This window comes from Polaribacter sp. Hel1_85 (assembly GCF_000766795.1).
In the GTDB taxonomy this organism is placed as follows: domain Bacteria; phylum Bacteroidota; class Bacteroidia; order Flavobacteriales; family Flavobacteriaceae; genus Polaribacter.
The window spans coordinates 985,415-1,043,085 of the sequence record NZ_JPDS01000001.1 but is presented as its reverse complement, the minus strand read 5'-3'; the positions used below and the strand labels follow the sequence as shown (position 1 = coordinate 1,043,085).

The 57,671-nt window shown below is 30.0% G+C and carries 33 protein-coding genes (2 of these 33 running past the window's edge); 25 read left to right on the top strand and 8 right to left on the bottom strand.

Going from position 1 to position 57,671, the window contains the following annotated elements; translation table 11 throughout:
• The 5 genes from PHEL85_RS04540 to PHEL85_RS04520 all read right to left on the bottom strand — a co-directional run.
• On the bottom strand, positions 1 to 2,480 hold the 5' portion of the coding sequence (locus tag PHEL85_RS04540) for an alpha-amylase family glycosyl hydrolase (protein ID WP_036821628.1). 304 nt of this gene lie to the left of the window's left edge; only the first 2,480 of its 2,784 coding nucleotides appear in the window; its start codon is at positions 2,478 to 2,480; the stop codon falls past the left edge of the window.
• A 64-nt stretch (positions 2,481 to 2,544) separates the two neighbouring features.
• Positions 2,545 to 4,005 (bottom strand): SusE domain-containing protein, encoded by a 1,461-nt coding sequence (locus PHEL85_RS17250; protein ID WP_081965074.1) that lies wholly within the window; start codon positions 4,003 to 4,005, stop codon positions 2,545 to 2,547.
• A 27-nt stretch (positions 4,006 to 4,032) separates the two neighbouring features.
• Positions 4,033 to 5,133, bottom strand: coding sequence for a SusE domain-containing protein (locus PHEL85_RS04530; RefSeq protein ID WP_036821625.1), 1,101 nt, complete (start codon positions 5,131 to 5,133; stop codon positions 4,033 to 4,035).
• Positions 5,134 to 5,145: 12 nt separating this feature from the next.
• Positions 5,146 to 6,696 (bottom strand): RagB/SusD family nutrient uptake outer membrane protein, encoded by a 1,551-nt coding sequence (locus PHEL85_RS04525; protein WP_036823118.1) that lies wholly within the window; start codon positions 6,694 to 6,696, stop codon positions 5,146 to 5,148.
• 36 nt (positions 6,697 to 6,732) lie between these two features.
• Positions 6,733 to 9,852, bottom strand: a complete 3,120-nt coding sequence (locus tag PHEL85_RS04520) for a SusC/RagA family TonB-linked outer membrane protein (RefSeq protein WP_036821622.1) — start codon at positions 9,850 to 9,852, stop codon at positions 6,733 to 6,735.
• 196 nt (positions 9,853 to 10,048) lie between these two features.
• On the opposite strand from PHEL85_RS04520, the gene PHEL85_RS04515 reads away from it, so the two are divergent.
• From PHEL85_RS04515 to PHEL85_RS04475, 9 genes are all read left to right on the top strand, one after another.
• Positions 10,049 to 11,071, top strand: a complete 1,023-nt coding sequence (locus PHEL85_RS04515) for a LacI family DNA-binding transcriptional regulator (RefSeq protein WP_036821619.1) — start codon at positions 10,049 to 10,051, stop codon at positions 11,069 to 11,071.
• A 145-nt stretch (positions 11,072 to 11,216) separates the two neighbouring features.
• The gene (locus tag PHEL85_RS04510) at positions 11,217 to 12,587 is read left to right on the top strand and encodes an MFS transporter (RefSeq protein WP_036821616.1); all 1,371 of its coding nucleotides are present in this window, start codon (positions 11,217 to 11,219) and stop codon (positions 12,585 to 12,587) included.
• An 8-nt stretch (positions 12,588 to 12,595) separates the two neighbouring features.
• Positions 12,596 to 13,240, top strand: coding sequence for a beta-phosphoglucomutase (gene pgmB / locus PHEL85_RS04505; protein ID WP_036821615.1), 645 nt, complete (start codon positions 12,596 to 12,598; stop codon positions 13,238 to 13,240).
• Positions 13,241 to 13,331: 91 nt separating this feature from the next.
• Complete coding sequence (locus PHEL85_RS04500; RefSeq protein ID WP_036821613.1) at positions 13,332 to 15,638, top strand: glycoside hydrolase family 65 protein; 2,307 nt, start codon at positions 13,332 to 13,334, stop codon at positions 15,636 to 15,638.
• 9 nt (positions 15,639 to 15,647) lie between these two features.
• Positions 15,648 to 17,588: a glycoside hydrolase family 13 protein gene (locus tag PHEL85_RS04495; protein WP_036821607.1), complete on the top strand. Its 1,941-nt coding sequence runs from the start codon at positions 15,648 to 15,650 to the stop codon at positions 17,586 to 17,588.
• A gap of 63 nt (positions 17,589 to 17,651) precedes the next feature.
• Complete coding sequence (locus PHEL85_RS04490) at positions 17,652 to 20,072, top strand: TIM-barrel domain-containing protein (RefSeq protein ID WP_036821604.1); 2,421 nt, start codon at positions 17,652 to 17,654, stop codon at positions 20,070 to 20,072.
• Between the two features lie 10 nt (positions 20,073 to 20,082).
• Positions 20,083 to 21,960 carry an alpha-amylase family glycosyl hydrolase gene (locus PHEL85_RS04485; protein ID WP_036821602.1) on the top strand — a complete coding sequence of 626 codons (1,878 nt, stop codon included), beginning with the start codon at positions 20,083 to 20,085 and terminating at the stop codon, positions 21,958 to 21,960.
• A 15-nt stretch (positions 21,961 to 21,975) separates the two neighbouring features.
• Positions 21,976 to 23,625, top strand: a complete 1,650-nt coding sequence (locus tag PHEL85_RS04480) for an alpha-amylase family glycosyl hydrolase (RefSeq protein WP_036821599.1) — start codon at positions 21,976 to 21,978, stop codon at positions 23,623 to 23,625.
• A gap of 3 nt (positions 23,626 to 23,628) precedes the next feature.
• Positions 23,629 to 25,743, top strand: coding sequence for a glycoside hydrolase family 97 protein (locus PHEL85_RS04475; protein WP_036821596.1), 2,115 nt, complete (start codon positions 23,629 to 23,631; stop codon positions 25,741 to 25,743).
• 90 nt (positions 25,744 to 25,833) lie between these two features.
• Here the strand turns inward: PHEL85_RS04475 and PHEL85_RS04470 are convergent, their stop codons facing one another.
• On the bottom strand, positions 25,834 to 26,022 hold the full coding sequence (locus PHEL85_RS04470) for a hypothetical protein (RefSeq protein ID WP_036821593.1): 189 nt from the start codon (positions 26,020 to 26,022) through the stop codon (positions 25,834 to 25,836).
• Between the two features lie 188 nt (positions 26,023 to 26,210).
• Between PHEL85_RS04470 and PHEL85_RS04465 the strand changes: the two genes are divergently transcribed.
• The 15 genes from PHEL85_RS04465 (at position 26,211) to PHEL85_RS18245 (ending at position 54,740) form a co-directional block, all read left to right on the top strand.
• Positions 26,211 to 29,006, top strand: coding sequence for a triple tyrosine motif-containing protein (locus PHEL85_RS04465; protein ID WP_036823116.1), 2,796 nt, complete (start codon positions 26,211 to 26,213; stop codon positions 29,004 to 29,006).
• 221 nt (positions 29,007 to 29,227) lie between these two features.
• Positions 29,228 to 32,464 (top strand): SusC/RagA family TonB-linked outer membrane protein, encoded by a 3,237-nt coding sequence (locus PHEL85_RS04460; RefSeq protein ID WP_036821589.1) that lies wholly within the window; start codon positions 29,228 to 29,230, stop codon positions 32,462 to 32,464.
• Positions 32,465 to 32,475: 11 nt separating this feature from the next.
• Complete coding sequence (locus tag PHEL85_RS04455; RefSeq protein WP_036821587.1) at positions 32,476 to 34,008, top strand: RagB/SusD family nutrient uptake outer membrane protein; 1,533 nt, start codon at positions 32,476 to 32,478, stop codon at positions 34,006 to 34,008.
• Positions 34,009 to 34,019: 11 nt separating this feature from the next.
• Positions 34,020 to 36,008 (top strand): carbohydrate binding domain-containing protein, encoded by a 1,989-nt coding sequence (locus PHEL85_RS17245; RefSeq protein WP_052108447.1) that lies wholly within the window; start codon positions 34,020 to 34,022, stop codon positions 36,006 to 36,008.
• A 49-nt stretch (positions 36,009 to 36,057) separates the two neighbouring features.
• Entirely contained in the window at positions 36,058 to 37,746 is a 1,689-nt protein-coding gene (locus PHEL85_RS04435; RefSeq protein ID WP_036821584.1) for a family 16 glycosylhydrolase, read from the top strand.
• 162 nt (positions 37,747 to 37,908) lie between these two features.
• Complete coding sequence (locus PHEL85_RS04430) at positions 37,909 to 39,180, top strand: glycoside hydrolase family 2 TIM barrel-domain containing protein (RefSeq protein ID WP_235318230.1); 1,272 nt, start codon at positions 37,909 to 37,911, stop codon at positions 39,178 to 39,180.
• 103 nt (positions 39,181 to 39,283) lie between these two features.
• Positions 39,284 to 42,742, top strand: coding sequence for a hypothetical protein (locus PHEL85_RS04425; RefSeq protein ID WP_036821579.1), 3,459 nt, complete (start codon positions 39,284 to 39,286; stop codon positions 42,740 to 42,742).
• Between the two features lie 9 nt (positions 42,743 to 42,751).
• Positions 42,752 to 44,563 carry a glycoside hydrolase family 3 protein gene (locus PHEL85_RS04420; protein WP_081965073.1) on the top strand — a complete coding sequence of 604 codons (1,812 nt, stop codon included), beginning with the start codon at positions 42,752 to 42,754 and terminating at the stop codon, positions 44,561 to 44,563.
• Positions 44,564 to 44,584: 21 nt separating this feature from the next.
• A complete protein-coding gene (locus PHEL85_RS04415; RefSeq protein WP_036821567.1) occupies positions 44,585 to 45,871 on the top strand; it encodes a glycosyl hydrolase family 17 protein in 1,287 nt (428 codons plus the stop codon).
• Between the two features lie 53 nt (positions 45,872 to 45,924).
• Positions 45,925 to 47,379 carry a glycoside hydrolase family 30 protein gene (locus PHEL85_RS04410; RefSeq protein ID WP_410477245.1) on the top strand — a complete coding sequence of 485 codons (1,455 nt, stop codon included), beginning with the start codon at positions 45,925 to 45,927 and terminating at the stop codon, positions 47,377 to 47,379.
• 5 nt (positions 47,380 to 47,384) lie between these two features.
• On the top strand, positions 47,385 to 48,830 hold the full coding sequence (locus PHEL85_RS18080; RefSeq protein ID WP_036821564.1) for an MFS transporter: 1,446 nt from the start codon (positions 47,385 to 47,387) through the stop codon (positions 48,828 to 48,830).
• Complete coding sequence (locus PHEL85_RS18075) at positions 48,831 to 49,739, top strand: glycosyl hydrolase family 17 protein (RefSeq protein ID WP_036821562.1); 909 nt, start codon at positions 48,831 to 48,833, stop codon at positions 49,737 to 49,739.
• A 345-nt stretch (positions 49,740 to 50,084) separates the two neighbouring features.
• The gene (locus PHEL85_RS17240) at positions 50,085 to 52,493 is read left to right on the top strand and encodes a T9SS type A sorting domain-containing protein (protein ID WP_052108446.1); all 2,409 of its coding nucleotides are present in this window, start codon (positions 50,085 to 50,087) and stop codon (positions 52,491 to 52,493) included.
• 131 nt (positions 52,494 to 52,624) lie between these two features.
• Positions 52,625 to 53,509, top strand: coding sequence for a thioredoxin domain-containing protein (locus tag PHEL85_RS18250; RefSeq protein WP_316931318.1), 885 nt, complete (start codon positions 52,625 to 52,627; stop codon positions 53,507 to 53,509).
• Positions 53,499 to 54,740 (top strand): hypothetical protein, encoded by a 1,242-nt coding sequence (locus tag PHEL85_RS18245; protein WP_316931316.1) that lies wholly within the window; start codon positions 53,499 to 53,501, stop codon positions 54,738 to 54,740. The genes PHEL85_RS18250 and PHEL85_RS18245 overlap by 11 nt, the downstream gene beginning before the upstream one ends.
• Positions 54,741 to 54,767: 27 nt before the next feature.
• Here PHEL85_RS18245 and PHEL85_RS04385 read toward each other — a convergent pair whose 3' ends face one another.
• Together PHEL85_RS04385 and PHEL85_RS04380 are read right to left on the bottom strand one after the other, a co-directional pair.
• The gene (locus PHEL85_RS04385) at positions 54,768 to 55,418 is read right to left on the bottom strand and encodes a peptidoglycan-binding domain-containing protein (protein WP_036821560.1); all 651 of its coding nucleotides are present in this window, start codon (positions 55,416 to 55,418) and stop codon (positions 54,768 to 54,770) included.
• 72 nt (positions 55,419 to 55,490) lie between these two features.
• Positions 55,491 to 56,471, bottom strand: a complete 981-nt coding sequence (locus PHEL85_RS04380) for a LacI family DNA-binding transcriptional regulator (RefSeq protein WP_316931335.1) — start codon at positions 56,469 to 56,471, stop codon at positions 55,491 to 55,493.
• A 201-nt stretch (positions 56,472 to 56,672) separates the two neighbouring features.
• Between PHEL85_RS04380 and PHEL85_RS04375 the strand changes: the two genes are divergently transcribed.
• Positions 56,673 to 57,671 carry the 5' portion of a sugar kinase gene (locus PHEL85_RS04375; protein ID WP_036821546.1) on the top strand. It continues 48 nt past the right edge of the window, so only the first 999 of its 1,047 coding nucleotides appear in the window; its start codon is at positions 56,673 to 56,675; its stop codon lies off the right edge, out of view.

Genomic DNA, 57,671 nt, shown 5'->3' with positions numbered 1-57,671 from the left:
GATATTGAAGCTGTTGTATTTGTTACGTTTATTGTAGAATTCTCATCTAGTAAGTCATACCAAGTACCTGTTTGTTGAAAGAAAGGAGAAATACCTTGTGTAGTTACCCCAAAATTTCCAATAATTACTATGCTTTGAATACCTGTAGCAGAAGGATTTGTTAAATGAATCTTTTTTAATCCGTTTGAATTTGCCACATCTAAAGAAAAATCTGTTGTTTCAAAAATATCATACTTTAATCTTAATTGAATAATTTTAGACCAAGTGTTATAAACATCTTTTCTGTTTTGATCCTCAAAATAATCCCATTTAATCGGTTTGTTACCAACTCTTCCGTTAAAATCAATACTATAATCGTACCCTAGTTCACCAAATTGCCAAATCATTTTTGGTCCTGGAATTGTAAAATAAAAAGCACCTGCTAATTCAATTCTATCTAAAGCAGTGTCTAAATCTTTTATATTATAGCTTCCACTAGAATTACCAAATTGTAGATTTTTATACATTAACCTTTCTTCATCGTGACTTTCCATATATCCTACATTTGCAGGTGCAGACCAGCCTCTGTTTTTGTATGAAATCCAAGAAAAATCTGAACCAGAATTAAAACCTTGGGTTGCTTCATTGTATTGATGATTATGATTACCCCACATCATAATGCCTTTTCCTTCACCTAATCTATAATTTACCCATTCTGTTTCTTCATCATTTCCTCCTAAATGCTCAAAAATAACATAGAAGTTTGGGTCAATATCCCATTGGTAATCAGCATATTCTTTTAAAACATCAACTCTATCTTGATTGTAACCATTTGTACAAGGATCACCATTTTCATTGGATAGATCACTTGCACAATTTTGGGTAAAACCTTTTGTTAAATCCCATCTAAAACCATCAATTTTGTATTCATCAATCCAATATTCAGTAACTCTTCTTACGTAATCTTTAGTAGCTTGTTTACTATGATTAAAATCGTTAAAAACACTATAAGCGTGTGTATCTGTTGCATTAAAGAAAGGGCTATCGCCACTTGCTTGTCCACCATAACTACCATTGTCAGTATTCCACATTCTATAATATGGATTTTGTCCACTTGCGTGATTAAAAGCAACATCAACAATTATAGCAATTCCTCTTGCATGACATTCGTCTATTAATTGCTTAAAAGCTGTTTTACTTCCATAGTATTTATCTAAAGCCATATGAAACGAAGGGTTGTATCCCCAAGATTCATTGCCATCAAATTCCATAATAGGCATAAATTCTATAGCGTTAATACCTAAATCTTGTAAGTAATCTAGTCTTGCTTTTACAGCATCAAAACTATGTAATTCATCAAAATCTCTAATAAGAAGTTCATAAATTACCAAATCTGTTTTTGCTGGTTTTTCAAAATTAGTTACTTGCCAATTATAAGGAGTATCTCCTGTTCTTAAAAGGGTAACTGAGTGGTTAGTATCTCCTGTTGGATAAGCTGGTAAGTCTGGATATGTTGTTGCGTTAATATATTGATCATTAGATTCTGTTAAAACTACTGTAGAATAAGGGTCTGCAACACGTAAAGTACCATTAATTAAATATTGATAAGTATGATTAGTTTGTGGTGTTAAACCTGTAAGTTCTATCCAAAACCTATCTTTTGAAAAATCTTTTTTCATTAAATAATTATCATTAGCATTCCATGAATTAAAGTCTCCAATAACATGTATAAACTCTTTACCAGGAGCATAAAAAACTAATGTTGCTTTGGTATTATCTGTAGTATTTAAATTGATACCATCTTTCATGTTTGCAGGCAAAGTTTCTGAAACAACTGTTGGCTTAACGATAACTTCAAAAGTGGAAGTTTGAGTAATTCCAGTATTTGTAGCTTCTAAAATAAAAGTTGTAGTTTCTGTTAGAGCAGGAGAGAAGCTATATTCTGTGATTCCATTTTGAGTGTCTATTGATACTCCGTTTGCTTTTAAGTTAAAATCTGCAACTAAAGAAGTAGTAGCAGAAATTGCAATGGTTTCTCCTGAATTTAAAATTGTGGGATTACTAGTTGGTGAGTTTAATGTTAACTGAAAAACACCAACATTAAATAATTGATCTTGAGATTTTTTATCTCCAGTTCCATCTTTGGCCTTTACTAACATACCAATTTTCCCAATTCCAGTTCTATTATAAAAAGTAGTTGGAACCATTGTAAATGAAAATGTACCATTTCCATTATTTGTTAATTTTTGAGCTTCGTTTGTGTTTGTCCAAGTACCATTTGTTGGTGAATCCATAGTGTTTTCACCATTTGAATCTAAAGACCATGCCCATAAATAAATATCTGAAACACCCCATGAAGATGTATTTATACCAGAAACTGTAACTGTTATTTCTTCATCTTCATTAAAAGTAGATGGGCTAACAGAAAAAGTTGCATTTTGCACTTGACTATTAACTAAAGATGTGATTAAAAAAAATATAATAAAAGTAATTTTTTTCATAAGATGAGAATTTTAAACAAAGGCTGTCATTTATAGATAGCCTTTGTAAATTTATAATAAGAAGTTATTTTGAAATAAGAATGTAATGACCAGTTAAATCATTAAACCATATATCATACGTACCATCAGTAGCTACAGGTATGTTATCTGACCAACCATACTGTGCAATACCATACTCATCAGTAGCATTAGAACTGTCATAACCCCAATTATGTGGCCAATCGTTTTCTGCTCTAAACTTCAAAAACTTACTTCCTATTAAAGTAACATCATTTATATACCAAATATGAGGGTCGTTAGAAGCTTGTGTCATGTCAGTATCTGAACCCCAACCATTAGGAGTTGCATCACCAATTATACCTATTGTAGTATAGGTGGCAGCAGCAGAAGCATCGTATGCAGTAGCAGTAAAGTTACCTGTTTCTCCAACAGTAGTAAAATTATATGTATAATAACCAGCAGCAGCTACATTAAAAGTACCAGGATCTGATCCTCCACCAAGATTAACTGCTAATGTTGAGCCGTCATTAGTTCCCCATTGTGGTTGCCATTGACCTATTACTTCTATTAATTTAAAAGCATCTGCCCCAAAATAACCTGTATAAGTATATCCATTAGGAGTATTTGGATCTCTAAATAATGGATTGTTGTTATTACCTGGATTCCATCCTGGTGCAGTTGCTCCACCTACTAAATATAAGTTTGGAAAAAACACATTATAAGCTGTAACGGAAATTGTTACTAAATCAGTTATTCTCTCTAATGTATCACCTCCTGGGTTTGTAATTGTAGATTTTACTCTAAGGTCTAACATTCCAGCAACATCTGCAGTTAATCCTGCTCCTAAAGCTACACTGTTTAAATCTGAATGAGTTTTAGAAATTGAAGCATCATTATCTACAGAACCAACAATTACTGGAGTTGCAAAATCTGTTCCAGCTGTTGCAGCTTCAACAACATAATTTATTGTTGCACCAGTTGATGAATCTAATATTGGATCAGACCATTCTACTGTCAAAGCAACATCATCACCATTAGCTAGTGCTAAAATAAAACTATCTCCTTCTGCAGGACTAGTTATTACTGGTGGGTTTGTTGGGTATGTTGTAACAAGAAGTAAAACTGTATTACTAATTTCACTACCTGTATTTAATCTTACATAAACAGCAGCATCTCTAAAATCTGTTGTACCAGAATTATTTATAACATCATTAAATTCTGTAACAGTCATAGAAAAATTATTCTTGTCTGTTGTGCCTAATTGAATAGGAGTTGTAAATGCATCATCAATAGCCATTTCAACATTATAGGTTGATGCCCCTGTTAAATCATCATTCCAAGTTAATGTAAAAGCTGGATTATCTGGTAAAGAGAAGTTTAATAATATACTACTAATTCCAGGTGTATTTAAAACAAACTCAGGATCTGCAGAGGTTATTTTGAAATTATCCTCTTCTTCACAAGCTACTAATAGAAGTGTTAATGCTAGCATTAAATAGCTTACTTTTTTTATAAATATTTTCATTTTTTATATATTTAAGTTGAATTGATATTATAGATTTAATGGAATTAAGATATAACGACCTGTTAAATCATTAAACCAAACATCATAGTCGTCTTCTACTTCAACAGGTATTGAATCTCCTCCATTTGCAGCTACACCAGAAAATGCTGTTGTATTTCCCCAAGTTGCGCCTTCATCTGTTAAAAATGATACTTCACCACGAGTTAATTTTACAGAATTGGCATACCAGATACTACTAAAGTTACCATTTAGTTGAGTCATAGCTATATTTTCTGTGCTAGTACCTTGTAATGTTAATGTAGCAGGACTTGATTGAGCAGAAGCATCAAAAGGTAGGAAACTAAAATTTTTATTTTTAAAATCAATTGTAAATTGATAATAACCAGCAGTTGCTATTGGAGAGTTATTGTTAGGAAAACTTCCAGGGTCTGTTCCTCCACCAGGATTTACGTCTATAGTAGAAGCATCATTTGTTCCCCATTGTGGCTGCCAAAAACCTTTAGTTTCTAAAATTTTAAATTCACCTGCTCCAAAATAACCAGTATAATAAAATTTATCTTTATTTGTTTCATCTCTAAATAAAGCTGGATTATTGTTATTATTTCCCCAGTCTGGTGCTGTAGCATTTCCTACCAAATAATAATCATCGTAAATATAATTATAATAAGGTAGCACATCAAACTGAATAGTGTTTGAAGTTAATGGAACGCCATCTAAGGTACCTAAAAACGAAACCACCCTTGTATAAATTGTAGTCCATTCAAAAGGTAATAAACCAGCATTACCAGCCAATGTATTTAATTGGTTAGAGCTTAAGGTAATAAAATTATCACTTATTATTGAACTTGCTTTTACAGAATTTGTAAAAGATTCATTATTAGCAAACTCAATAATATATTTTACTGGAGTTTGTTGCCCGTATTCTGCAGCTTCCCATGTTAATGTTATTGCAGGGTTATTTACATTAATAGCATCTAATTCAATAGTTTGTACTGGTAAATCTACTAAAATTGGGGCAGATGCGTTATCAGATACTTTAAATATCTCTGTATTATCTTCACAAGAACTAAAGAATACTATAGTACATGCTAAAAATAAAGTAGATAAAATTTTCTTATATTTTTTCATTGTTATAAAGTTTTAATAACCTGGGTTTTGTGTTAGGTTAGGATTAGCTTGAAGTGCAGATGAAGGAATTGGATAAACATTATACGTATCTGGAATTGATGTTCCATCTATAGAACCACCTTTCCAAGGCCACAAATAAGTACTTCCAGTAAATACACCGTAACGAATTAAATCTGTTCGTCTATGTCCTTCTAAATTTAATTCTCTACCTCTTTCATTTAAAATAAAAGGCAATCCATTGCTTTCATTGTTTTGTATATCTACAGCAGTAATTGGTGAAGCATTAGAACGTTCTCTAACATCATTTACATAACCTACAGCAGTTGTAATATCCGTATCAGCAGCTCCTCTAACTGCACATTCTGCATACATTAAATAAGCATCTGCTAATCTAAATAAAGGAAAATCTGTACTAGAAAAACTTGAGGGATCTGAAGACCCAGTAAAATTGGTGTTTCTAAATTTTATAGATGGATATCCATCTGTCCATTCTTTATAATCATTCATTTCGTAGTTATGACCATTTGTCCAAAATAAACTTGCTCTCACATCTGTAGAAATATTAAAATTACGATATAAACCATACCAAGACTTAGATGATCTGTGTCCTCCCCATCCTTCAGTAGCACCAAATTGAGCTAATGGTGTAGTATCTGCATTTAAACTACCATTAATAATATAAGTTGTGTTACCAAAACTCTGACTTACTTGAGCATCTGCAATTAAAGGGAAAATAATTTCTGTTGATGTATTATTATCTCCAGAAAAGATACTTACAAAATCTGTTGCAAGTGTATAAGGTCCTTCAGTAATTACTTTATTAGCATAAATTGCAGCATTATCATATTGTGCATTTCCAGTATATACTTCTGCATTTAAATAAAGTTTAGCCAATAACATTTGTGCTGCTCCTTTTGTAGCTCTACCGTAAGTATTTGTAGTTAATAATATTGGTTCAATAGCTAATAATTCTGATTCTACAAAGTTGAATAGTTCTAAACGAGTTGCTTGTGGTAATGGTTCTGTTTGTCCATAATTTTCTTCTGTAGCCAAAACACCTTTACCAAATACATCAATTAAGTAAAAATTTGCCAAAGCTCTAATAAAGCGTACTTCAGAAATAATTACTTCTTTTTCTCCTACTTCTACATTTGGTAAGATAGATAGTAAATTATTACATTGAGGAATGGTAAAGAAAATTCTATTGTATAAATATCTAAAGAATTTGTTTTCTGAAGTCCAATTACTAGTAGTAGTTAATTGGTCTAATCCATTGTCTCCCCAACGATTTTTCATTGCATCTGCTGCAAAATCTTGTAAGTTTACAATTCCTCTTAAAAAAGGAGATTCTCCTGCATCATCACTAATATCTGAGCTTCCAGATCCATTTGCACCTGATAGAGCAAAGGAACCATAAAGTCTAGATAATATTCCTTCTACCGCTTGAGGATCTTCAGCTAAAAGTTCTTCTAAAGTTAATTCTATTTCAGGTTTTGTATCTAAATCGTTTGTACATCCGGTAAAAAGAGTAATAAAAACCACAAAACTAGTAAGTAATTTCAAAAATTTGTTTTTTGTATTTTTCATAATTTTCATAAATTAAAAATCAATATTTACACCTATGTTATATATTGTTGCTCTAGGGTAGAAATTATTATCTATTCCCGAAAAATTTTCTGGATCTTGTCCTGAATAATTTGTAATTAAGAATGGGTTATTCACAGCGCCATATACTTTAAATACTACGCTTTTAAACACATCTTTTATTGTATGACCAACAGCAATGTTTTCACATCTTAAAAAAGATGCACCTTCAATGAAGTAATCTGAATATTGAACAGGGTCTAAGATTTCTGTAAACGCTGGGTTTGCTTCACCTGCTACAAAATCTAACGCATTATTAAAGAAGGTACCATCTAAAGACTGCGCATTTCTAATTACACCATTAGTTAATCTTCTAGAGTTATAAATTTCTCCATCTAATTGACCTCTAAAACTAGCACTTAGGTCCCAATTCTTATAGTTAACATTAAAACCAAAACCAAAGGTCCAATTAGGTTGTATTGCTCTATAATACCTGTCATTTTCATTAATTATTCCGTCATCATTTAAATCTACAAAAGAACCTAATATAGGGTTTCCTGCTGTGTCATATAATTGTTTAAGAACCCAAGCAGAACCAGCTTGTTGACCAACGGCATGTCTTAATAAAATATTTCCTGTACCAAAATTAAGGCCTCCGTTAGGAGCATTTATCTGTTCTACACCTTCTAAATCTGTAACTTTTGTATAGTTGTATGATAAGTTACTATTTAAGGAAACCTCTAAATCTTCTTTTCTAATAACGTTAAGATTTAAGTTTAATTCAAAACCTTTACTATCTGTAGCACCAATATTTTGGATTACTTGATCACTTAATGCTTGACCAGGAGGAACATTAGTTACAACTAATAAATCTGTTGTTTCTCTTTTATAAACATCAAAAGAACCTGAAATTAAATTATTTTTTAAGAAATCAAAATCGAAACCTAAATTGTATGTTGTTGTTTTTTCCCAAGTTAATTCTGGATTATATTCTTTTGCATTGTATAAATTTACTCCAGTAATATATTGACTTTCTGGAGAGCCAATTTCAAATAACGGAGTTGAAGGATAGAAACCTACTTGACCAGAAATATCTTGCTGCCCTGTTTGTCCCCAACCTAAACGAACTTTAAAGTCATTTATAAAATCTATATCTTTTATAAAATTTTCTTGTTTTAATTTCCAAGCTAATGCAGCAGAAGGAAAATACCCCCATCTATTTTCTTTATTGAAAAAAGAAGAACCATCAGCTCTTAAAGAAAATGTTACTAAGTATTTGTTTGCTAAATTGATGTTTGCTCTACTAAAAAAAGATTGTAGGTTCAATTCGTTAAAATATCTTGCAGTAGGATTGTTTGGATCAATATTAGGAATTCTTACTCCAGTAACTGGATCATTTTTAAAGTTTTCTTTAGTACCTTCATTTTTAAAATTCTGATAAGAATAACCACCTTGTACATCAAAATTATTGATAAAAGATTCATTAAATTCTTTTCTATAGGCAAGATACCCTTCTAAGGTTGTGTTTGTAATGTCTTGGTTCTCCCCAAAACTTTTTCCTGAATTAAATATATATGTTCCTGAAGGTTGACTAGAGTCTGGTACTAATGTATAAGAATTTACAGCATTATTTGCAAAATTTTCATTAATTTCTGCTTTAGATGCTTCTAAACCTAAGTTTAAAACTGCTCTTAATTCTGGTAATGCATGTAATTTATAATCTATTTCTATGTTACCTAAAATTCGTTGTACTTTTTCTGGTCTTGTTCTTTGTAGTAAAGTAGCTAAAGGGTTGCTAGAACCTGCTTTTGCATTTGGTGCATTTAAATCTGTTGAAGGACGTAATTGTTGGTAAAAACCATCAAAAACTGAATTAGCATCATAAACAGGTTTTGTAGGATCCATTGAAATTGCACCACCTAAAGCACCACCTTCATCAATAGAATTTTTATCAACCAAAGTACCTTTTGCATTTATATCAATTTTTAAATGATCATCAAAAAACTTAGGAGTTAATCTTAAAGATGCAGTAATTCTTTCATAATCATTGGTTTTTACAACACCTTCAGTGTTATTATAACCAATAGAAGCTCTAAAAGGTATCTTTTTAAATAAGTTTGTTCTTACTCCAAAGTTATAGTCTGTAGTAACAGCTGCTCTATAGATAGCATTTTGCCAGTCTGTATTATAAATTTGTCTCTGAAAAGAATTACCATCTTTATCATTAAGTGTTACAATAGTACTTGGTTCATTTGTGTTTACGGAACCTACAGGAACACCTAAAGCTTCTAAACTATCTGGATAATATGTTTTTGCAAAATTTACAAAGCTATCAGCATCCATTACTTGAATTTGATTATGATCACTAATATCACTTATTGAAGTTCTTGCAGAAAAATTATATTTTGTATCTCCAGAAGTTCCTTTTTTAGTAGTTATAATTAATACACCATTAGAAGCACGAGAACCATAAATTGCAGTAGCTGATGCGTCCTTTAAAATAGAAAAACTTTCTATGTCATTTGGGTTTATTAAACTTAAAGGGTTACCAACACCAGCAACACCTCCATTATCCAATGGAACTCCATCAATAACAATTAAAGGTGCGTTGTTTCCTGAAAGAGAAGATCCTCCACGAATTCTAATGTTAGGAGAAGCATCTGGTTGCCCCCCAGCACTTGTAATTCTAACACCAGCAGCTTTACCTTGTAATAATTGATCAGGAGAAACTACTGCGCCTGTATTAAAATCTTTTGCTGTAATTACATCAACAGAACCTGTTAAATCTTCCTTTTTTACGGTACCATAACCTACTACAACTATTTCTTCTAATTGTTCTGCAGATTCTTCTAATTCAACTGTTAAGTTAAAGTTTGTTCCAATAGTGATTTCCTTATCAGAAAAACCTAAGTATCTAAAAACTAACACATCGCCAGTATTTACTTTTTCAATATTAAAGTTTCCGTCAAAATCGGTTTCAGCACCTTTTATTGTGCCTTTAACCACTACACTTACACCAGGCAAAGGTTGACCTGTTGCTTTTTCTTTTACGACACCTTTTACTGTTTGTTGAGCAAACATGGTAAATGATGTACTTAAAAGAATACCAATTAATAATAATTTAAATTTTTTCATGTATAATTTGTTATAATAACTGTAAATTTGATTTGGACTTAACAATAAATCTACATTCCACTTAGTAAAGATAGAGTATAAACATGGTAATTTAGAATACAATAAATCACGAAATCGGTTTCGTGTTAACAACTTTTTTACTTAAATTTAATAATATTAACAGAAATTAACTCTAATATTTGTCTTTTAATAAAATATGAAGCAAAAAATTACAATTAAAACAATCGCCAAAGAATTAGGTGTTTCTACTTCAACGGTTTCTAAGGCATTAAAAGATAGCCATGAAATTAGTAAGGAAACAAAAGAAAAAATTCAAGCTTATGCAGATTTTTATAACTACAAACCTAATAGTTTAGCACTTCAACTTCGTAACCAAAAGACAAAAGTAATTGGTGTTATTTTACCTAAAATTGTACATCATTTTTTCTCTACAGTTATTATGGGAATTGAAGAAGGGGCTATTGAAAAAGGCTACCACATAATGGTTTGTTTTTCTAATGAATCTTATGAAAAAGAAGTGGAAACATTAAAAGTTTTATCTAACGGAAGTGTAGATGGTTTAATTGTGTCTATTGCTAATGAAACCCTTAAAAATAAAGACTTTAAGCATTTTACAGATCTAGTTGCAGAAGAGATTCCTTTGGTTTTATTTGACAGAGTTGTAGATGAAATTTTATGTGATAAAGTGGTTGTAGATGATGTTGGTGCGGGTTATAAAGCAACCAAACATTTATTAGCAAATGGTAGAAAAAAGATTGCTTTAATAACAACTCCAAATCATGTTAATGTAGGTGCTTTAAGAAGGCAGGGTTATGAAAAAGCTTTAATAGAAGGCTATGTTAAAACAGACAAGAATTTAATAATAGAGATTAACGAAAAGTTAGATATAAAAAAACAGATAGAAACTGTTTTTAATGAAGATATAGATGGCGTATTTGCGGTAAATGAAATTTATGCAGCAAATGCTATGAGAATTGCTAAAGAAAAAGGGTTAAAAGTACCTAAAGACCTTTCTGTAATTGGGTTTACAGATGGTTTAATCTCTGAATATTCATCACCTTCTATCACAACAATTGCACAACATGGTTTTACTATGGGTAAACAGGCTGTTGAACTTTTAATTGAAAGAATTGATAAAGAATCAGAAATATACAAACCTAAAAAGATTGTAATTTCTAGTGATTTAAAACTACGAGAATCTACGAAACCGTCGTCGTAGATTTTTTATTTACTTTTTATCAAATTAATAAAAAACACATACCTTTGTTGTATTAATCCGATTTATCAATAAATTACATTCCACAATATTTATTAATTGATAAGTCTAAAACACTTGTCGCAATATTCATTTATAATATTCGATAATGGAAAAGCGTAAGTTAAGCTTCTGGCAAATATGGAACATGAGTTTCGGATTTCTAGGAATACAATTTGGATTCGCCTTACAAGGTGGGTTTATGTCAAGAATTTTTCAAACTTTAGGAGCAGGAAAGGAAGATATTCCTTTACTATGGATTGCAGCACCTTTAACAGGTTTGCTTGTACAACCAGTTATTGGTTATATGAGTGACAGGACTTGGAGTGTAAAATGGGGTAGAAGAAGACCTTACTTTTTAGTAGGTGCTATCTTAAGTTCATTAGCACTGTTTTTTGTTCCTCATTCACCTGCTTTATGGGTTGCAGCTGGTTTTCTTTGGATTTTAGATGCTTCTATAAATATCTCTATGGAGCCTTTTAGAGCTTTAGTTGCAGATAAATTACCACAATCTCAAAGATCTTATGGTTTTGTTGTTCAAACATTAATTATAGGTATTGGAACTTGGATAGCAAGTAATTTACCTTGGATGGTTTCTCAATTTGGGGTTAGTAACGAAGCAGCATCTGGTGTAGTACCAATGTCTGTAAAAGTTGCTTTTGCAATTGGTGCTTTTGTATTTCTTGTAAGTATTCTGTATACCGTTTTTACAACGGATGAATATCCGCCAGAAGATATGGAAGAGTTTAAGAGAGAAAAAGCCAAGAGAAATAATTTTATTCCTGATATTTTAGAAAATATTGGAAGCATGCCAACTACAATGAAAAAATTGGGCGTTATTCAATTCTTTTCATGGTTTGCATTTTTTACAATGTGGAGTATGGCAAACCCTGCTTTAACAGAGCATGTTTTTAATACTCCTGCTCCAGTAGAAGCTGCTTTTAATATGGCCGATTCAGTACAAGCTGAAGCATTTAAAATTGCGAATACAAAATTCCAAGAATCATCTAATTCAGTGGGTTCTGCAATGGGAATTTATGGTTTGTCATCAATGGCATTTGCCTTATTACTAACTTTATATACTTCAAAAAGAAACATCAACAGAAAATATGTACATATGTTTTCTTTGATTTTGGGAGGTGCTGGTTTTTTATTAATGAATTCTGCTTCACCAGAAAGTTTAAAATACTGTTTTGTTTTAATAGGTTTTGCTTGGGGTAGTATTTTGTCGATGCCATATGCAATGTTATCTAGTTCTGTAGATCCAAAGAAAATGGGAGTAATTATGGGTATTTTTAACATGTTTATTGTTATTCCACAAATTATTGCGGCACTAGGAGGTATCAATTATGTATCAAGTTTATTGGGTGAAGAGGCTATAAATGCAATGACAGTTGCAGGAATTAGTTTGGTAATTGCAGGTTTCTGTAATTTATTGATTACCAATAAAAATGCAATTAGTTATCAAGAAGAGATTTAATAGTTACAATGAAAAAAGGATTTATATTTGATTTGGATGGTGTTATAGTTGACACTGCCAAATACCATTATTTAGCTTGGAAAAAATTAGCTAATCATTTAGGTTTCGAATTTACTAAAGAACAAAACGAATTATTTAAAGGCGTTAGTAGAAAACGTTGTTTAGAAATTTTGCTAGAAATTGGTAAAAGAGAAGCAACACAAGAAGAGTTTGATACTTGGATGGTAGAAAAAAACGTAGACTATTTAGAGTTTATAGAAAATATGGATGAATCTGAAATTCTTCCAGATGTTCCTAAAATATTGGAATTTTTGAAAAATAATAATATCCCAATAGCTTTAGGATCAGCAAGTAAAAACGCACAACCAATTTTAGAAAAAGTAAATTTATTACATTATTTTGATACAATTGTAGATGGAAATAATGTAACAAAAGCAAAACCAGACCCAGAGGTTTTTCTGCTTGCAGCAAAACAATTAGGTGTTGATGCTAATGATTGTGTAGTTTTTGAAGATGCGGTTGCAGGTATACAAGCTGCAAATGCTGCAAAAATGATAAGTATAGGTATTGGAGATAAAAATGTGCTTTCTGAAGCGCAATTTAACTTTAAAGATTTTACAGAAATTAGTACCGATTTTATTAAAAATTTATAAAAAGAAATGAGAATATAGAAATAAAAAAAGAGAAACCTTAGATTCTTCTTTGTTCTTTTCTCTTTGTTCTTTTCTCTCAAAAGAAAATAAAATGAATCAAGAATATATAAAACCAAATGAATGGTCAATCCTAGAAGAAGGGTTTGATGCAGAAATGGTAAAATCTTCAGAAAGTTTGTTTAGTATTGGTAATGGTGTCATGGGACAACGTGCTAATTTTGAAGAACATTATTCTGGAGAAACGTTTCAAGGAAGTTATATTGGAGGCGTTTATTATCCTGATAAAACACGTGTTGGATGGTGGAAAAACGGATATCCAGAGTATTTTGCCAAAGTTTTAAATGCGCCTAATTGGATAGGAATTAACGTGTTAATTAATGATGAAAAACTAGACTTACATACTTGTAAAGAAGTATCTAAGTTTAAGAGAGAACTAAACATGAAAGAAGGTTGGTTGTCTAGAAGTTTTGAAGCTGTTTTACAAAACGATATCAAAATTAAAGTTGACACAAAACGTTTTTTAAGTTTAGAATTAGATGAAGTTGGAGCCATTAATTACAATGTAACTCCTTTAAATGCTGATGCTAAAATTACCTATACTCCTTATATAGATGCAGGTATAACCAATGAAGACACTAATTGGGATGACCAATTTTGGGATGTTTTAGAAGTTTCTCAAAACAACCAGCAGTCTTACATACAGGCAAGAACCATGAAAACACATTTTTACACGTGTACGTTTATGGAATCTCGTTTATTTGTAGATAATAACGAAGTAATTACAGATTGTAAAAATAAGCAAACTTCAAATTATACATCTTGCACGTATCAACAAGAAATTAAACAAAATCAAACATTTACCATTCATAAATTTGGTGGTTATGTGGCTGATAGAAATCATAAAAAAGAAGAATTAGTTGCTGCAGCAAAAGAAGCTTTAGATAAAGCTGTAAGTTTTGGGTTCGATGCTTTATTAGAAATGCAAAAGCAATCTTGGGCACAAATCTGGAGCATGTCAGACATCACAATAGAAGGTGATGTAAAAGCACAACAAGGAATTCGTTTTAATATTTTTCAACTAAACCAGACTTATTTAGGTACAGATGCTACTTTAAATATTGGTCCAAAAGGTTTTACTGGAGAAAAATATGGAGGAAGTACTTATTGGGATACAGAAGCGTATTGTATTCCTTTTTACATGGCTACAAAAGATCAATCTGTTGCAAGAAAATTATTAGAATACAGATATTATCATTTAGAGAAAGCTATAGAAAATGCAGAGAAACTAGGTTTTTCTAACGGAGCTGCATTGTATCCAATGGTTACTATGAATGGTGAAGAATGTCATAACGAATGGGAAATTACTTTTGAAGAAATTCACAGAAATGGAGCCATCGCTTTTGCAATTTTTAACTATTACAGGTTTACAGGTGATTATTCTTACATTCCAGAAAAAGGATTGGAAGTTTTAATTGGTATTGCACGTTTTTGGCAACAAAGAGCTACTTTTTCTTCGGATAAAAACAAGTTCATGATTTTGGGAGTTACAGGTCCAAATGAATATGAGAATAACATCAACAATAACTGGTATACAAATTACATTGCAAAATGGTGTATTAACTATGCTTTAGAAAATATTGATGTCGTAAAAACAGATCATATTTCTGATTATATCAGAATAAAAGAAAAAGCTAGTTTCACCGATGAAGAATTATCTAAATGGAAAAACGTTGCTGACAATATGTATTTTCCATATTCAGAAAAGAAAGATATTTTCTTACAACAAGATGGCTTTTTAGACAAAGAATTAATTACAGTTGAAAACCTAGATAAGAGCCAAAGACCAATCAATCAGAAATGGAGTTGGGACAGAATTTTACGTTCACCATACATAAAACAAGCAGATGTTTTACAAGGTTTCTACATGTTTGAGGATGATTTTTCTACAGAAGAATTAGAAAAACATTTCGATTTTTATGAACCATTTACAGTGCATGAAAGTTCACTTTCTCCTTGTGTACATAGTATTCAAGCAGCTAAATTAAACAGAATGGATCAAGCATATACATTTTATTTAAGAACCTCTCGTTTAGATTTAGACGACTATAATCACGAAGTAGAAGAAGGTTTACATATTACTTCTATGGCAGGAACTTGGATGAGTATTGTTGAAGGTTTTGGAGGAATGAGAGTACATAATAATACACTTTCTTTTTTACCAAAAATACCTGAAGGTTGGAGTTCTTACTCCTTTAAAGTAAACTTTAGAAATCAAGTAATTACTGTAAATGTTACTCAAGCTGGAACTCATTTTGAGTTAGCTGGAACTCAAGAAATCAATATTTTAGTAAATGGAGAAAAAGTTACGGTATCTCCAAATAATTTATTAACAGTTTAAATTTATATCATGATTATTATTAGAAACATTTTTTTCGCATTTTTAATGATGTTCGTTATTATTTCTTGTAAAAAAGATTCAGAAAAAAATGTTTCTGATATAAATTTTCCAAGAACCAATTCTCTTCTAGAAATAGTTGAGCCCCCCAATTGGTTTATTGGTTTAAAAGATTCGTCCTTACAATTATTAGTAAAAGAAGATAATATTGGTAACTCAACACCATCAATTTCTTATGCAGGTGTTACTATAGAAAAAGTAAACAAAGCAAGAAGTGAAAATTATTTATTTTTAGATTTAAATATTGATAAATCTACAAAAGCAGGGAAATTTGATATTGTTTTTGCATTCGAAAAGGGTACCAAAAAAACACATACTTACGAGTTAAAATCAAGAGAAAAAGCTGCTGAAGATTATATAGGTTTTAATAGTTCAGACGCTATTTATTTAATTACTCCAGATCGTTTTTCTAATGCTGATGAAAGCAATGACATCAATAAAAATTTAAAAGAAACTATTGTTGATAGAACTGATGATTACAAACGTCATGGAGGTGATCTACAAGGAATAATTAATCATGTAGATTATATTTCAGATTTAGGTTTTACTACAGTTTGGCCAACACCAGTTTTAACAAATGACATGCCTCAAGGTTCTTATCATGGGTATGCAATTACAGATTATTATGAAGTAGATCCTCGTTTTGGAACTCTAAATGATTATAAAAAATTAGCAAATGATTTAAGAAATAAAAACATGAAACTCATCATGGATCAGGTTGCAAATCATTGTGGTTTAGAACACTGGTGGATGAAAGATTTACCTTTTTTAGATTGGGTAAATCATCAAGATAATTACGAAAAAAACATAGAAAATTGGAATTGGAAAAATAATATCAATTCTAATCATAGAAGAACTACAAATCAAGATTTGTATGCCTCAGAAAGCGATAGAAAAGGAAATAATGAAGGTTGGTTTGTAGCGTCTATGCCAGACTTAAACCAACGCAATCCTTTTATGGCAAAATATATTATTCAAAATAGTATTTGGTGGATAGAATCTTTAGGTTTAGCCGGAATTAGACAAGATACATATCCTTATTCTGATAAAGATTTTATGTCTGATTGGGCAGGAACAATTATGAATGAATACCCAAATTTTTCTATCGTTGGTGAAGAATGGAGCTACAATCCGTTATTAGTTAGTTATTGGCAAAAAGGTGCAAAAAACAAAGAAGGATATCAATCTAACTTAAAATCTACAATGGACTTCCCTCTGCAAAAAGCAATTGTAGAAGGAATCAATGAAGAAGAATCTTGGGACAAAGGTTTGGTTAAATTGTATGAAGGTTTGGCAAATGATTTTCATTATACAACACCAAAAGATATTATGGTTTTTTTAGACAATCATGATAAAAGTAGGTTGTTTACAGAGGTAAAAGAAAATGTTGTTAATGCAAAAATGGCATTAAGTTATATGTTGATGTTACCAAGAATTCCACAAATTTATTACGGTACAGAAATTTTAATGGATGATACTGCAAACCCTGGAGATCATGGTTTAATTAGAACCGATTTTCCTGGTGGATTTAAAGGCGATAAAATAAATTCTTTTACAGGTGAAGGTTTGTCTGATGATCAAAAATCAATGCATAAATTTGTAAGAAAAATTTTAAATTATCGTAAAAAAAGTGCTGCTATTCACAATGGAAAAACAATTCATTTTGCACCATTTATGGGAACTTATTTCCTGTTTAGAGTTTTAAAAGATGAGGTTGTTGTTCATATCATCAATAAAAATGACAAACCAATTACGATTGATTTAAAACGATATAAAGAAGTTGAGTTAGAAGGAAAAAAACTTAAAAATATTATTTCTGGAGAAACTTTTATTTGGGGAGATAAAATTAATTTAAAAGAAAAAGGAAGTATTATTTTAACCACGAAACATTAATTAAGCTTCAATGTCATTTTGTGTGATTTGAGGAACGAAAAATTTAATTGTGAAATCTTAATTATGAAAAATTTAATAATCATTTTTTTAACTCTTTTAATTTCTTCATTTTCTTTTGCCCAAAATTCGAAAAGAATTTTTAAAAAGGTAAATCAAACTGAAAACGGATTAGTAATTAATGTAAATGATGGTCAATATATTTTAAAATTTTATTCTGATAAAATTATAGAAACGTCTTTTATTCCAAAAGGAGAGAAGTTCAATAAATCATCTCATGCAGTGGTTTTAGAACCAAAAAATATTGATATCACTTCTGTTTTTACTACGAACGAAAGTGTTTTTTCTTCGAATGGAATTTCAGTACACATTAAACACCAACCTTTTCAAATAATTTACAAGTTTAAAGGTGATGTCATTACCTCAGAAAAGCAAGGTTATTTTAAATCGAAACACATTCCTTTAGAAAATGTAAAAGGTAATATTCCTAATAAAAATACAGAAAAAATTGAATTCAATTTAACTACTGATGAGGTTTTATTTGGAACCGGAGCAAGAGCTTTAGGGATGAATAGAAGAGGTAATCGTTTAGCTTTATACAATAGAGCGCATTATGGTTATGAAACACATTCTGAGTTGATGAATTTTACAATTCCTTTGGTCATTTCATCAAAAAAATACATGATTCATTTTGATAATGCACCAATTGGATATTTAGATTTAGACAGTAAAAAAGACAATACTTTAACGTATGAAACGATTTCTGGACGAAAAACATATCAAATTATAGTTGGTGATTCTTGGATGGATTTAGTTGAGAATTATACCAATTTAACAGGGAAACAACCTTTGCCTCCAAGATGGACTTTAGGTAATTTTTCTAGTAGATTTGGTTATCATTCACAAAAAGAAACAGAAGAAACTATTGAAAAATTTAAAGAGGATGAAATCCCTGTTGATGCAGTAATTTTAGATTTGTATTGGTTTGGAAAAACGGTACAAGGAACGATGGGAAATTTAGAAGTTGACAAAGATTCTTTTCCTGATATGAAAGGAATGGTTACTCGTTTAAAAGAAAAAGGTGTAAAAACAGTTTTAATAACAGAGCCATATATTTTATCAAATTCTAAAAAATGGAAAGAAGCAGATCAAAAAGAAGTTTTGGCTAAAGACACCATTGGCAATTCTGCAAAATATGATTTCTATTTTGGAAATACAGGAATTGTAGATATCTATAAAAAAGAAGGAAAAGATTGGTTCTGGAATATTTATAAGGATATTTTAAGCTATGGTGTAAAAGGACTTTGGGGAGATTTAGGTGAGCCAGAAGTTCACCCAACTTGGGTGCAGCATGCAACAGGTTCTGCAGATGAAATTCACAATATTTACGGTCATGATTGGGCGCGTTTAATTTTTGAGGGTTATCAAAAAGAATTTCCTAATGAAAGACCTTTTATTTTAATGCGAGCAGGATCTTCTGGTTCGCAACGTTTTGGAATGATTCCTTGGTCTGGAGATGTAAATAGAAGTTGGGGGGGATTACAATCTCAACCAGAAATAGCATTGCAAATGGGGATGCAAGGTTTGGGTTATATGCATTCTGATTTAGGTGGATTTGCAGGTGCCAATTTAGATGATAATTTATACACACGTTGGTTACAATATGGAGTTTTTCAGCCAATATTTAGACCTCACGCACAAGAAGATGTGCCAAGTGAACCTGTTTTTAGAAGTGAGAAAGCAAAGAAATTAGCTAAAAAATCTATTGAATTGCGTTATGAATTATTACCTTATAATTACAATTTAGCGTTTGAAAATAATCAAAAAGGAACTCCTTTAATGCGTCCAATTTTCTTTGATGAAGATGATGATAAATTGATGAGTAATTCATCAACTTATTTATGGGGAAAAGATTTTTTAATCACTCCAATTCTTAAAGATTCAGTAAAAACGAAAGAAATTTATTTTCCAAAAACTGCTAATTGGTTTAATTTTTATTTTGATGAAAAAATAGAAGGAGGACAAACAAAAACGGTAAAAGTAAAAGGGAAATCAATTCCTACATATGTTAGAGCAGGCGCTTTTATTTTAATGACAAATTTGGTACAAACTACAGATGATTATAACGCAGATAAATTAGAATTACATTATTATTATGATGTTTCAGTTGAAGAAAGTAAAAGAGAATTTTATAATGATGATGGATTAACAGTTAATGCTTTTGAAAAAGGAAAATATGAAATTTTAAAATTTGAATCAGAATTAACAAAACGTTGTTTGGAATTTGATTTTGAATCAGAATTTGGAAAAGAATGGAATTCATCAGAAAAAGAAATCAAACTTATTATTCACAACATAAGTTGGAACCCAAGAAAAATAAAGATTGATGGAAAAAGAACACGAATTTCATCAGAAAAAAACACACTTACAATTCCTGTAAAATGGAATCCTAAGAAAAATTTAAAGGTAAAAATAACATTAAAATAAGATATCAATTATGAATAAAATAAATAGCGTTTTAGCAGTTATCACTTTATCAATTATAATTGGTTGTTCAACAGAAAAAGTATCAGAAAAGAAGATGAAGAGTACAAGTAGTAAGAAAAAAACAGTGGTGTATCAAGTGTTTACACGTTTGTTTGGGAATACAAATACCACAAATAAACCTTGGGGAACTATTGAAGAAAATGGAGTAGGTAAGTTCAATGATTTTACAGAGAAAGCATTATCAGAAATCAAAGATTTAGGAGTTACACATATTTGGTATACGGGTGTTCCTCATCATGATGTAATTCGTGATTATACAAAATTTGGTATTTCAAATGATGATCCAGATGTGGTAAAAGGTAGAGCAGGATCTCCATATGCAGTAAAAGATTATTACAATGTAAATCCGGATTTGGCTGTAAATGTTGAAAATAGATTAGAAGAATTTGAAGCATTAATTGCACGTTCACATAAAAATGGATTGAAAGTAATTATTGACATTGTTCCTAATCACGTTGCTAGAAATTATCAAAGTATTTCCAACCCTAAAGGAACAAAAGATTTTGGAGCAGAAGATAATAAATCAGTAGTTTATGATGTAGATAATAATTTTTATTACAATCCAAATGAAGCTTTCCTAGTTCCAGAATTTTTAAATGATTATAAACCTTTAGGTGGTGAGAATAATCCGTTATCAGACAGGTATTTTGACGAAAACCCTGCAAAATGGACAGGAAATGGGTCTCGTTCTGTAAAACCTAGTTTTTATGATTGGTATGAAACTGTAAAAGTAAATTATGGCATTTCTCCTGAAGGGAAAAAAGATTTTGATGAATTACCAGCAGGTTTCGAAAATGAAGACTATAAAAAGCATTTTGAATTTTGGCAAGATAAAAAAGTACCTAATTCTTGGATTAAATTTAGAGATATTGCTTTGTATTGGTTAGAAAAAGGAATAGATGGTTTTAGATATGATATGGCAGAAATGGTGCCAGTTGAGTTCTGGAGTTTTATGAATTCTTCTATAAAAATGAAAAATCCAGATACTTTTTTATTGGCAGAAGTATACAATCCTAAAATGTATAGAGATTACATTAGAAAAGGAAAAATGGATTATTTATATGATAAAGTTGCTTTATATGATACTATAAAACATGTTATGCAAGGTCATGGGTTAACAGATAATATTCCTCCAATTCAAGAAGATTTAAAAGATATAGAGCACCATATGTTGCATTTTTTAGAAAATCATGATGAGCAAAGAATTGCGAGTACAGAATTTGCAGGAAATGCTTTAAAAGCAAAACCAGCAATGGTGGTTTCTACAACAATTTCTACAGCGCCAACAATGATTTATTTTGGTCAAGAATTTGGTGAAGATGGTTCTGAAAACGCAGGTTTTGGTACCACTTCTAGAACTTCAATTTTTGATTATGTGGGTGTCCCATCTCTTCAAAGATGGGTTAATAACAAACAGTTTGATGGAGGGAAGTCAACCAAAGAAGAATTAGCGTTAAGAGATTTTTATAAGCGTTTGTTAAATTTTACCATTCAAAGTGAAGCTTTAATGGGAGATTACCAAGATATTCATCAATTTAACCGCGAAAATACAGAATGGTACAATGAAAAAATTTTGTCTTTTGTACGTTGGTCAGAAAACGAAAAATTAATTATTGTTTCAAATTTTAATGCTGAAAACACCTATGGTTTTGAGTTAGGTTTACCTTCTGATATCATAAAAAAATGGAATTTAAAAGAAGGAGAATATCAACTAGTAGATCAGTTATATGATGAGTATTCATCAATTTTAAAAATTGAAAATAACCAAGCTAGAGTTAGGGTTGATTTAAAACCACTTCAATCATTTATTTTAAAAGTTAAGAATTAATTAAAAAAAATAATTATGAAAAATATCATATTTATCATCAGTTTAATAAGCTTACTTAGTTGTCAAGAAAAAACAGCAACAAAAAAAATAGCAATAATGGAAACAAAAGAATTTGTTTGGGAAGGAGCAAATATTTATTTCTTATTAACAGATCGTTTTAATAACGGAGATGCAAATAATGATATCAATTTTGATAGAACCAAAGAAACAGGAAAATTACGTGGTTTTGAAGGTGGAGATATTAAAGGAATTACGCAAAAAATTAAAGAAGGTTATTTTACAAAACTAGGAATTAATGCCATTTGGATGACTCCAATTGTAGAACAAATTCATGGAGGTACAGATGAAGGAACAGGTTTGTCTTATGGTTTTCATGGTTATTGGACTAAAGATTGGACTAATATTGATCCTAATTTTGGTACAAAACAAGATTTAAAAGAATTGGTTGCAATTGCACATAAAAATGGAATTAGAATTCTGTTAGATGCTGTAATTAATCACACGGGTCCTGTTACAGAGAAAGATCCTGTTTGGCCAAATGATTGGGTAAGAACTGGTCCTCAATGTTCTTATAATAATTATAAACACACAATTTCATGTACATTGGTTAAAAATTTACCAGATATTTTAACAGAAAGTAATGAAAATGTAGCATTGCCACCACAATTAATTGAAAAATGGAAAGCAGAAGGGCGTTATGAGCAAGAAGTTAAAGAATTAGATGCCTTTTTTGCAAGAACAAAACATCCAAGAGCGCCTCGTTTTTACATCATGAAATGGCTAACAGATTATATAACAGAATTCGGAATCGATGGTTATAGAGTAGATACGGTAAAGCATACAGAAGAGTTTGTTTGGCAAGAATTTAAGCAAGAATGTGATTTTTCTTTTGAACAATACAAAAAAAATAACGCTGATAAAGTATTAGATGATAACAACTTTTATTTAGTTGGTGAAGTGTATAATTATGCAATTTCTCATGGAAAAGCATTTGATTTTGGTAATAAAAAGGTGAATTATTTTGATAAAGCATTCAATAGTTTAATCAATTTTGAAATTAAATGGAATGCAAAACAAATGTCTGCTAAAGATGTTTTTCAAAAGTATGATACGATTCTTCAAAATGATTTAAAAGGTTATGGTGTTTTAAATTACCTTACATCTCATGATGATGGACAACCTTTTGATAAAGAAAGAAAATTACCATACAAAACTGCAACAATGTTGTTTTTAACACCTGGAACTTCTCAGGTTTATTATGGAGATGAATCTGCAAGACCATTAATTATAGAAGGTGCTGTTGGCGATGCTACTTTACGTTCCTTTATGAATTGGGATGATATTCAAAATAATATTGAAACAAAAAACATTCTTAATTATTGGCAAAAATTAGGTCAGTTTAAAGCCAATCATATGGCTGTTGGAGCAGGAAAACATGAGTTGATTTCTGAAGTAAATGGACTAGTTTTTTCTAGAGTTAGAAATAATGATAAAGTTATAATCGGACTTGATTTGCCTAAAGGAAATAAAGAAATAAATGTTGCTTCAATATTTAATAATGGTGATACATTGAATGACTTTTTTTCTAATCAAAAAGTAGTAGTTAAAGGTGGTAAAGTAAGTTTTACTTCTAAAGACACTGTTGTTTTATTAGAAAAGAAATAAGTTATGAAAATTCGATTTTTATTGATTGTTATTTGTACAAGTTTATCATCTTGTTGGGCAGAACCAGAAACTGTTTTAGTTTCTCCAAATGAAAATATATTTTTAGAATTTTCTGTGGATGAAAAAGGAAAACCTCAATATGAAGTATTTTTTAAGAATAAAGCGATTATCAAAACATCAACTTTAGGTTTTGATTTTGAAAATACTACATCGTTTTTAGATGGTTTTGAAGTTTTAAATTCAGAAACAAAAGCGTTCAATGAAACTTGGCAAATGCCTTGGGGAGAACAATTAGATGTTGTAAATCATTACAATGAATTAAGAGTTGAATTACAAGAAAAATCAGAGTTAAAAAGAAAATTAAATATTGTTTTTAAAGTCTATAATGATGGAGTTGGTTTTAGATATGAATTTCCTGAGCAAGAGAATTTTAAAGAAGCTTTCATCACAGAAGAAAACACAGAGTTCAATTTAACTCAAGATTATAAAACCTTTTGGATTCCTGGAGATTGGGATATTTATGAGCATTTGTATAGTACTACAAAACTATCAGAAATTGATGCAAAAAATTACAAAGTAAATAGTGCTTTGGCGCAAACAAGTATTCCGGAAAATGCTGTTAATACACCTGTAACTTTAGTAGGTAAAGATGGAATTCATTTAAGCTTTCATGAAGCTGCTTTAATAGATTATTCAGGAATGACTTTAAAAGTAAACCCTAAAAATTTATCATTTAAAAGCAATTTGGTTGGTTCTAGAAATACAGCTTATAAAGTAAAAAGAACTTTACCTTTTAATACTCCTTGGAGAACGATTCAAATTGCAGAAAATGCGCCAGATTTAATTGAATCGAACTTAATTGTAAATTTAAACGAACCTAATAAATTAGGAGACGTATCTTGGTTTAAACCAATGAAATATACAGGTGTTTGGTGGGAAATGCATTTAGGAAAATCTTCTTGGGATTATGGAATGGAAATGGTTGATGGAAAATGGACAGATACGGGTAAAGCACATAGAAAACATGGAGCAACCACCCAAAATGTAAAACGTTTTATTGATTTTTCAGCAAAAAATAATATTGGAGGTGTTTTAGTAGAAGGTTGGAATACTGGTTGGGAACGTTGGATTGGTTTTGAAGATAGAGAAGGCGTTTTCGATTTTGTAACACCTTATCCTGATTATAATTTAGATGAAGTTACTACATATGCAAAACAAAAAGGTGTAGAAATTATTATGCATCATGAAACTTCTGCAGCAACAGCAACTTATGAAAAACAACAAGATACTGCATATGCTTTAATGCAGAAATATGGTATGCATGCTGTAAAATCTGGTTATGTAGGTAAGATTTTACCAAAAGGAGAATTTCATCATGGACAATACATGGTAAATCAATATAACAATGCTGCTATAAAAGCGGCAAAGTATCAAGTTGCTGTAAATGCACATGAGCCAATAAAAGCAACTGGTTTACGTAGAACATATCCAAATATAATTTCTAGAGAAGGTTTGCGTGGACAAGAATTTAATGCTTGGTCTGGAGATGGAGGAAATCCGCCAGAACATTTGTCAATTGTAGCTTTTACAAGAATGTTAGCAGGTCCAATAGATTTTACTCCAGGAATCTTTAATATTAAATTTAACGAATACAAAAAGAATAATCAAGTAAATACAACTCTAGCACATCAACTGGCTTTATATGTTGTTATTTACAGTCCTGTGCAAATGGCTGCAGATTTGGTAGAACATTATGAAGCGAATCCTAAACCATTAGAGTTTATTAAAGATGTAGGAGTAGATTGGTCTAAAATCAAAGTTTTGAACGGTGAGGTAGGGGAGTTTGTTACCATTGCTAGAAAAGAACGTAAAACGGGTAATTGGTTCTTAGGAAGTATTACTGATGAAAATTCTAGAAAAATTAAAGTAGATTTCAGTTTTTTAGATGAAAATCAAAAGTATGAAGCAAAAATTTATAAAGACGGTAAATCTGCCCATTGGAATGAGAATCCTTTAGACATTGAATTTGAAACTATAGAAGTTACAAAATCTTCAAAATTAGATTTCAAATTAGCTGAAGGTGGAGGTCTTGCTATTTCTATTAAAAAGAAAGATTAATCTTTATGTACTTTGTTGAATTCATTAATCATAAAAAAGGCCCAAATTAGTACACAGATTGCTACAAAAACAGAAAAGTAGAAAACAAAATTATCTGCGCTCATTTTTTATTAGTTTTATGTAAATCATTATTCCTAATAACGTAGGAGCCCAAAGTCCAACAAAAATACCATGTAATTTTTCTCCAGTTAAAAAGAGATATTCTGCAATAACTATAATAATAACACATAATGTTAGCATTAAAAAGTTAGTCAACCCTATTTTTTTTATAAAATTCATTGATCTATTTAAATTTTTATTAAAGTTACTAAATTTAAGAGAATTAATAGGTTTAGCTTTTGTTTAGCTCAAAAAAAAATACTTTTTTTATTTTAAATTTACCTATACATAAATACAACAATTGTTTTATATGGACTTATTTTGCTATATTTAATGTAATTTGGTAACCAAACATTATGCCTTCAGATATGAATAGAATTTATTTTTTATTTTTTTTTCTTATTACTTCTGTATTAATAACTGCACAAGAGTTACCACCTATCAATACATATACTGCTAAAGATTATAAAGCAGAAAATCAGAATTGGGCAATATCTCAATCTGAAGATAAATCTATTTATGTTGCAAACAATAAAGGTTTATTAGAGTTTAATGGTGCTGTTTGGAGATTATATCCTACACCTAATGAAACGGTTATGAGGTCTGTAAAAGTTTTAGGCGATAAAATTTATACAGGTTTTTACATGGATTTTGGTTATTGGAAGAAAAATGATTTTGGAGAATTAGATTTTACTTCTATTGTGATGGAACAGGGAATTCAAATGTTAGAAGATGAACAAATTTGGAATATTCTTGAAATTGACGGTTGGTTGCTTTTTAAGTCTCTAGAAAGAATTTATTTATTCAATTTACAAACTAAAGAAGTAAAGATTATCAATTCAGAGTTTAGAATTCATAAATTATCTAAAGTTAATGATGTTATTTATTTTCAAGAAGGAAATAAAGGGGTTTTTAAAATAGAAAATGGAGTTCCTAAATTAATTTCTAATGATCAAATTTTAAAAGAAAATGTTATTGTTGAAATTTTTATAAAAGATGATAAGCTTTTATTTCTAACTCAAAATTTAGGTTTTTTCTTTCTTGAAGAAGGAAAACTTGTTAAGTGGGTTACACCCTCAGAAAAATTATTTGAAAACGTTACTGTATATAGTGCAAAGCAATTACATAATAATGATTATGCTTTAGGAACAATATCTGATGGTTTTATATATTTAAATAATAATGGAGAGGTAAATTATCAAATTACTCAAAGTTCTGGTTTAAATAATAATACTTTACTTTCAGTTTTTGAGGATGTAGAAAATAATTTATGGTTAGGCTTAGATAATGGAATAAATAGTATAAATACAAATTCTCCTTTTAAAATTTACAATAAAAAAAGCGATTTTATTGGTACAATTTATGCGTCGATATTATTTGAAGGTAACTTATATTTAGGAACAAACCAAGGACTGTTTTACAGGAAAATTGATACTGAAGACAGTTATAAATTAGTTAAAAATACGCAAGGACAAGTTTGGAGTTTAACTATAATAGATGATGAATTATTTTGTGGACATACAGCAGGTACTTTTTTAATACATAAAAATAAATCATCTTTAATTTTTAATAATCAAGGAACTTGGGGATTGAAAAAAATAAAGGAAAACACTATTCTTCAAGGTTGTTATGATGGTTTGTATGTGCTTGAAAAAAAGAATAATCAATGGAGTTTAAGAAATAAAATTGACGGCTTTAATAATTCAAGTAAGTATTTTGTGCAATATGATGAATATAGTTTTTTTGTAAATCATGAATATAAAGGTGTTTTTAATATTATTTTAGATAAAGATTTTAAAAAAGTAGTAAAACTTAATATTGAAAGTTCTCTGGTAAAAGGGTTGCATTCTTGTTTGATTTCTTACCAAGATAAAATAGTATATTCAAGTAAAATGGGTGTTTTCTTATATGACAGACAGAATAATACATTTAAAAGGGATGATATTTATAGTCAATTAATTTCTAAAGACGATTTTATTTCGGGAGAATTGGCTTTTAATAAATCTAATAATATTTTATGGTCTTTTTCTAAAGAAAGTATTAAATATTTAACTCCCGGTAAATTAAGTGATAAGCCAAGTGTTAAAAGTATACCTATTTCTGCATCAATGCCTAAAGCTAATTTTGGGTATGAAAATATCATTCATTTAGAAAATGAAAAATATCTTATTGGTACTTCTAATGGTTATATTTTAGTAAATTTAAATAATGTTCATGATGCAAAAGAGTTTTTTGTAAAAATTAATAAAATCAATAATTTTATGTTGGATGAGCCTAAAATTAAGGTTGATTTAACAGTAAAAAAAGAGTTTTCTTCCAAGCAAAATAATTTTGAGTTCTTTTATAGTACACCAAATTTTAATAAAATTACAAGCATTAAATATCAATATCGTTTACTTGGACAAAGTAAACAATGGAGCACTCCTTCAAAGGCAAATTCAGTGTTGTTCGAAAATATTTCTTACGGTAGTTATACTTTTAAAGTAAGAGCTATAGTAGGTGGAAAAATTAGTTTAAATGAAGCTAATTACAATTTTGTTATTGAGCGACCTTGGTATTTATCAAATACAATGATAACAATCTATGTGTTATTGTTTTTACTAGCTTTTTATCTGGTGCATATTGCTTCTAAGAGGTATTATAAAAAACAAAGAGAAGATCTTTTAGATAAAGCTAAAAAAGAATCAGAATTAAAAGAGTTAGAAAGTTCTCAAGAAATTATAAAACTTAATAATGATAAGTTGAGAAGCGATATAGAAAGTAAAAATAGAGAGCTAGCAACTTCTACAATGAATATTATTAAGAAAAATGATTTCTTAAACTCAATAAAAACAGAACTTGTAAATGGTGGAGATAAAAATGTTTCTAAAGTTGTAAGAATTATTGATAAGAACTTAAACAATACAGATGATTGGAAGATGTTTCAAGAAGCATTTAATAATGCAGATAAAAATTTTCTAAAAAAAGTAAAAGATAAGCATTCTAATCTTACTCCAAATGATTTAAGACTTTGCGCATATTTAAGATTAAATTTATCTTCAAAAGAAATAGCTCCATTGCTTAATATCTCTCCAAGAAGTGTTGAGGTGAAAAGATATAGGTTAAGGAAAAAAATGGAATTACCTCATGATTCTAACTTAACAAATTATATTCTTGAAATTTAACGACCAAACATTCCTAATTTTTACCCAAACATCACCACAACAATGTTAATATAGTGTCTTTAGGGGTTAATTGTTTGTATGTTTCAAATTCCTAGTGTTTATTAGGAATTTTGTTTTTTTATTACTTTTTAATTACGATGTATGTTTTTTGTTGTGGCTGTTTTTATGATTTAACTATTTTTTAACTGTAATTTTATATCAAACAATAAATACCTTAATTCATGAGAAAAAAAATCACATTGTTACTCCTTTTGCTTGTAGGTTTTTGTGCAACTGCACAAACCATTAATGTAAAGGGTGTTGTAAAAGATGCTAATACCGGCGATCCATTGCCAGGAGTTAGTATAATAATTAAAGGAACAGTAGTTGGTACTGAAACAGACTTTGACGGATTATATAGTCTTTCTAAAGTTCAAAACGGTGCAGTTCTTGTCTTTAATTATTTAGGATATGCCATAAAAGAAGTGGTAGTTAGTCAACAAACTATAAACGTTTCTTTAGAAGAGTCTGCTGAGGCTTTAGATGAAATTATAGTAGTAGGTTATGGTTCACAAAGAAAAGAATTAGTTTCTGGTGCTTTTGCAAGTATAGATTCTGAGAAAATTACAGAATCAAACCCTGCTAGGATTGAAGAGGCTTTAAAGGGTAGTGCAGCAGGGGTTCAGGTTTCTGCTAATTCTGGTTCTCCAGGAGCTTCTCTTAATATAAGAATTCGTGGAATTACATCAAATGGAGATAATAGTCCATTAGTAATTGTAGATGGTGTTAATATAGGTAGTGATCTTAGTATTATTGATCCAAATGATATTGAAAAAATGGATATTATTAAGGATGCAAGTTCTGCAATTTATGGTGTACAAGCAGCTAATGGTGTTATATTAATTACAACTAAATCTGGTAAGAAAAATAGGCCTACAAAATTTTCATATAACACTTACTTGTCAATGCAAGAAGCATCAAATCAATTAGATTTAATGAATGCTACTGAATATGCTGTATATGTTAATGAAATAGAAGTTGCAGATGGAAACCAAATACCATATACAAATTTAGGTAGTTTTGGAGTTGGTACAGATTGGCAAAACGAGTTGTTTACAACTTCACCAATTATTAGCCACACAATAAGTGCTAATGGTGGTTCAGATAAAATTACTTATGGAGTTAGTGCGAGTTATTTTGCTCAAGAAGGAATCATAGCGCCAGAAAAATCCAATTTTAATAGAGTAACTTTTAAAAACAATTTAGGGATAGATTTAACAGATAAGCTAAAGTTGAATACTTTTTTATTGTACACTAATATAAAAAGTAAAGGAATTCAAGATACACAAGGAGATCAAGATTCTGGTAGAGGGTCTGCTTTGTATTATGCTTTAAATGCATCTCCTTTAACATCTGTATATGATGGTACTGATGGTACTGGTCCATCAAGAGGATTCTCTTATATTGGAGATAATCAAGGGTCAGAAATTGTAAACCCATTAGCATTAATCAATAATACACATAATCAAACTAGAACAAATAGGTTTACAGGAAAGCTAGAATTAGAATATAATGTTTTAGAAAACTTAAAGGCAACAAGTCGTTTCAATTTTAATTATGCGGATGTTGTTAATAGACAATATTTTCCTATAAGTTATTATGGTCCAGGTAAAGTAGTAAACAATGTTGATTTAGATGGTAGTGTGTTTGATTTAGATAGAAATGACAATGGTAGTACAGATGTTTTTAGCACAGTTTATGAAAATAATCAAAACTATTTTGACTTTAGTTACGAGAATTTTTTAGAATATAAATTTTCTGTTGGAAACCATAATTTTAATACTTTATTAGGTTCTTCTATTAGAAGCGAGCAATTTTATGGAGCTTATGCAACAGGTTTTTTAACGTTAAGCACAGATAGAGATAATTGGAGTAATGCTTATTTATTTAATACACAATCTTTCATTTATGATGAAGTAAGAGATGATGATGATAATATTACTTCAGATACTATTAGACAAAACAATAATGCATCAACTGGTGTAAATGAAGATAGATGGTATTCATTTTTTGGAAGAATACAATATGATTATAATAGTAAATATCTTTTCTCAGCGATGTTAAGAAGAGATGCTTCAACAAGATTTGGTACTCAAAATAGAGTAGGTTATTTTCCATCAGTTTCAGCTGGATGGGTTGTAAACAAAGAAGGTTTTTTTAAGTCAGAAAGCATAGATAGACTAAAATTAAGAGCAAGTTGGGGTATTACAGGAAATGATAAAATAGGAAGTTATAGGTATTTAGGTTTTTTACAAGGTACTAATGGAACTGAAGCTTCTTATTCTTTTGGAGATAATTTATACTATGGTAATGCAATTGGAGGATTATCTAACCCAGATTTACAATGGGAAACAAATACACAATATAATTTTGGTATAGATGCTAGTTTGTTTGAAGGTAAATTAGATGTTGTTTTAGATTACTATAAAAAAACAACAAAAGATTTATTGTTAATTCCAGAAGTTTCTGGTTTAGTTGGTGCTTCTGCACCAGGAAGTAGTGCCCCTGTTGTAAATGCAGGTACTATAGAAAACAAAGGTTTTGATATAAGTTTAAACTTTAACCATGAATTTACAGAAGATTTTAAATTAGGTTTAGGAGTTAATGTTACTACTATTAAAAATGAGGCGAAAGAAGTAAATAATGCAGCAGGTTTTATTTCAGGAGGAAGATTTGATTTAGCTCAGAATACATCAAGGTTTCAAACAGGTTTACCAATTGGAACGTTTTATGGTTTAAAAACTAATGGAGTATATCAAAATCAAGCAGAAATAGATGCTTTAAACACGGATACTAATGATGATGGAGTAATAGATGATTTAGATGAGCCTTTTCAAAGTGGAGCAAAACCAGGAGATTTAAGATTTACAGATGTTGATGGAGATGGTATAGTAGAATTTGGTAGTGTAGATGATCAAACAGTTTTAGGTAATCCAATACCAGATGTTACAATGGGATTAAATTTAAATTTGAATTATAAAAATTTCGATTTTGCAACTTCATTATATGCTTCAATTGGTAATGATGTGGTTAGAAGTTATGAGCGTTTTTTAGCTTATAGTAACAGACCAAGTCTTTATTTAGATAGATGGACTGGAGAAGGAACTTCAAATACAGTTCCAAGAGCAACAACAACATCAACAGGAAATACATTGTTTTCAGATTTTTATGTAGAAGATGGTTCGTATTTAAGAATTCAAAATGTTCAATTAGGTTATTCTTTACCAAATACAGTTTTGGAAAAATTAAAGATGGATAAATTAAGACTGTATATAGCAGTAAATAATTTACACACATTTACAAAGTATAGCGGTTATAATCCAGATGTATCAAATGCTAGTCCATTAGGTGCAGGTGTAGATTTAGGGCAATATCCACAGACACGTACATTTACAACTGGGGTTAATATTTCATTTTAAAATAATTAATTATGAATAAAAAAATAATAAAAATAATAGGATTCCTTGTATTAGCTTTTTCAGTTAATTCTTGTGATGATTATCTTGATATAACAAAAGAAGGAGAACAAAGTTCAGAAAACTACTTTAATTCTCAACAAGATTACGAAGATGCTTTAATTGGTGTTTATGATCTTTTAGGAACTAATTATCTAAATCATATTATAGGAGAAATAGCCTCAGATAATAGTTTAGCAGGAGGAGAAAGACCAGATGATGTTACAGATTGGCAACAAATAGATGATATGATTCATACACCAGATAATAATGCTTTAAGAAATATTTGGAAATGGATGTATGCTGGTATTAGTAGAGCAAATTATATTATTGAGTTTAAGGATAAAGTAGATTTTGATAGAAAAACAGAATTATTAGCAGAAAATTTATTTTTAAGGTCTTATTATTATTTTGAGCTTGTAAAGTTTTTTGGAGATGTACCTTTATTTATTGATGGAAGAATAAGTGTAGCGAAAGCACAAGCTATAGATAGAGCTCCAAAAGCAGAAGTGTACGCACAAATAGAAGCAGATTTAACAGAGGCTATAAATGGTTTAACCTGGAATGCATCTCAACCAGGAAGAGCTACAAAAGGAGCTGCTTTAGCATTATTGGGAAAAGTATATTTATACCAAGAAAAGTATGATGAAGCTGCAAATAAATTTAACCAAGTAATTGGTAAATATCAGCTTGAATCAGACTTTAGTACTATTTTTCTGAATAGTAATGAGAATAATAACGAATCTGTTTTTGAAATTCAATATTCTATTGGAGTAGAAGGTGGGAATTATGGACAATTAGAATATTCAGAAGGAAATGTGGCAGCAGGTTTTATGTCTCCTAGATTTACTGGGGAAAAATCTAATTGGGCTCCATATGCTGATGGTAATACATTTAGTACACCAGTACAAGAATTAGTAGATCAATACGATGCTGCAGATACTAGGTTAAATGGAACAATTTTCGACATGGAAGCTTTTGTTCAAGCAAACCCTAATGTAACTTTTGATGAAAGAAATGAATATACAGGGTACTATAACTTTAAATATATGGTATATGATGAGTCAAATATAGCAGATAAAAGAATTACTCATGGTAATAATTATAGAGTTATACGTTATGCAGATGTGTTATTAATGGCCGCAGAAGCTAATTTATTAGCTACGACTAAAAAAGATAATCCTCAAGACTTATTAGATCAAGTAAGAGATAGAGCTTTTGGAGATACAAATCATAGAGTTCCTGCAAACATTAATAATATATTGCAAGAAAGAAGATTAGAACTTGCTGGTGAAGGGCATCGTTTTTTCGACTTAGTAAGAACAGGTAAAGCTAAAGAGGAAATTGAAAATAATGTAGATGTTACAAGTAAAGGAACTGAAGTTTCGAAAACATTTATAATTGGTAAAAATGAAGTATTTCCAATACCAAGAATAGAAATAGAATTGGCAGGAAATAGATGGTGTCAAAATAAAGGGTATGCAACTTCAACTTGTTCAACAAATTAAAAACGGATAATATGAAAATAATAAATAAAATATCTAAAGTTTTTATCATTATTTTGGTGATAATAGCTTGTACAGATGAAAATAATCTAGATTTTTTAGATTCAATACCTGCGCCTTCTAATGTTTCTGCAGCATATAGTATTACTCAAGATAATTCTGGGGTGGTTACTATTACACCTTTAGCAGAAGGAGCAACAAGTTTCGAAATTGATTTTGGGGACGGAAGCGCTTTAGAAGAGGTTAAGGCAGGAAAAAATATATCACATACTTATGTAGAAGGAATTTATGATATAAAAGTTGTTGCTTCAAATATTAAAGGGGATACTACAGAAATAACACAAGAACTAATCGTGTCTTTTCAAGCACCTCAAAATTTAGTAGTTACACTAGAAAATGATGCTGCAATTTCTAAACAAGTTAATATTACTGTAACAGCAGATTTTGCTACAACTTACGAATTTTATTCTGGGCAAACAGGAGTGGATCAACCAGTTGATTCAGCTAATATTGGTGATGTTCTTGCATATCAATATACAGAACCAGGAACTTATTCTGTAAAAATTGTTGCAAAAGGTGGAGCTGTAGAAACTACAGAATATACAATGGATTTTGAAGTAACTGAAATTTTAGCACCAATAGCTTCAGCACCCACACCTCCTAAAAGAGAAGATGCAGATGTTATTTCAATATATAGTGAAAAATATCCACAAACAACTGTTGACATGTTTGTAACTGATTGGTCACAATTAACTTTACATGAAGAGGTTGCTATAGAAGGGAACCAAACATTGGTGTATAGAGAGTTAAGTTACGCGGGAATTATAACAGAAGCATCTCCAATAAATGCATCTGCTATGGAATTTGTACATTTTGATATTTGGACAACAAATGTAGATACCTTTAAATTAAAATTTGTAGATTTTAATGGAACTGGTTATAATGGTGGTACAGATAATATTGAATTTGAGATTGAGAATGCAATTACAGAAAAAGGAAAATGGTTAAGTTTTGATATTGCTTTATCTGAATTTACTGGAGTTCCTTTTATAGATATTAACCAAATGGTAATTGCAGCATCTCCAACAGGAACAGTATTTATAGATAACCTGTATTTTTATAAGGCAAATGCATCGGCATTTGATGATGGTTTGTTAACTAATGGAGATTTCGAAAATGGAAGTGATTCTTGGATAGAAGGTGTAGATGATACTAAGCCTGCTCCAGTTGTTACAAATGGTAGTAATTCTCATTATTCAGTAAATGTTGCTGCTCCTGGAAATGCATGGGAAACAAATGTTAGTCAAAAACTTGAAATTATTCAAGGTAATACATATACTTTAACTTTTGATGCTTGGTCTGATGTAAATAGAACTATACTGACAGGAATAGGTTTAAGTGCAGATCCTTGGACAAATGATTCCCAAACAATGAGTATAACACCAACTAGAACAACTTATACACTTACATTGTCTTCTGCCGAATTTGGAGCAACAGATGCAAGAGTTATTTTCGATTTAGGAGTAGATGCGGGTCAGGTTAATCTTGATAATGTATCATTAATAATAGGTACAGGAAATATTGTTGTTAACGGAGGTTTCGAGAATGGAAGTGAACCTTGGATAGAAGGCGTAGATGATACCAAACTTGCTCCAGTTGTTACAGATGGTAGTAATTCTCATTATTCAGTAAATGTTGCTGCACCTGGAAATGCATGGGAAACAAATGTTAGTCAAAAACTTGAAATTATTCAAGGTAATACATATACTTTAACTTTTGATGCTTGGTCTGATGTAAATAGAACTATACTGACAGGAATAGGTTTAAGTGCAGATCCTTGGACAAATGATTCCCAAACAATAAGTATAACACCAACTAGAACAACTTATACACTTACATTGTCTTCTGCCGAATTTGGAGCAACAGATGCAAGAGTTATTTTCGATTTGGGAGTTGATGCGGGTCAGGTTAATATTGATGATGTTTCTTTATCTAGTAATTAGATTTGAAAGAATTATTTAAATAAAAGTTAAATTTTATAAAATATAAAAAATGAAAAAACTTAAAAATATTTATATCGTTTTATTTTCTCTAGTTACTTTTTTCTCTGGATGTCAGGAAAACAAATATGAGGTTGGAGAAATAATTATTCCTTCAAATATTACAATTACAGCAGAAATTATTGGTGTAGATGTAGATAATCCTTATGGAGATGGTACAGGTTTTGTTGTCTTTACTGCAACTGCTGATAATGTTACTAATTATCAATTTGATTTTGGTGATGGTAAAAAAGATGTTGAACCATCTGGAGTCATTAAGCATCGATTTACAGAGGTTGGAATAAATAATTATACAGTAATTGTTAATGCTACAGGTTCTGCAGGATTAGGTTCTAGCACTGTAATGGATGTTACTGTATATAGTTCTTTTTCTGATGTAGAAGCAGAAAACTTCTTAAGTGGTGCTAATGTTGGTGACATTAAAAAATGGTACTGGCAAGCAAATAAAGATGGACATGTAGGTATGGGACCATTTGAAGATGATTATGGTAATGGAGACTTTGCACATGAAGCTTGGTGGCCTGGACCTGAAGCTTGGGATGATGAAAAATCATGTATGTATGATAATGAGTTTGTATTTACAAGAACAGCAGACGGTATTACATTTGAACAAACTGTTGGTCCAGCTTTTGTTCCTGGTACGTATGCAGGATTTTTAGGTATAGATGGAGATCAATGTTATAATCAAACAGTAGCAACAGAAATGTTTGGTGTTAAAAATGTTACAATAATACCTTCGGAATCTAAAGCTGCTTTAGAAGGTTCGTATAATGAAGAACCATATAGAGGTACTTCTTTTGAAATATCAGATGGAGGATTTATGGGATGGTTTGTTGGAGCAAGTAAATATGATATTATTTCTATCACTAACGATGAACTAATTGTTAGAATTATAGAAGACCCTGCTACGGGTGAGGGTGCAGCTTGGTACCATAAATTTACTTCTACAAAACCTATAAAAGGTGCTGGTGGAGCTAACTATACATACAATGATTTAGCTTGGGAAGATGATTTTAACACAGATGGAGCTCCCGATCAAACCAAATGGACTTATGATTTAGGTACTGGTGTAGATGGTTGGGGTAATCAAGAAAAACAACTTTATACAGATGTTATAGAAAATGTAAAAGTTGAGGGAGGTTCTTTAATCATTACAGCTAAAGCTGATGGTAGTGGAGGTTATACTTCTGCGAGATTAAAATCTGAAGGTTTATATAAATTTACTTATGGTAGAGTGGAAGTAAAAGCTAAATTACCAGCTTCTCAAGGTACTTGGCCAGCAATTTGGATGCTAGGAAGCAATAATAAAGTTGTAGGTTGGCCAGCTTCTGGTGAAATTGATATCATGGAACAGGTTGGGGATGATAAAAATACTGTTTTAGGTACTTGTCATTGGTTTGATGTTCCTTCAAATTCTGGAGCTAAGTATGGTACAACTACAGCAATTACAAATGCTTCTTCAGAGTTCCATTTATATACTTTGGAGTGGACAGAGCAATCTATTAAAATTTATTTAGATGATGTAATGTATTATGAAATGACTAATAGCGAGACATTGCCATTTAATTCGGATTTCTTTTTAATATTAAATGTTGCCATGGGAGGTAGTCTTGGAGGAACTATTGATCCTGCATTTACTGAAGATACAATGGAAATTGATTACGTTAAAGTATTTCAATAAAATTTATTTAATAAGGTCAGTTATTTGACTGACCTTATTTTTTTCTTTTTAAAAGAAGTATACACTACTTTATTGAATTCAATTTTTAGTCCCAAAAACTATTTTCAAATTTTATAACTTAATACTTAAATGATGAAAAATATTTTTCTAACATTTATTTTTATGCTATTTACTTTGAGTGCTTGTAAACAGTCACGTAAAGTAGAATTAGTAAGTAATGTGCACGGAATAAAGTTACTTGTAAATGGAGAAGATTTTATTATCAATGGAATGAATTGGGATTATTTTCCAATAGGAACAAATTTTACTTATAGCCTATGGCAACAACCTGATGTTTTAATAAAAGCAGCATTAGATTCAGAAATGACTTTGTTAAAAGATATGGGAGTGAATACAATTCGCGTCTATACAAGTATTCAACCTAAATGGATTACATATATCTATGAAAAGTATGGTATTTACACCATGTTAAATCATTCTTTTGGTAGATATGGAGTTTCTATAAATGGAAATTGGGTACCTGTAACAGATTACAGAGATGTTGAAACTCAGAAAACTTTAATAGAGGAAGTTTCTAAAATGGCAGAAGCGTATAAAAATACTCCAGGATTGTTATTGTTTCTTTTAGGAAATGAAAATAACTATGGACTTTTTTGGGCCGGAGGAGAAACGGAAGACTTTCCGGATAATGAAAAAGAAATAGCAGCAAAAGGCGAAAAGTTAGGACGACCAATGTATCGACTAATGAATGAAGCCGCAAAAAAAATAAAATCAATAGATAATTCACATCCAGTTGCAATTTGTAATGGAGATTTAGGATTCATAGATATCATAGCAGAAGAATGTACAGATGTCGATATTTATGGGACAAATATGTATCGTGGAAAATCTTTTGGAGATGCTTTTGAAAAAGTGAAAGCAACATTAAAGATGCCAATTTTGTTTACAGAATTTGGTGCGGATGCATTTAATGCAATAGACAATAAAGAAGATCAAAAAATGCAGGCATTTTATATGATTGAAAATTGGAAAGAGATTTATGAAAATGTTGCTGGTTTAGGTAAAGCAGAAAATTCAATTGGAGGCTTTACTTTTCAATTTAGTGATGGTTGGTGGAAATATGGACAAACTGTTAATTTAGATACTCATGATACTAATGCTTCTTGGGCAACTGGAGGTTATGCTATCGATTATGTTAAAGGAAGTAATAATATGAACGAGGAATGGTTTGGTATCTGTGCTAAAGGCCCTACAAATGAAAAAGGTTTGTACACATTGTATCCAAGAGCTGCTTATTATGCTTTAAAAGAAGCACATCAAATAAACCCATATTCTAAAGGAGTAACTGCAGATTTAATTTCAAAGCATTTTAGTGAAATTAAAATATCAGAAGCACTTTTAAAATCACGAAAAAATAAGACTTCCTTAGATTAAGGAATGAAATAAATATACAGAGTAGTAAAATATTCAGAAGAAATTAAATATTAATTAGAACCTCTTATAAATCGTTACAGAGGTTTTTAGAATACCAATTTTAATGACAAATAAGACCATTTTTCTAGGAAAAAATAAAGCAGACTTTCAAACTCAAGAAGTGAAAGGAGAAATGATGAATTTTGATAATGAAGTTTATTATAAAATTGCTAATAGTAATGAAATGAGACCCTTTTTTATGAGTATTGTTTCAGACTCAAATCATTGGATGTTTATTTCTAGTAATGGAGGTCTTACAGCTGGTAGAAAGAATAGTGAATACTCACTTTTTCCTTATTATACAGATGATAAAATCACAGAAGCTGAAGATGTAACTGGTAGTAAATCTATTTTTCAAGTTTCAAAAAACGGAAATATATATTTATGGGAACCTTTTTCTCAAAGACAAATAGGGTTATATAAAACAAGACAAAATTTATATAAAAACAGTTTTGGAAATAAAGTTATTTTCGAAGAAATTAATGAGGATTTAGAAGTAATCTTCAGATATCAATGGAGTTCTACTGACAAATTCGGATTTGTAAAAAAATCAACATTAATTAATAATTCTTCTGATAAAATACAAATTACATTTTTAGACGGTTTACAAAATATTATTCCTTCGGATGTAGAAACAGATTTACAAAACTCTCGTAGTAATTTAGTAGATGCTTACAAGAAAAGTGAATTACAAGCAGAATCAGGATTAGGTATTTATGCTTTAAGTGCAATTATTGTTGATAAAGCAGAACCAAGTGAAGCTTTAAAAGCAAATATAGTTTGGTCTTTAGGTATCGAAAATCCAATTCATTTATTATCATCATTACAATTAGATAATTTTAGAAGAGGAAAAGAATTACATCAAGAAGTAGATGTAAAAGCAGAAAAAGGTGCTTATTTTATTAGTGCAGATTTAGATTTATCAGCAAATGAAACCAAAGAATGGAGTTTTGTAGCGAATGTAAATCAAACAATTGGAGATATTGAACGTATTTCTAAAGCAATTATAAATGATAAAAATTTAGAAGAAAGTATCCTTGAAGATATTGAATTAGGTACAAAAAACTTAATTGCTTTAACGGGTGCTGCAGATGGTTTACAAGTAACAAACGATCCTTTAGTAAACACAAGACACTTTGCAAATACACTTTTTAACTTAATGAGAGGTGGTACTTTTGATGATGATTATAAAATTGAAAAAGAAGATTTTATAAAATATATTGGAAAGGCAAATAAAAAAGTAATCAAGAAAAAAGAAGAATTGTTAAATGACTTACCAGAGGAATTTACATTAAATACAATTCTTGAAATAGCAGAAAAAGATGAAGATAAAAACTTTAAAAGACTTTGTTTTGAATATTTACCATTAAAATTTAGTAGAAGACATGGTGATCCAAGTAGACCTTGGAACAAGTTTTCTATCAACACAAAAAATGAAATTGATGGTTCTAAAATTTTAGATTATGAAGGTAACTGGCGTGATATTTTCCAAAATTGGGAAACATTAGCACATTCATATCCTGAATTTATAGAAAGTATGATTCATAAGTTTTTAAATGCAACAACTTTTGATGGTTACAATCCTTATAGAGTAACAAAAGATGGTTTCGATTGGGAAATTATTGAAGAAAATGATCCTTGGTCTTATATTGGTTATTGGGGAGATCATCAAATAATTTACTTATTAAAATTCTTAGAATTTATAGAAAATCATTATCCAAATCAATTAGAAAAACGTTTTTCTGAAGACATTTTTGTGTATGCAAATGTGCCTTATAAAATTAAAGATTACAAAAGTATTCTTATAAATCCGAAAGATACAATTGACTTCGATTTTGAGTTAGATGCTAAAATTCATCAAAAAAGAGAAGAATTAGGAGCAGATGGCGCTTTATTAAGAGATGAAAATTTCTTTATTTATAAAGTGAATTTAATTGAAAAATTATTAGCAACTGTATTAGCAAAAGTATCCAACTTTATACCAGAAGGAGGTATTTGGATGAACACGCAACGTCCGGAATGGAATGACGCTAACAACGCTTTAGTTGGTAACGGAGTTTCTATGGTAACGTTAAATTACTTAAATAGATTTATAAATTTCTTCGAAAAAGTAGTGACTAAATCAACAACTGAAGAAGTTGAAATTTCATCAGAATTAGCAACATTCTTTAATGAAGTTGTAGCAACTTTTAACCAAAATAAAAATATCCTTTCAGGAAGTGTTTCAGATACAGAAAGAAAAACAGTTTTAGATGGTTTAGGTGAAGCAGGAAGTGCTTTTAGAACTGCAATTTATGAAAACGGATTTTCTAGTGATAGAAGTACAATTTCTAAAACAGAATTGTTAGCATTCTTTACAATTACAAAACAATATTTAGAGCATACAATTAAAGCAAATAAGCGTTCAGATAACTTATTCCATGCTTATAATTTAATGACGGTTGAGAATGATACAGAAGTGTCTATTTCTTATTTACCAGAAATGTTAGAAGGGCAAGTTGCTGTTTTAAGTGCTGGATATTTATCACCCAAAGAAGCTTTAAAAGTTTTAGACGGAATGAAAGCGAGTGCTTTATTTAGAGAAGATCAATACAGTTATATTTTATATCCAAATAAGGATTTACCACGTTTTGATCAAAAAAATGTAATTTCTAAAGCGGCTGTAAAAAACTCTAAATTATTATCAGAATTGATTAGTGATGGAAACACACAAATCATTAATAAAGATGTTTTAGGTAATTATCATTTTAATGCAAACTTTAACAATGCAAATAGTTTAAAAGGTGCTTTTTCAGCATTGCCAGAAACGTATGCAGATTTAATTGAAAACGAAGCTGGTTTGTTATTAGAAACTTTTGAAGAAGTATTTAATCACAAAGCATTTACAGGTCGTTCAGGAACTTTCTTCGGATATGAAGGTTTAGGTTCTATTTATTGGCACATGGTTTCAAAATTATTATTAGCGGTTCAAGAAAATTGCTTGTTAGCGATAAAAAATAATGAAGATGAAGCTGTAATTGGTCAATTATTAGATCATTATTATGAAATTCAAGCAGGTATTGGTGTGCATAAATCACCCCAATTATATGGTGCTTTTCCAACAGATCCATATTCTCATACACCAGGAGGAAAAGGAGCACAACAACCAGGAATGACAGGTCAGGTTAAAGAAGATGTATTGAGTAGAATTGGTGAGTTAGGTGTTTTTGTAAAAGAAGGAAAAATCATTTTTAATCCAAGATTATTAAGAGGAAGTGAGTTTATTAAAACTCCAAAAACTTTTAAGTATACAGCAATTAGCAAAGAAGAAAAATCAATTGAATTAAAAGAAGATTCACTTTGTTTTACCTATTGTCAAGTACCAATTGTATATAAAAACACGAAAGAAGAAAGTATTAAAATATTTTTTACGGATGATCGTGTTGAAGAAGTAAAAGATTTAACGCTTGATACTAATATTTCAAAAATGATTTTTGAAAGAACAGGAGAAATAAATAAAATAGAAGTTTCAGTAAAAAAATAACAACTATTAATGACCAGTAGCTTTCATAAATATCGATTTTTTATTCCTTTAATACTTACCGTTTTTAGTTGCAAAAATGCAATTGAAACTAAAGTAGATAAAGAAATTATTATTGAGAAAAAAGTAGATTCTCTTCTAAAGTTAATGACTTTAGAAGAGAAAATTGGTCAAATGTCTCAAGTAAGACACTTTTGGGATATTTCTAAAAATGATGTTGCTACTAAGTTTATTGGTTCTGTTATTCATACACAAGGAGTAAATCCTGGAGAAACGGCTAAAGAATGGCAGCAGAAATTTATAAAATTACAAAAGCAAGCACTTTCTACACGATTAGGAATTCCTTTGTTGTTTGGTGTTGATGCAATTCATGGTCAAAATACGTTTAATGGAGCAACTATCTTTCCACATAATATTGGTTTAGGAGCAACTGCAAATGCAAAATTGGTTGAAGAAGCAGCAGCAATTACTGCTATAGAAGCACAAGCAACAGGTTTTAATTGGGTTTTTTCACCTTGTATTGCAATTCCTTATAATGAAAAATGGGGAAGAGTTTATGAAGCGTTTTCTGAAAGTACTGAGCTAACATCTATTTTAACAAAAGCATCTATAAAAGGACATCAAGGAGATTTATCCGATTCTAAAACAGTGATGGCAACAGCCAAACATTTTATTGGTGATGGAGCTACAGAATTTGGTGTAGAAGGAGGGGAAACATCGCTATCTAATAATGAAATAAACAAAAGATTAATGCCTCCTTATAAAATTGCTGTAAATGAGAAAGTTGGAGCGGTAATGGCATCATTCAATACTTTAAATAGGAAGCCAATGCATGCTAATAAAGCATATCTAACAGATACTTTAAAGCAAAAAATGAAGTTCGATGGAATTGTAGTTTCTGATTGGAAAGGCTATACAAAATTTGGTAGAAATAATATTGTGAATGCTGGTGTAGATATGATAATGGCTGTTGATGGCGATTTAGATTATTTTCAAAGTAATTTAAAGAAGGCTGTTGATTCTAGTTATGTTTCTGAGGTAAGAATTAACGACGCAGTAAAAAGAATTTTAAGACAGAAGTTTAGATTGGACTTATTTAAAAAACCTTTTCCAGATTCAACATTAGTTTCTAAAATAGGTAGTAAAGCACATAGAGATATAGCAAAACAAGCGGTAAGAGAATCTTTAGTTTTATTAAAAAATGCAAATAACGCTTTGCCTTTATCAAAAGAAACAAAGAAAATTGTAGTTGTTGGTGAACATGCAAATTCATCTGGATTACAATCTGGAGGTTGGACAATTAATTGGCAAGGAACTTCAGAAAATTATAAAGGAGCTACCACTATTTTAGATGGAATTAAAAAGCTTTCAAAAGGAAATGTTGTTTATGATAAAGATGCAAAGGGAAATTATTTTGATGCAGATGTTGCAGTTATAATTGTTGGCGAAACTCCTTATGCAGAGTTCTTTGGAGATATTGGTCATGAATCAAATACTAGAAAATTAACACTTACCAAAGAACATCAAAAGTATATAAAAACATATTCAGAAAAAGGAATTAAAACGATTGTTGTTTTAATTTCTGGAAGACCATTAGTCGTAACAAAACAGATCAAAAAATCAGATGCATTTGTTGCAGCTTGGTTACCAGGTTCTGAAGGAGATGGAATTGCAGAGGTTTTGTTTGGAGATTTTAATTTCTCTGGAAAATTGCCTCATTCTTGGCCAAATGTAGTAAATGATTTTAAAGGAAAATATGGACCTAATTTTTGGGACAAAAGCATAAAACCATTATATCCTTTTGGATATGGTTTAAAATATTAAATAATTATAAAGAGTAAGAATATGAATTTCAAATTTCAAATTTTAGTAACGATTTTAGTATTGTTTATTGGTTTTGGATGTAGCTCTAAGAAAGATAATAAAGAAGTGAAAAAAGAAATTAAAGAAGAAATGACAGCAGCCAAAATTTTAGGAAACCCAGAATATTTAGCCATTTCTTATGGAGGATATAGAGAAAAATCAAGAGAAGATAATCAACCTACAATTCCACAATTAAAAGAAGACTTAAAGTTGATGCACGCTATGGGTATTCGCATTATTAGAACCTATAACGTACAACCAAAATTACCGCACGCAGCAAATATTTTAGAAGCAATTAGTCAACTTAAAAAAGAAGATTCAAACTTCGAAATGTATGTAATGTTAGGTGCTTGGATAGATTGTGTAAATGCTTGGACTGATAAAGAACCTAATCATGAAATTGAAAGTGAACAAAATGAAGGAGAAATTGATAGAACAGTCGCTTTAGCAAATAAATACCCAGACATTGTAAAAATTATTGCAGTTGGTAATGAAGCAATGATTAGATGGGCAACAAGTTATTTTGTGAGACCAAATGTTATTTTAAAATGGGTAAATCATCTTCAAAATTTAAAGAAAGATGGAAAACTTTCTAAAGATTTATGGATTACTTGTTCAGATGATTTTGCTTCATGGGGTGGAGGAGATCCTAGTTATAGAGTAAAAGATTTAGAAGATATCATAAAATCTGTAGATTACGTTTCTATGCATACATATGCTTATCATAATTCTCATTACAACCCAGGTTTTTGGAAAGTACCAGATAATGAACAGCATTTATCAGACAAAGAAAAAATAGATAATGCAATGTTACGTGCTTTAGAGTTTGCTAAAAAGCAATATAAAGATGTTTCTGATTATGTAAAAAGTATCGATGCAACAAAAACAGTTCATATTGGTGAAACAGGTTGGGCAACTATTTCTAGCGGACATTATGGTGTAAATGGTTCTAGAGCAACAGATGAATACAAGCAAGGGCTTTACTATAATCAATTAAGAGAATGGACAAATAAAGAAGGAATTTCTTGTTTCTATTTTGAAGCTTTTGATGAACAATGGAAAGATGCTCAAAATGCAAATGGATCCGAAAATCACTTTGGATTATTCACTTTAAAGGGAGAAGCTAAATATCCTATTTGGAATTTAGTTGATAATGAGTCTTTTAAAGGTTTAACCAGAAATGGAAATCCAATTATAAAGACATTTAATGGTAATAAAGAGGCTTTGATGAAAGGTGTTTTAGTACCTAATACAGATTATAATAGATAAAATTTAATACAATGAAAACGAACTATTTTTATTCAATCCTTTTTTTATTAGTAATGATAAGTTGTAATAAAGTTGATAATAAATTGGTAGTAGATGTTTATGAAACTTCAGAAAGTGGGAATAAATTAACAAAAATAACTGAATTTATTGCTGATGAAAATTCATCAATAATTAAGTTGAATCCAAATCAAAAATTTCAAACTATTACAGGTTTTGGAGGTGCTTTTACAGAATCATCAGCATATTTATTAAATCAGGTAAGTAAAAAAAATAGAGATATTATTATACAAGCTTATTTCTCTGAAGAAGGCGCAAATTATTCGCTAACAAGAACACATATGAACTCTTGTGATTTTTCTTTAGGTCAGTATTCATATTCGCCTGTAGAAGATGATATAAATTTAGAACATTTTACAATTAAAGAGGATAAAGATGATTTAATTCCGATGATAAAAGATGCCATGAAAGCGTCTAAAGATGGATTTAAAATATTTGGTTCGCCTTGGACAGCTGCACCTTGGATGAAGGATAATAATAAATGGGTTGGAGGAAAATTATTACCTAAATATTATGATACTTGGGCATTATTTTTTTCTAAATATGTAGATGCTTATAAAGAAGAAGGAATCGATATTTGGGGTTTTACTGTAGAAAATGAACCTATGGGTAATGGAAATAATTGGGAAAGTATGCACTATTCTCCAGACGAAATGACAAGCTTTGTACAGAACCATTTAGGACCACAATTAGAAAAAGATGGTAAAGGAGATTTAAAAATTTTAGGTTATGATCAAAATAGAGAACATTTAAATGAATGGGTAGATTCACAATTTCAAAATGAAGAATCCTCAAAATATTTTGATGGTACAGCGATACATTGGTATGCAAGTACTTACGAGATTTTTCCAAAAGAATTACAATATGCACATCATAAAGCTCCAAACAAATACTTAATTCAAGCAGAAGCTTGTGTAGATTCTCAAGTTCCTGTTTGGCAAGATGATACTTGGTATTGGAAAAAAGAAGCTACAGATTGGGGTTGGGATTGGGCTCCAGAAAAAGACAAACATTTACACCCAAAATATGCACCCGTAAATAGATATGCAAGAGATATAATTGGTTGCCTAAATAATTGGGTAGATGGTTGGGTAGATTGGAATATGGTTTTAGATACAAAAGGAGGTCCCAACTGGTTTAAAAACTGGTGTATTGCTCCAGTAATTGTAGATCCAGAAAAAGATGAAGTGTATTTTACGCCACTTTATTATACAATGGCACACTTTAGTAAATACATAAGACCAGAAGCAAAAGTTATTGGTTTAGAGAATTCTGATAAAGAATTGCAAGTAACTGCAGCTCAAAATACAGATGGTTCTATAGCTGTTGTAGTTTTCAATGAAGGGAAAACAAAGAAGAGTTTTAAATTACAATTGGGTGAAAAAGAAACTTTTATAAATATAGATGCTCAGGCATTACAAACGATCATGGTATCAACTATTAAAAAATAAAAAATATGTCAAACTTAAAAAAATCTTCTAAAGTACCAATGGGACAAAAAATTGCTTTTGGAATAGGCATGTTTGCTAATCAAATGTTTCCTGCAATTTTAGGAATATTTATGGTAGTACTTGTAGAAGATTTAAAATTTACTGGATTAATGTGGGGAATGATTTATTTATTTCCAAGATTATTCGATGCAATCACAGATCCTTTAATGGGTTTTATTTCTGATAATACTAAATCTAGATGGGGTAGACGTAGAATATATGTTTTAATTGGGGGGATTGTTATGGGGATTTCCTATGTTTTTATGTGGCAAATATTTAAAGAAAATACAGTTCAGTATAATTTTTGGTATTTCTTTTTTTGGTCAATTATTTTCTATTTAGGACTTACACTTTTTAGTGTTCCATATGTGGCAATGGGATATGAAATGAGTGACGATTTTCATGAACGAACAAATATAATGGCAGTAGCACAATGGATTGGGCAATGGGCTTGGGTAATTGCTCCATTATTTTGGATCATAATGTATGATCCAGAATGGTTTCCATCAGCAGATGTAGCTGCACGAGAACTCGCTATTTGGGTGGCAATTCCTTGTGCATTTTGTGCAATTGTTCCTGCTTTATTTATCAAAAGCGAATCTACTCTTGATAAAGATTACGAAACCTTAAGTTTATCAAATGTAGGGGGAAGTCTTAAAAAAATATTAACCAGTTTTAAAGAAGCTTTTAAAATAAAAGAATTTAGAAAATTATGTGGAGCTACTTTCTTTATATACAATGCTTTTATGGCGGTTTCTTCAATTACATTTTTTGTAATAGTATATAAGCTTTTTAATGGAGATGCAGGTGCTGCTGGTATTTGGGTAGCACTATTTGGTGCTTTAGGAGCAATAGGTACTACTTTTATTGTAATACCTGTGGTTACTCGGCTTTCAAAGAGTTTTGGTAAGAAAAAAGCTTTTATGATTTGTCAAGGTATTTCAATCTTCGGCTATATAATGTTATACTTTGTATTCATTCCAGGAAAACCTTGGATGTATATTTTTGCTTTACCATTCTTCTCATTTGGTATTGGTAGTTTATTTACAATTATGATGTCTATGACAGCAGATGTTATTGATATAGATGAATTAAATTCAGGAAAACGAAGAGAAGGAATTTTTGGAGCTATATACTGGTGGATGGTTAAAGTTGGATATGCTATAGCAGGTGCATTAAGTGGTGTAATTATTTGGTTAGTTGGTTTTAATTCTGATTTACCAACTTTAGATCAACAAGGTGCAGTTGATGGTTTACATGCATTCTTTTGTTTTTTTCCAACAATTGGTACAATTGCAGCTATGTATATTATGCGTGATTATGATGTGTCTGAAGAACGCGCATTTGAAATTCGTTCAGAATTAGAAAGAAGAAAATTAGAAAAGAATAATATTACTACTAAAAAAATATAGATGTCATATAGAGAAGAGCATCATTCAAAATTAAAATATAGCTCTCAATTTGATAGTTTAGGTGTTGATTTTAAAGAATTATCTACTGAAGAGTTAAAAAACCTTTGGAGAAGTACTTTAAACAAAGGAATGCATGGAGTTTGTTTTAGTATGTATGAAGATGGGCAAGAGCCCGGAGATACGATTACTGATGAACAAGTGGAAAGAAGAATTAAAATTTTAAAACCTTATACTAAATGGATTCGCTCTTTTTCGTGTATTGAAGGAAATGAACATATACCAAGAATTGCTCATAAACATGGATTAAAAAATATGGTTGGTGCTTGGCTAGGAGATGACTTACAAAAGAATGAAGAAGAAATTGAAGCGCTAATTAATTTAGGAAAAGAAGGTTGTGTAGATATTGCAGCTGTTGGAAATGAAGTTTTGTATAGAAATGAATTATCAATAGAGCAATTAATAGTGTATATAAAAAGAGTAAAAGAGGCAATACCTCATGTAGAAGTTGGATATGTAGATGCCTATTATAAATTTTCAACATATCCAGAATTAGTAGAAGTTTGTGATGTTGTTTTAGCAAACTGTTATCCATTCTGGGAAGGATGTCCTATAGATTACGCATTAAATCACATGCAAAAAATGTTTAAGCAAGCAAGTGATTTTAGTCAAGGTAAGAAAGTAATTATTACTGAAACTGGTTGGCCAAATCAAGGTGATAGTGAAGGAGGAGCAGAGCCTTCTATAGAAAATGCAATTAAATACTTTATCAACAGCCAAATCTGGTCTTCAAAAAACAATATTGAAACCTTTTATTTTTCTTCTTTTGATGAGTCTTGGAAAGTTGGAGATGAAGGAAGTGTTGGTGCTTATTGGGGACTTTGGGATAAAAACGAAATCTTAAAGTTTTAATATACAGTTTGATAAATCATTAAAACTTATAATTGTAACTCTATAGATATTTTTTGTTTATAGAGTTTTTTTATGTTTTAAAAACTATACTTGATAATTTTAATTCTTAACATGTAAATATTTCCCTATACAATACCTATACAAAGTTTTATTTTGTTAAAATCAAGCTGTATTTTTTTTGAATCAGCTAAGTACTAATAGGGGGTAGTTTTATTGGCCTTAAAGTTTTTTTTAGATTTTTTTTAAGTTTTTTTTTGCTTGTATGTTTTTTGTAGCGGTATTAAATGTTAATATAGAATACTTTAAGGTTAATATTGCGTAATAACTATTAAACACAATTCGATTATGAAAAAAATTACTTTATTATTAATTTTAATGATTACTTCATTAGGTTTTTCTCAACAAGAAACATTTGAGATTACTTTTGAGACAGGAACTGCAGGGAGTGATGCAACTAAATGGAATGTATTTGAAAACGATTCAAATCCAGGATTAGAGGTAGTTCCTAATCCAGACGCAAGTGGTGTAAATACATCTGCAACAGTTGCACAATTTATAGCTTTATCTACTGGCCAACAATGGGCAGGAACAGAAGTTCAACATGCAGTTTTAGGTGAATGGGTTTTAGAAGCTTCTAACACATCAATAAGTGTTAGTGTTTATAAAACAGTTATAAGTGATGTTACTGTAAAATTTGTAAACTCAACAAGTGGTACAATTTTTCAATTAGTAAAGCCAAATACAAAAATTAATGAATGGGAAACATTAACGTATGATATTTCTTCTGCTGTTTCAAGTGGTGAAAATCATAACATAGATCAATTTGTTATTTTTCCAGAATGGTCAGCAAGAACAGATGATACAATTACATATTTTGATAATGTAACTTGGACAGCAAATAGAACTGCAGCTGCAGGAGGCAGTGGTTCTGGAGGTTCTGGTTCAGGATCTGCTCCTACAGATGCTCCAACAGCTCCAACAGCTGCTGCTGCTGATGTAATTTCAGTTTTTAGTGATGCTTATACAGATGTAGATGCAACATGGAACCCAGGTTGGGGACAATCAACAGTTTTATCTGATGAAACTATAGCAGGAAATGCAGTAAAAAAATATGAAAGTTTTACATTTTCTGGTATAGAGCCATCTTCTCCTATTAATGCATCGTCTATGGCATATATCAATTTAAATTATTGGACAAGTGATGCAACAGAAATTAAAGTAAAATTTGTAGACTATAATGGAGATGGAACTTGGGGGAGTGATAATACAGAAGCAGAAGTTGTAAAATCTGTTTCTACTGATTCTTGGGGAACTTTAAGTATTCCATTTACAGACTTTACAGCAATAACTGCAGGTATAAAATTTAATGACTTAGGTCAATTAGTATTAAGTGCAACAGGAGCAACAAATGCAGTATATATTGATAATATTTATTTTTCTAAAGAAGAAGTTACAAGTGGAGGTTCAAATGTAATTGCACCAACAGATGCTCCAGCAACACCAACAGCTGTAACTTCAGACGTAATTTCAATTTTTAGTGATGCTTATACAGATATAGAAGCAACATGGAATCCAGGTTGGGGACAATCAACAGTTTTGTCAGATGAAACGATTGCTGCAAATGCAGTAAAAAAATATGAAAGTTTTACATTTTCTGGTATAGAGCCTTCTTCTCCTATAGATGCATCATCTATGGTTTCAATAAAATTAGATTATTGGACTAGTGATGCAACAGAGTTAAAAGTAAAATTAGTAGATTATAATGGAGATGGAACTTGGGGTAATGATAATACAGAAGCAGAAGTTGTAAAAACTGTAACAACAGGTTCTTGGGGAACTTTAACAATCCCTTTAACTGATTTTACAGCAATAACTGCAGGAATTAAATTTAATGATTTAGGTCAATTAGTATTAAGTGCAACGGGAGCTACAAACCCAGTTTATATTGATAATATCTATTTTACAAAAGAAGCTTCAAATGGAGGAGGTAATACTGCAACAGCACCAACAGATGCACCAACTGCTCCAACAAAAGCAGCTTCAGATGTAATTTCAATTTTTAGTGATACTTATACAGATTTAACCTCTACTTGGAATCCAGGTTGGGGGCAGTCTACAGTATTAGAAGATGAAACTATTGCAAGTAATCCTGTAAAAAAATATTCAAGCTTTACGTTTACAGGAATCGAACCTTCAGCACCAATTGATGCATCTTCAATGACTCATATAAATTTAAATTACTGGACAAGTGATGCAACAGAGTTAAAAGTAAAATTAGTTGATTATAATGGAGATGGAACTTGGGGTAATGATAATACAGAAGCAGAAGTTGTAAAAACAGTAACAACAGGTTCTTGGGGAACTTTAAGTATACCTTTTACAGATTTTACAGCAATAACTGCAGGTATTAACTTTAATGATATTGGTCAATTAGTATTAAGTGCAACAGGAGCTACAAACCCAGTTTATATTGATAATATTTACTTTTCTAACGGAAGTGTTTTAAGTACAAGTACTTTTGCATTGGCTAGTATAAAAATATATCCAAACCCAACAACAAATTTTATTAATATAAACTCTCAATCAAATATTCAAAAAGTTGAAGTTTATAATGTATTGGGTGCAAAAGTTAAAACATTAAATACAGATGATAAAAATGTTTTAATTGATGTTTCTTTATTTAAAAAAGGTATATACTTACTAAGATATGAAATTGATAATGCTATAGGAACTTCTAGATTCATCAAACGATAAAAAGTTATAATTTTTATATATTAAAAACTCAAATATTTATAATATTTGAGTTTTTTTTATTCTTAGATTTATTTGAACTTCAATTTTATTTTCAACAAAAGTTATATCTTTATTGTCAAAATAATATTCTTTTGAAAATTTTTATAAAACCATTTTTTTTAATTCTTATTTTATCAATTTATAGTTGTTCAAATAAAAAAGAATCTCAATCAAGTAAAAAAAGTAATGATTTAATAAATGAGACTAGTCCTTATTTATTACAACATGCTTATAACCCTGTAAATTGGAAACCTTGGAACAAAAAAACGTTAGATTTAGCTAAAAAAGAAAATAAGCTAATTGTAATTTCTGTTGGTTATTCTGCTTGTCATTGGTGCCATGTAATGGAGGAAGAAAGTTTTGAGAATGACTCTATTGCAAAAATTATGAATGATAACTTTATCAATATAAAAGTTGATAGAGAAGAAAGACCAGATGTAGATAAAGTTTATATGAATGCAGTTCAGTTAATGACAGGTAGTGGTGGATGGCCATTAAACTGTATTGCTTTACCAGATGGAAGACCCATTTTTGGCGGAACTTATTTTACAAAAGAGCAATGGTCTAAAGTTTTAAAAAGTATTTCGAAGTTATATAATGAAGAGCCAGAAAAAGCAATTGCATTTGCAGAAAACTTAACCAAAGGAATTAAAGAATCTCAGTTAATTACTCTTAATAAAAAAACACCAACATTTACAAACAATAAAATTACTGCTTCTGTAAATATTTGGAAAAATCAAATAGATACTGTTTTTGGAGGAACAAAAGGATCTCCAAAATTTCCAATGCCAAATTCTTTAGATTATTTATTAAGATATAATCATCAATTTAATGATAAATCTATTGAGAACTATCTTGAGAATTCACTCACTAAAATGGCTTATGGTGGTATTTACGATCATATTGGTGGAGGATTTTCTAGATATTCTGTTGATGAAAAATGGCATATTCCTCATTTTGAAAAAAATGCTATATGACAATGCTCAATTAGTAAGTTTGTATGCTAAAGCATACTTAAAAGATAAAAACACTTTGTATAAAAGTACTGTAAAAGAAACTTTAAGTTTTGTTAATGAAGAACTTACTTCTAAAAATGGGGCTTTTTATTCATCTTTAGATGCAGATAGTAAAAATAAACTTGGAGAAAAGGAGGAAGGTGCTTTTTATGAATGGACAAAAGAAGAATTAAAAAAATTATTGAAAACTGATTTTACTTTATTTAAAGAATATTATAATATTAATGATTATGGATTTTGGGAAAATAATAAATATGTCTTAATCAGAAATACATCTAATAAAGATTTTTCTAGAGAACATAATCTTACTTTAAATCTTTTAGAAAATAAAGTTTTAGATTGGAAGAAAACATTAAAAGAAGCCAGGAATAAAAGAAGTAGACCAAACTTAGATGATAAAGTGTTAACTTCTTGGAATGCTTTAATGATTCAAGGTTACGTAGATGCTTACAGAGCTTTTGGAGATGCTGAATACTTAAATATTGCTTTAAAAAACGCAAATTTTTTAATAGAAAATCAAATAAGAAAAGATGGTGGTTTAAATAGAAATTTTAAAAATGGTAAAAGTACAATTAATGCATATTCAGAAGATTACGCAACTGTAATAAAAGCTTTTACTTCTTTATATGAAGTTACCTTGGATGATAAATGGCTTATCAATTCAAAAGAATTAATTGATTATTTATTTGTTAACTTCTTTGATGACAATAATAAAATGTTTCATTTTACATCAAAAGAAGATGAAAATTTAATTGCGAGAAAATATGAAGTTATTGATGGAGTAATACCGTCATCAAACTCTATGATAGCAAATAGTTTATTTAAATTAGGTCATTATTACTCTGATAATAATTATTTAAAGACTTCAGAACAAATGTTAAATAATTTAGCTTTAGATATTAATAATAACCCTTATAATTATAGCAATTGGCTAAATTTAATGACCAATTTTACCAAACCATTTTATGAAGTTGTAATTGCAGGAAACAATGTAAAAGAAGTAAATAAAAGGTTAATCAATAAATATTTACCTAATATATTAATAGCAGGAACAGCTGTAGAGAATAATGAATTACCATTATTAGCTTATAAATTTAATGAAGATAAAACCTTAATTTATGTTTGTGTAAACGGCACATGCAAAAAGCCAGAAATAATTTTGGAAAAAGCAATTGATGTTATTAAAAAATAATTTGATTTTTAGATTTTTATAAACTGTTTATTTAAACAAAGCGTCTAGTGTTAATGCATCTAAAACACCATCTACAAAAAGATTGTTTTTTTCTTCAAAATTTTTAATTGCATTTAATGTTTCCGTTTTATAAAACCCATCTAAAGTTATTTCAAACCCATTTGAAATTAATTTCTTTTGAATTTCATAAATTAATGCACTTTTTTGCCCGTAGATTATTTTTTTATCAGCATTAAACATGCTTTTAATTTTATTTGTAGCTAATGTTTTATTGTAAGTTTTTAAATCAGTACCTGTTTCTTCTAAAAATTGTATTTCTTTATTAGATAAACCCTTTTCTTTTAATATTGATGATTTTTCTAATTTTGCTTCGTAATATTTTAATATAGCTAATTTCTTAGCATATTTTTCAACAGCTTGCTTTGTCTCTTCATCATCATCTTCAGGAGTCCTAACATCAATACTATTAGCAGTCCATTGCAACATAACATAACTATTAAGGTTTTCTATAGCTTCATTATAATTTAAAACTTGCTCTTGATTGTAATACTCAAGATCAAGTTTTTTATCAGTTTTATAATCAATATTTGGTGAGTTATATCTTTTATATTGTTTGTATTGTCCATATCCAATAATAAAAGCAATAATCAATAATAGTAAAATAATTAGCTGTTTCATAAGAAGTATTTTTGGTTCGTTTGGTTATAAACAAAAATAGTTAAAAGTTTCTAAAAAAGGAGTAAGAAAAAATTACTGATTTTTTCTGTTAGAAGATTCCCTTATAACAAGCTCAACATCAAGAATTTTTTTAGTTAAAGACTGTTTAACAACTTCTTTTTTAGCGTGTTTTAAAAAAGCAAAAGCAGCTTCTTTACCAATATCTTTACTATGTTGTTCAATACTAGAAATTGATGGTGTTACCATAGCGCTAAAAGGCTCGTTTCCAAAGCCAACTAAAGCAATTTCATCAGGGATGCTAATATTTTCTTCATTTAAGACTTGAAGCGCACCTAAAGCAGCATAATCTCCAGCAACATAAACTGCATCTGGCCTTTTTTCTAATGAAAGTAGCTCTAACATTTTTTCTCTACCAGAATCTATAGTTAAGTTACACTCTAATAAAAGTTCATCATTTAAAGGTAAATTATGTTTTTTTAAAGCGTCAATGTATCCCTTAATTCTATTGTTAAAAATTCGAGTACGTTTAAAACCACCAATATGTGCAATTCTTTTACAATCTTGTTCAACAAGGTGTTTAACAATTAATTGACTACTATTATAATCATCAATTCCAATATAATCTACATTTAAATCATTTTCACCTCTATCAAACAATATCAAAGGAATTCCTTTTGATTTTATTTTCTCATAATAAGTTAAATCTACAGTTTCATTTGCCATAGAAGCAATAATACCATCAACTTGAGTATATAACAAGGTATCTATGTTGTCACATTCTTTTTTATAAGATTCATTAGATTGAGTAATAATGATGTTATAACCTTCCTTATTTAAAACTTCTTCTAAGTTTTGTATTACTGATGAAAAAAAGTTACTATTTGTTCTAGGTACAATTACTCCAACTAACTTGCTTTTACCACTTCTAAGTGCACTTGCAAGATGATTTGGTTGATAATTTAAATTTTTAGCAACCTGTCTAACCGCTTTTTTAGTTTTTTCACTAATTCTAGAATCGTTATGTAATGCTTTAGATACAGCTGCAGGAGAAATGTTTAAAACATTTGCAATATCTTTTATGGTGGTTTTTTTTTGATAATAAAATTTTTTATATATTTGCTTAATCGTTTAAGCAAATATATGGCGATATTCGATATAATCAAAATGATACTGTAAATATATCCTTTTGATTTTATTTTGTCAAAATGCTTAAACGTTTAAGCAGTTAACTAAAATTATTAAATAAGAATTAAAATGGGTAAAGTAGTAACTTTCGGAGAAATCATGTTAAGATTAGCTCCACAAGGATTTTTAAGATTTTCACAAGCAAATAACTTTGATGTTGTTTATGGTGGTGGAGAATCTAACGTAGCAGTTTCATTAGCAAATTACGGAGTAGATGTAGATTTCGTAACACGTTTACCAAAGAATGATATTGGTGCATGTGCAATGATGGAAATGCGTAAGAGAGGTGTAAACGTAGATAAAATAGTTTATGGTGGAGACCGTTTAGGAATCTATTTCTTAGAAACTGGAGCTGTATCTAGAGGATCTAAAGTTGTTTATGATCGTGCTCATTCTGCAATTGCTGAAATTGAATCTGGAATGATAGATTGGGATACTGTTTTTGAAGGATGTGAATTTTTCCACTGGACAGGTATTACACCAGCTATTTCTCAAGGAGCTGCAGATGTTTGTTTAGAAGCTGTTAAAGTTGCTAGTGCAAAAGGAATTACAATTTCTACAGATTTAAATTACCGTGCAAAATTATGGAATTTCTGTGATGATGCTCATAGAGAGGCTATTATGACAGAATTAACTTCTTACTGTGATATCGTTTTAGGAAACGAAGAAGATGCAGAAATGCACTTTGGTATAAAACCAGAAGGAATTTCTGTACAAACAGAAGGACACAATGTAAAAGCAGAAGCATTTTTATCAGTTTGTGAGCAAATGATGAAAAAATTTCCAAGAGCTAAAAAAGTAATTACTACTTTAAGAGGTTCTATTTCTGCATCTCATAATACATGGGCAGGAGTTTTATATGATGGTAAAACATTATTTCAAACACGTCAATATCAAATTACAGATATCGTAGATAGAGTAGGTGGTGGAGATTCATTTATGGGAGGTTTAATCTACGGATTATTAGAATTCCCAGAAGATGACCAAAATGCATTAGACTTTGCAGTTGCTGCATCTTGTTTAAAACACACTATTAAAGGAGATGCTAACTTAGCTACTGTTGCTGAG

Coding starts and splice junctions, on each gene's coding strand:
- PHEL85_RS18075 (WP_036821562.1), top strand. CDS start 48,831: ATGTCATATAGAGAAGAGCATCATTCAAAATTAAAATATAGCTCTCAA.
- PHEL85_RS04495 (WP_036821607.1), top strand. CDS start 15,648: ATGATTATTATTAGAAACATTTTTTTCGCATTTTTAATGATGTTCGTT.
- PHEL85_RS04435 (WP_036821584.1), top strand. CDS start 36,058: ATGAAAAAACTTAAAAATATTTATATCGTTTTATTTTCTCTAGTTACT.
- PHEL85_RS04385 (WP_036821560.1), bottom strand. CDS start 55,418: ATGAAACAGCTAATTATTTTACTATTATTGATTATTGCTTTTATTATT.
- PHEL85_RS04475 (WP_036821596.1), top strand. CDS start 23,629: ATGAAAATTCGATTTTTATTGATTGTTATTTGTACAAGTTTATCATCT.
- PHEL85_RS04410 (WP_410477245.1), top strand. CDS start 45,925: ATGATAAGTTGTAATAAAGTTGATAATAAATTGGTAGTAGATGTTTAT.
- PHEL85_RS04530 (WP_036821625.1), bottom strand. CDS start 5,133: ATGAAAAAATATAAGAAAATTTTATCTACTTTATTTTTAGCATGTACT.
- PHEL85_RS04420 (WP_081965073.1), top strand. CDS start 42,752: ATGACCAGTAGCTTTCATAAATATCGATTTTTTATTCCTTTAATACTT.
- PHEL85_RS04515 (WP_036821619.1), top strand. CDS start 10,049: ATGAAGCAAAAAATTACAATTAAAACAATCGCCAAAGAATTAGGTGTT.
- PHEL85_RS04430 (WP_235318230.1), top strand. CDS start 37,909: ATGCTATTTACTTTGAGTGCTTGTAAACAGTCACGTAAAGTAGAATTA.
- PHEL85_RS04485 (WP_036821602.1), top strand. CDS start 20,083: ATGAATAAAATAAATAGCGTTTTAGCAGTTATCACTTTATCAATTATA.
- PHEL85_RS04510 (WP_036821616.1), top strand. CDS start 11,217: ATGGAAAAGCGTAAGTTAAGCTTCTGGCAAATATGGAACATGAGTTTC.
- PHEL85_RS04520 (WP_036821622.1), bottom strand. CDS start 9,852: ATGAAAAAATTTAAATTATTATTAATTGGTATTCTTTTAAGTACATCA.
- PHEL85_RS18245 (WP_316931316.1), top strand. CDS start 53,499: ATGCTATATGACAATGCTCAATTAGTAAGTTTGTATGCTAAAGCATAC.
- PHEL85_RS04490 (WP_036821604.1), top strand. CDS start 17,652: ATGAAAAATTTAATAATCATTTTTTTAACTCTTTTAATTTCTTCATTT.
- PHEL85_RS17240 (WP_052108446.1), top strand. CDS start 50,085: ATGAAAAAAATTACTTTATTATTAATTTTAATGATTACTTCATTAGGT.
- PHEL85_RS04425 (WP_036821579.1), top strand. CDS start 39,284: ATGACAAATAAGACCATTTTTCTAGGAAAAAATAAAGCAGACTTTCAA.
- pgmB (WP_036821615.1), top strand. CDS start 12,596: ATGAAAAAAGGATTTATATTTGATTTGGATGGTGTTATAGTTGACACT.
- PHEL85_RS04480 (WP_036821599.1), top strand. CDS start 21,976: ATGAAAAATATCATATTTATCATCAGTTTAATAAGCTTACTTAGTTGT.
- PHEL85_RS04455 (WP_036821587.1), top strand. CDS start 32,476: ATGAATAAAAAAATAATAAAAATAATAGGATTCCTTGTATTAGCTTTT.
- PHEL85_RS04460 (WP_036821589.1), top strand. CDS start 29,228: ATGAGAAAAAAAATCACATTGTTACTCCTTTTGCTTGTAGGTTTTTGT.
- PHEL85_RS17250 (WP_081965074.1), bottom strand. CDS start 4,005: ATGAAAATATTTATAAAAAAAGTAAGCTATTTAATGCTAGCATTAACA.
- PHEL85_RS04465 (WP_036823116.1), top strand. CDS start 26,211: ATGAATAGAATTTATTTTTTATTTTTTTTTCTTATTACTTCTGTATTA.
- PHEL85_RS04415 (WP_036821567.1), top strand. CDS start 44,585: ATGAATTTCAAATTTCAAATTTTAGTAACGATTTTAGTATTGTTTATT.
- PHEL85_RS04500 (WP_036821613.1), top strand. CDS start 13,332: ATGAATCAAGAATATATAAAACCAAATGAATGGTCAATCCTAGAAGAA.
- PHEL85_RS17245 (WP_052108447.1), top strand. CDS start 34,020: ATGAAAATAATAAATAAAATATCTAAAGTTTTTATCATTATTTTGGTG.
- PHEL85_RS04470 (WP_036821593.1), bottom strand. CDS start 26,022: ATGAATTTTATAAAAAAAATAGGGTTGACTAACTTTTTAATGCTAACA.
- PHEL85_RS18080 (WP_036821564.1), top strand. CDS start 47,385: ATGTCAAACTTAAAAAAATCTTCTAAAGTACCAATGGGACAAAAAATT.